This is a genomic window from Pseudoalteromonas sp. NS-SX12 (assembly GCF_057367955.1).
Genome location: NZ_CM170634.1, coordinates 1,171,029 through 1,228,699 on the forward strand (window position 1 = coordinate 1,171,029; position 57,671 = coordinate 1,228,699).

58 protein-coding genes and 1 other RNA gene (2 of these 59 cut by a window edge) are annotated in these 57,671 nt (G+C 41.4%); 24 read left to right on the forward strand and 35 right to left on the reverse strand.

What is annotated here, in order from left to right:
• Together AC2IOM_RS05560 and dtd are read left to right on the forward strand one after the other, a co-directional pair.
• On the forward strand, window positions 1-285 hold the 3' portion of the coding sequence (locus AC2IOM_RS05560) for a virulence factor BrkB family protein (protein ID WP_051320887.1). Its footprint begins 609 nt before the window's first position; only the last 285 of its 894 coding nucleotides appear in the window; its start codon lies beyond the left edge, outside the window; its stop codon occupies window positions 283-285.
• 1 nt (window position 286) lies between these two features.
• Complete coding sequence (dtd, locus tag AC2IOM_RS05565) at window positions 287-724, forward strand: D-aminoacyl-tRNA deacylase (protein ID WP_486359358.1); 438 nt, start codon at window positions 287-289, stop codon at window positions 722-724.
• Here the strand turns inward: dtd and AC2IOM_RS05570 are convergent.
• Window positions 713-1,378, reverse strand: a complete 666-nt coding sequence (locus AC2IOM_RS05570) for a polyamine aminopropyltransferase (RefSeq protein ID WP_486359359.1) — start codon at window positions 1,376-1,378, stop codon at window positions 713-715. The genes dtd and AC2IOM_RS05570 overlap by 12 nt on opposite strands.
• A 125-nt stretch (window positions 1,379-1,503) precedes the next feature.
• Between AC2IOM_RS05570 and AC2IOM_RS05575 the strand changes: the two genes are divergently transcribed.
• A complete protein-coding gene (locus tag AC2IOM_RS05575; protein ID WP_010561564.1) occupies window positions 1,504-2,403 on the forward strand; it encodes a bifunctional GNAT family N-acetyltransferase/hotdog fold thioesterase in 900 nt (299 codons plus the stop codon).
• 31 nt (window positions 2,404-2,434) lie between these two features.
• Here the strand turns inward: AC2IOM_RS05575 and mgtE are convergent, their stop codons facing one another.
• The 12 genes from mgtE to AC2IOM_RS05635 form a co-directional block, all read right to left on the reverse strand.
• Entirely contained in the window at window positions 2,435-3,796 is a 1,362-nt protein-coding gene (mgtE, locus tag AC2IOM_RS05580) for a magnesium transporter (protein WP_010561565.1), read from the reverse strand.
• 123 nt (window positions 3,797-3,919) lie between these two features.
• On the reverse strand, window positions 3,920-4,192 hold the full coding sequence (locus tag AC2IOM_RS05585; RefSeq protein WP_010561566.1) for an HPr family phosphocarrier protein: 273 nt from the start codon (window positions 4,190-4,192) through the stop codon (window positions 3,920-3,922).
• Window positions 4,193-4,207: 15 nt separating this feature from the next.
• Window positions 4,208-5,056 (reverse strand): RNase adapter RapZ, encoded by an 849-nt coding sequence (rapZ, locus tag AC2IOM_RS05590; RefSeq protein WP_010561567.1) that lies wholly within the window; start codon window positions 5,054-5,056, stop codon window positions 4,208-4,210.
• A gap of 15 nt (window positions 5,057-5,071) precedes the next feature.
• Entirely contained in the window at window positions 5,072-5,527 is a 456-nt protein-coding gene (gene ptsN, locus AC2IOM_RS05595) for a PTS IIA-like nitrogen regulatory protein PtsN (RefSeq protein ID WP_010561568.1), read from the reverse strand.
• Window position 5,528: 1 nt separating this feature from the next.
• Entirely contained in the window at window positions 5,529-5,816 is a 288-nt protein-coding gene (gene hpf / locus AC2IOM_RS05600; protein WP_010561569.1) for a ribosome hibernation promoting factor, read from the reverse strand.
• A 22-nt stretch (window positions 5,817-5,838) separates the two neighbouring features.
• A complete protein-coding gene (locus AC2IOM_RS05605) occupies window positions 5,839-7,335 on the reverse strand; it encodes an RNA polymerase factor sigma-54 (protein WP_486359360.1) in 1,497 nt (498 codons plus the stop codon).
• 78 nt (window positions 7,336-7,413) lie between these two features.
• Window positions 7,414-8,139 (reverse strand): LPS export ABC transporter ATP-binding protein, encoded by a 726-nt coding sequence (lptB, locus tag AC2IOM_RS05610; RefSeq protein WP_010561571.1) that lies wholly within the window; start codon window positions 8,137-8,139, stop codon window positions 7,414-7,416.
• Window positions 8,136-8,654, reverse strand: coding sequence for a lipopolysaccharide transport periplasmic protein LptA (lptA, locus tag AC2IOM_RS05615; protein WP_486359361.1), 519 nt, complete (start codon window positions 8,652-8,654; stop codon window positions 8,136-8,138). The genes lptB and lptA overlap by 4 nt, the downstream gene beginning before the upstream one ends.
• A gap of 1 nt (window position 8,655) precedes the next feature.
• Window positions 8,656-9,207, reverse strand: coding sequence for an LPS export ABC transporter periplasmic protein LptC (lptC, locus tag AC2IOM_RS05620; RefSeq protein WP_010561573.1), 552 nt, complete (start codon window positions 9,205-9,207; stop codon window positions 8,656-8,658).
• Complete coding sequence (gene kdsC, locus AC2IOM_RS05625; RefSeq protein WP_486359362.1) at window positions 9,207-9,779, reverse strand: 3-deoxy-manno-octulosonate-8-phosphatase KdsC; 573 nt, start codon at window positions 9,777-9,779, stop codon at window positions 9,207-9,209. The genes lptC and kdsC overlap by 1 nt, the downstream gene beginning before the upstream one ends.
• A complete protein-coding gene (locus tag AC2IOM_RS05630; RefSeq protein WP_138629507.1) occupies window positions 9,776-10,738 on the reverse strand; it encodes a KpsF/GutQ family sugar-phosphate isomerase in 963 nt (320 codons plus the stop codon). The genes kdsC and AC2IOM_RS05630 overlap by 4 nt, the downstream gene beginning before the upstream one ends.
• A 9-nt stretch (window positions 10,739-10,747) precedes the next feature.
• Window positions 10,748-11,731, reverse strand: coding sequence for a calcium/sodium antiporter (locus tag AC2IOM_RS05635; protein WP_054978167.1), 984 nt, complete (start codon window positions 11,729-11,731; stop codon window positions 10,748-10,750).
• A gap of 162 nt (window positions 11,732-11,893) precedes the next feature.
• Between AC2IOM_RS05635 and mlaF the strand changes: the two genes are divergently transcribed.
• From mlaF to murA, 7 genes are read left to right on the forward strand one after another with little or no spacing between them, the layout of a single operon-like run.
• Window positions 11,894-12,703: a phospholipid ABC transporter ATP-binding protein MlaF gene (gene mlaF, locus AC2IOM_RS05640; protein ID WP_010561577.1), complete on the forward strand. Its 810-nt coding sequence runs from the start codon at window positions 11,894-11,896 to the stop codon at window positions 12,701-12,703.
• Window positions 12,696-13,475 (forward strand): lipid asymmetry maintenance ABC transporter permease subunit MlaE, encoded by a 780-nt coding sequence (mlaE, locus tag AC2IOM_RS05645; protein WP_486359363.1) that lies wholly within the window; start codon window positions 12,696-12,698, stop codon window positions 13,473-13,475. Before mlaF ends, mlaE begins: the two co-directional genes overlap by 8 nt.
• 10 nt (window positions 13,476-13,485) lie before the next feature.
• On the forward strand, window positions 13,486-14,001 hold the full coding sequence (mlaD, locus tag AC2IOM_RS05650; RefSeq protein ID WP_486359364.1) for an outer membrane lipid asymmetry maintenance protein MlaD: 516 nt from the start codon (window positions 13,486-13,488) through the stop codon (window positions 13,999-14,001).
• 20 nt (window positions 14,002-14,021) lie between these two features.
• Complete coding sequence (locus tag AC2IOM_RS05655; protein ID WP_486359365.1) at window positions 14,022-14,681, forward strand: MlaC/ttg2D family ABC transporter substrate-binding protein; 660 nt, start codon at window positions 14,022-14,024, stop codon at window positions 14,679-14,681.
• Between the two features lie 3 nt (window positions 14,682-14,684).
• Entirely contained in the window at window positions 14,685-14,969 is a 285-nt protein-coding gene (locus AC2IOM_RS05660; protein WP_054978164.1) for an STAS domain-containing protein, read from the forward strand.
• A 5-nt stretch (window positions 14,970-14,974) separates the two neighbouring features.
• Window positions 14,975-15,229: a BolA family protein gene (locus tag AC2IOM_RS05665; RefSeq protein WP_010561582.1), complete on the forward strand. Its 255-nt coding sequence runs from the start codon at window positions 14,975-14,977 to the stop codon at window positions 15,227-15,229.
• A 9-nt stretch (window positions 15,230-15,238) separates the two neighbouring features.
• The gene (gene murA, locus AC2IOM_RS05670; protein WP_486359366.1) at window positions 15,239-16,498 is read left to right on the forward strand and encodes a UDP-N-acetylglucosamine 1-carboxyvinyltransferase; all 1,260 of its coding nucleotides are present in this window, start codon (window positions 15,239-15,241) and stop codon (window positions 16,496-16,498) included.
• A 72-nt stretch (window positions 16,499-16,570) separates the two neighbouring features.
• On the opposite strand, the gene AC2IOM_RS05675 is transcribed toward murA, so the two are convergent.
• The 3 genes from AC2IOM_RS05675 to AC2IOM_RS05685 form a co-directional block, all read right to left on the reverse strand.
• Window positions 16,571-17,647, reverse strand: a complete 1,077-nt coding sequence (locus AC2IOM_RS05675; protein WP_100914273.1) for a trypsin-like peptidase domain-containing protein — start codon at window positions 17,645-17,647, stop codon at window positions 16,571-16,573.
• Window positions 17,648-17,802: 155 nt separating this feature from the next.
• Window positions 17,803-19,167 (reverse strand): DegQ family serine endoprotease, encoded by a 1,365-nt coding sequence (locus tag AC2IOM_RS05680; protein WP_105173202.1) that lies wholly within the window; start codon window positions 19,165-19,167, stop codon window positions 17,803-17,805.
• 118 nt (window positions 19,168-19,285) lie between these two features.
• Window positions 19,286-19,744 carry a ZapG family protein gene (locus AC2IOM_RS05685; RefSeq protein ID WP_054978160.1) on the reverse strand — a complete coding sequence of 153 codons (459 nt, stop codon included), beginning with the start codon at window positions 19,742-19,744 and terminating at the stop codon, window positions 19,286-19,288.
• Between the two features lie 106 nt (window positions 19,745-19,850).
• Here AC2IOM_RS05685 and zapE point away from each other — a divergent pair, with 106 nt between their 5' ends.
• On the forward strand, window positions 19,851-20,945 hold the full coding sequence (gene zapE, locus AC2IOM_RS05690; RefSeq protein WP_138629501.1) for a cell division protein ZapE: 1,095 nt from the start codon (window positions 19,851-19,853) through the stop codon (window positions 20,943-20,945).
• A 46-nt stretch (window positions 20,946-20,991) separates the two neighbouring features.
• On the opposite strand, the gene AC2IOM_RS05695 is transcribed toward zapE, so the two are convergent.
• Both AC2IOM_RS05695 and AC2IOM_RS05700 read right to left on the reverse strand, forming a co-directional pair.
• A complete protein-coding gene (locus AC2IOM_RS05695; RefSeq protein ID WP_486359367.1) occupies window positions 20,992-21,549 on the reverse strand; it encodes a hypothetical protein in 558 nt (185 codons plus the stop codon).
• A 442-nt stretch (window positions 21,550-21,991) separates the two neighbouring features.
• A complete protein-coding gene (locus tag AC2IOM_RS05700; RefSeq protein WP_486359368.1) occupies window positions 21,992-22,924 on the reverse strand; it encodes a hypothetical protein in 933 nt (310 codons plus the stop codon).
• A gap of 603 nt (window positions 22,925-23,527) precedes the next feature.
• Between AC2IOM_RS05700 and rplM the strand changes: the two genes are divergently transcribed.
• The 8 genes from rplM (at window position 23,528) to AC2IOM_RS05740 (ending at window position 30,785) form a co-directional block, all read left to right on the forward strand.
• Window positions 23,528-23,956 carry a 50S ribosomal protein L13 gene (gene rplM / locus AC2IOM_RS05705; RefSeq protein WP_010561590.1) on the forward strand — a complete coding sequence of 143 codons (429 nt, stop codon included), beginning with the start codon at window positions 23,528-23,530 and terminating at the stop codon, window positions 23,954-23,956.
• 12 nt (window positions 23,957-23,968) lie between these two features.
• A complete protein-coding gene (gene rpsI, locus AC2IOM_RS05710) occupies window positions 23,969-24,358 on the forward strand; it encodes a 30S ribosomal protein S9 (RefSeq protein ID WP_010561591.1) in 390 nt (129 codons plus the stop codon).
• A gap of 224 nt (window positions 24,359-24,582) precedes the next feature.
• On the forward strand, window positions 24,583-26,658 hold the full coding sequence (locus AC2IOM_RS05715; protein ID WP_486359369.1) for a TonB-dependent receptor plug domain-containing protein: 2,076 nt from the start codon (window positions 24,583-24,585) through the stop codon (window positions 26,656-26,658).
• A 414-nt stretch (window positions 26,659-27,072) separates the two neighbouring features.
• The gene (gene petA, locus AC2IOM_RS05720; RefSeq protein ID WP_100914267.1) at window positions 27,073-27,663 is read left to right on the forward strand and encodes a ubiquinol-cytochrome c reductase iron-sulfur subunit; all 591 of its coding nucleotides are present in this window, start codon (window positions 27,073-27,075) and stop codon (window positions 27,661-27,663) included.
• Window positions 27,663-28,928 (forward strand): cytochrome b, encoded by a 1,266-nt coding sequence (locus AC2IOM_RS05725; RefSeq protein ID WP_100914266.1) that lies wholly within the window; start codon window positions 27,663-27,665, stop codon window positions 28,926-28,928. Before petA ends, AC2IOM_RS05725 begins: the two co-directional genes overlap by 1 nt.
• The gene (locus AC2IOM_RS05730) at window positions 28,925-29,662 is read left to right on the forward strand and encodes a cytochrome c1 (protein WP_040641442.1); all 738 of its coding nucleotides are present in this window, start codon (window positions 28,925-28,927) and stop codon (window positions 29,660-29,662) included. Before AC2IOM_RS05725 ends, AC2IOM_RS05730 begins: the two co-directional genes overlap by 4 nt.
• 77 nt (window positions 29,663-29,739) lie before the next feature.
• Window positions 29,740-30,363 carry a stringent starvation protein SspA gene (sspA, locus tag AC2IOM_RS05735; protein ID WP_010561596.1) on the forward strand — a complete coding sequence of 208 codons (624 nt, stop codon included), beginning with the start codon at window positions 29,740-29,742 and terminating at the stop codon, window positions 30,361-30,363.
• Window positions 30,363-30,785 (forward strand): ClpXP protease specificity-enhancing factor, encoded by a 423-nt coding sequence (locus AC2IOM_RS05740; protein ID WP_010561597.1) that lies wholly within the window; start codon window positions 30,363-30,365, stop codon window positions 30,783-30,785. Before sspA ends, AC2IOM_RS05740 begins: the two co-directional genes overlap by 1 nt.
• A 65-nt stretch (window positions 30,786-30,850) precedes the next feature.
• On the opposite strand, the gene AC2IOM_RS05745 is transcribed toward AC2IOM_RS05740, so the two are convergent.
• Genes AC2IOM_RS05745 through AC2IOM_RS05775 form a run of 7 tightly spaced genes read right to left on the reverse strand, consistent with a single transcriptional unit; the run spans window position 30,851 to window position 36,980 of the window.
• Complete coding sequence (locus tag AC2IOM_RS05745) at window positions 30,851-32,113, reverse strand: TRAP transporter large permease (protein ID WP_486359370.1); 1,263 nt, start codon at window positions 32,111-32,113, stop codon at window positions 30,851-30,853.
• Window positions 32,100-32,564: a TRAP transporter small permease gene (locus AC2IOM_RS05750; protein ID WP_158683613.1), complete on the reverse strand. Its 465-nt coding sequence runs from the start codon at window positions 32,562-32,564 to the stop codon at window positions 32,100-32,102. Before AC2IOM_RS05750 ends, AC2IOM_RS05745 begins: the two co-directional genes overlap by 14 nt.
• Entirely contained in the window at window positions 32,554-33,519 is a 966-nt protein-coding gene (locus AC2IOM_RS05755) for a TRAP transporter substrate-binding protein (protein WP_486359371.1), read from the reverse strand. The genes AC2IOM_RS05750 and AC2IOM_RS05755 overlap by 11 nt, the downstream gene beginning before the upstream one ends.
• 44 nt (window positions 33,520-33,563) lie before the next feature.
• On the reverse strand, window positions 33,564-34,127 hold the full coding sequence (dolP, locus tag AC2IOM_RS05760) for a division/outer membrane stress-associated lipid-binding lipoprotein (RefSeq protein ID WP_010561601.1): 564 nt from the start codon (window positions 34,125-34,127) through the stop codon (window positions 33,564-33,566).
• Complete coding sequence (locus AC2IOM_RS05765; RefSeq protein WP_010561602.1) at window positions 34,127-34,714, reverse strand: SIS domain-containing protein; 588 nt, start codon at window positions 34,712-34,714, stop codon at window positions 34,127-34,129. Before AC2IOM_RS05765 ends, dolP begins: the two co-directional genes overlap by 1 nt.
• A 1-nt stretch (window position 34,715) precedes the next feature.
• Entirely contained in the window at window positions 34,716-35,087 is a 372-nt protein-coding gene (locus AC2IOM_RS05770) for a YraN family protein (protein WP_486359372.1), read from the reverse strand.
• Between the two features lie 15 nt (window positions 35,088-35,102).
• Entirely contained in the window at window positions 35,103-36,980 is a 1,878-nt protein-coding gene (locus AC2IOM_RS05775; RefSeq protein ID WP_486359373.1) for a penicillin-binding protein activator, read from the reverse strand.
• Window positions 36,981-37,043: 63 nt separating this feature from the next.
• Here AC2IOM_RS05775 and rsmI point away from each other — a divergent pair, with 63 nt between their 5' ends.
• The 3 genes from rsmI (at window position 37,044) to rnpB (ending at window position 39,936) form a co-directional block, all read left to right on the forward strand.
• Entirely contained in the window at window positions 37,044-37,925 is an 882-nt protein-coding gene (rsmI, locus tag AC2IOM_RS05780; protein WP_486359374.1) for a 16S rRNA (cytidine(1402)-2'-O)-methyltransferase, read from the forward strand.
• Between the two features lie 75 nt (window positions 37,926-38,000).
• Window positions 38,001-39,500, forward strand: a complete 1,500-nt coding sequence (locus tag AC2IOM_RS05785; protein ID WP_486359375.1) for an OmpA family protein — start codon at window positions 38,001-38,003, stop codon at window positions 39,498-39,500.
• Window positions 39,501-39,572: 72 nt separating this feature from the next.
• An RNA gene (rnpB, locus tag AC2IOM_RS05790) (RNase P RNA component class A) lies at window positions 39,573-39,936 on the forward strand.
• Between the two features lie 58 nt (window positions 39,937-39,994).
• On the opposite strand, the gene AC2IOM_RS05795 is transcribed toward rnpB, so the two are convergent.
• From AC2IOM_RS05795 to AC2IOM_RS05815, 5 genes are all read right to left on the reverse strand, one after another.
• Window positions 39,995-40,417 (reverse strand): group I truncated hemoglobin, encoded by a 423-nt coding sequence (locus AC2IOM_RS05795; RefSeq protein ID WP_486359376.1) that lies wholly within the window; start codon window positions 40,415-40,417, stop codon window positions 39,995-39,997.
• Complete coding sequence (locus AC2IOM_RS05800) at window positions 40,417-41,238, reverse strand: DUF3034 family protein (protein WP_105173258.1); 822 nt, start codon at window positions 41,236-41,238, stop codon at window positions 40,417-40,419. Before AC2IOM_RS05800 ends, AC2IOM_RS05795 begins: the two co-directional genes overlap by 1 nt.
• Window positions 41,222-43,480: a putative bifunctional diguanylate cyclase/phosphodiesterase gene (locus AC2IOM_RS05805; RefSeq protein ID WP_486359377.1), complete on the reverse strand. Its 2,259-nt coding sequence runs from the start codon at window positions 43,478-43,480 to the stop codon at window positions 41,222-41,224. The genes AC2IOM_RS05800 and AC2IOM_RS05805 overlap by 17 nt, the downstream gene beginning before the upstream one ends.
• Window positions 43,481-43,529: 49 nt before the next feature.
• Window positions 43,530-44,183 (reverse strand): methylamine utilization protein, encoded by a 654-nt coding sequence (locus AC2IOM_RS05810; RefSeq protein ID WP_486359378.1) that lies wholly within the window; start codon window positions 44,181-44,183, stop codon window positions 43,530-43,532.
• Window positions 44,184-44,335: 152 nt separating this feature from the next.
• Window positions 44,336-45,520 carry an MFS transporter gene (locus AC2IOM_RS05815; RefSeq protein WP_486359379.1) on the reverse strand — a complete coding sequence of 395 codons (1,185 nt, stop codon included), beginning with the start codon at window positions 45,518-45,520 and terminating at the stop codon, window positions 44,336-44,338.
• A 114-nt stretch (window positions 45,521-45,634) separates the two neighbouring features.
• Between AC2IOM_RS05815 and AC2IOM_RS05820 the strand changes: the two genes are divergently transcribed.
• The gene (locus AC2IOM_RS05820; RefSeq protein WP_486359380.1) at window positions 45,635-46,522 is read left to right on the forward strand and encodes a LysR substrate-binding domain-containing protein; all 888 of its coding nucleotides are present in this window, start codon (window positions 45,635-45,637) and stop codon (window positions 46,520-46,522) included.
• A gap of 6 nt (window positions 46,523-46,528) precedes the next feature.
• On the opposite strand, the gene AC2IOM_RS05825 is transcribed toward AC2IOM_RS05820, so the two are convergent.
• The 5 genes from AC2IOM_RS05825 to glnA all read right to left on the reverse strand — a co-directional run bounded on the left by AC2IOM_RS05825 (window position 46,529) and on the right by glnA (window position 55,664).
• A complete protein-coding gene (locus AC2IOM_RS05825) occupies window positions 46,529-50,788 on the reverse strand; it encodes a PAS domain-containing protein (RefSeq protein ID WP_486359381.1) in 4,260 nt (1,419 codons plus the stop codon).
• Between the two features lie 143 nt (window positions 50,789-50,931).
• Window positions 50,932-52,326, reverse strand: a complete 1,395-nt coding sequence (gene glnG / locus AC2IOM_RS05830) for a nitrogen regulation protein NR(I) (protein WP_486359382.1) — start codon at window positions 52,324-52,326, stop codon at window positions 50,932-50,934.
• Window positions 52,326-53,402, reverse strand: a complete 1,077-nt coding sequence (gene glnL, locus AC2IOM_RS05835) for a nitrogen regulation protein NR(II) (RefSeq protein ID WP_486359383.1) — start codon at window positions 53,400-53,402, stop codon at window positions 52,326-52,328. The genes glnG and glnL overlap by 1 nt, the downstream gene beginning before the upstream one ends.
• Window positions 53,403-53,502: 100 nt before the next feature.
• Window positions 53,503-54,033: a DUF4124 domain-containing protein gene (locus tag AC2IOM_RS05840; protein WP_486359384.1), complete on the reverse strand. Its 531-nt coding sequence runs from the start codon at window positions 54,031-54,033 to the stop codon at window positions 53,503-53,505.
• A gap of 224 nt (window positions 54,034-54,257) precedes the next feature.
• On the reverse strand, window positions 54,258-55,664 hold the full coding sequence (gene glnA / locus AC2IOM_RS05845) for a glutamate--ammonia ligase (RefSeq protein ID WP_010561620.1): 1,407 nt from the start codon (window positions 55,662-55,664) through the stop codon (window positions 54,258-54,260).
• A 461-nt stretch (window positions 55,665-56,125) separates the two neighbouring features.
• Between glnA and typA the strand changes: the two genes are divergently transcribed.
• Window positions 56,126-57,671, forward strand: the 5' portion of a protein-coding gene (gene typA / locus AC2IOM_RS05850) for a translational GTPase TypA (protein WP_486359385.1). It continues 281 nt past the right edge of the window; only the first 1,546 of its 1,827 coding nucleotides appear in the window; it begins with the start codon at window positions 56,126-56,128; the stop codon falls past the right edge of the window.

Sequence of the window (57,671 nt, forward strand, 5' to 3'; positions counted from 1 at the left end):
TACACCGTAGTTCCTAATATCCGAGTGCCTATTAAAGCCTCTTTACCAGGCGCGATGTTTGCCGCACTGTTATTTGAGCTCAGTAAAAAAGGGTTTGCAGCTTACGTAAGTAACTTCCCATCTTATGAAGTGATTTATGGGGCACTTGCGACCATTCCTATTTTGTTTGTTTGGGTGTATCTGTCATGGATTGTCGTGTTATTAGGTGCTGAATTCACAGTATCACTACAACAGAGCTTCGGTGAGAGAAAGAAGCCGTTAATTGTTGAGCAAGAGGAAGAATAATATGCAAGGGTTAATTCAACGGGTGAGTGAAGCCAAAGTGGTCGTTGATGGGAAGGTTGTTGGTGAAATTAGTCACGGTATTTTACTGCTGTTAGGGGTAGAAAAAGGTGATGACCAGCAAAAAGCAGATAAGCTATTGCACAAAGTATCTGGCTACCGCATTTTCTCTGATAGTGAAGGGAAAATGAATTTGAGCCTAAAAGATATCGGCGGTGATTTGTTAGTGGTTTCGCAATTTACACTAGCAGCCGATACTAAAAAAGGAATGCGTCCTAGCTTTTCGTCTGCAGCTGTACCAGCGCTTGGTGAAGAGTTATACGAATATTTTGTAAGCCAAGCTAAGCAAAGCTTAACAACTGTGCAAACAGGCCAATTTGGTGCCGATATGAAAGTGCACCTAGTGAACGATGGACCCGTGACGTTTCGTTTAGAAGTGTAAATGCACTATTTTGTTGTTGTAGTCCTTAATCGCGTAAATTGTCACATCCGCTTTAAATACACTCGTCAGTACAGTGCGCAACGAATTTAACTGATGCGCGCTTTCACATATAAAATTAATAAATAAGTGCCGATTAGCGTCATCAACAAACAGCGACTTCACTCGTTGATAAAACTCGTGTTGAAACAGAAAAATAGGGCAGTCTTGCTTACTAAATAAATCAAGCACAATCCAATTATACGAGTTGGAAAAATGATAAGTTGTAATATCGCCGGCAATGAGATTGGATTGTGGCAGTGACGCAAAATACTGCGTATATAACTCGATAATATCTTGGCTTTTTTCAATAGTAGTAATGTTGCAATGCGGGTAACTTGCATTGAGATAATTGCGAATTGCACCGCCACCTAATCCTACTTCTAATATATTGCTGGGCTCAGGTAAGGTTTGCCATAAGCTGGCTAATTGTTGCAAATGTGGCAGTAAAAACTGCTGAGGTTGTGTTAAATCGCTAACTGACTGTAATGTGTTGTCTATTAATAGCCACCTAACATCTTCAAGCTGCCTAACAGTGCATGTGCCTATTGGCGTTTTTCTTAAGCAAACTAGGGTGCCAAGCATGTTTGCGTTATTTACAAAATCAATAGATACCACATTAAGCCCTTGTAAACGCGTTCAATATTAAGCGTAGGCTAATACCAAAGTGTTTACCATCGAGTGATTTTATATTGTGCATTTTTAGGTTAATCTGTTGCCAATTAAAATTATAAGGAGTCGCTATGTTACAAGTTACGACACCCCAAAGTAGTCAAGATTGGCAGGATTATTATCAACTTAGATGGCAGGTGCTACGCGCCCCTTGGCAGCAGCCTCGAGGTTCTGAACAAGACGAGTTCGAGCAAGAAGCGGAACATCGTTTTATTAAAAATGAACAAGGCCAAGTGCTAGGCGTTGCACGTTTGCATTGGAATACCGGTGAACAAGCGCAAGTGCGTTATATGGCGGTGAATAAAGATCATCGCGGTCATCACCTTGGCAGTCGTTTATTGCATGAACTAGAAAAGCTTGCATGGCAGCAAGGCGCTAAAGAATTACTCTTGTTTGCTCGTGATAGAGCGGTCGATTTTTATAAGCGCCACGGTTATGTGGTTGTTGAAAAAGCGCACTTGATGTACGGCGATATTCAACATTGGAAAATGGTTAAAGTATGCCCGTCATGTCCAGGCTGGTTCCGTCGCCCTGAATGGACTAAGGTGCTGCAAAATACGTGGCGTGAGGATATTCCAATCAGCGATGCTATGGGCATTAAGGTTGAGAGTTATACCGATTGGCAATTTACTACAAGCGCTGAATTTAGTGCTAATCAAAACCTTCACGGTACAATGTTTGCCGGTTCTATTTATAGTCTTGCTACCTTAACAGGTTGGGGAGCAACTTATTTACATTTGAAAGAGATAGGAAGCGACGCTGCAATTGTGCTATCTGATGCAAGTATTAAATATCTTAAGCCGCTAAAACAAGATCCTATCGGCAATGTTGATTTACACAAGTGCTCAGGTGATCTTTCTAGCTTAGAGCAAGGTGAAAAAGCAGTTTACACAGTGCCAGTGCAAATTTTTGACGGTGAGCAACTGGTTGCTGAATTTGTCGGTGAGTACACCTTGCTGCCAAAGAAGTAGAACTAGGGTGATATAAGCGTAATTGCTTATATCACGGTAACAGGAAGTAGGTTGCAGTGCCAAGGAAGGCAAAAATACCTACTACATCTGTTACTGTTGTTAGAATTACCCCGCCAGCAAGTGCTGGGTCGATATCTAATTTCTTTAAAATAAGTGGAATTGTTACCCCGGCACAACCGGCGGCAAATAAATTCATAAACATCGCAAAGGCAATCACTAAACCGAGTGTGAAGTCCCATTGCCAAAGCGCTACTACCGAAGCTATTAACACCGCCCAAATCACGCCATTGAGCATACCAATCGCTATTTCTTTACCAATTAACCAACGCTGGTTGGCATCGTTAATGTGGCCAACAGCCATACCGCGAATAACTAAGGTGAGTGTTTGGCTACCGGCAATGCCACCCATTGAAGGCACAATGCCGTTAAGTACAGCTAAAATCGGTAATATACCTAAGGTCGATTCAAAAAAACCTGCCACAAATGCAGCAAGGATTGCAGTAATTAAGTTTACGCCAAGCCACACCGAGCGGCGCTTGGTACTTTTTACAACGGGAGCGAAGGTATCTTCTTCGTCATCAAGACCCGCCATACTCATCATGCTGTGTTCGGCTTCTTCACGGATTACATCAACAATGTCATCGATGGTAATACGGCCAAGTAATTGGCTGTCTTCATCGACAACAGGGGCTGAAATCCAGTTATGACGTTCGAATAATTGCGCAACTTCTGACTCACCCATACTAACAGGGATTGCTTCAGATTCATTATCCATCACTTCTCGTACAGTGAGTAACGGACTTTTTGTCAATAATGTCGCAAGCTGAATATCACCTAAAAACTTATTTTCTTTATCGACAACGTAAAGTTCATCGGTGCCTTCAGGTAATTCGCCTTTTAAGCGTAAATAACGCAAAACGACGTCAAGCGTGACATCAGGGCGAATCGTGATGGTATCGGTACTCATTAGAGCACCCGCGGTTTCTTCCTCGTAAGATAAAACAAATGTCGCGCGCTCTTGATCTGTTTTATCCATTGAGCCCAATACTTCTTGGTATACGGTATCGGGTAAGCTACGTAACACTTCTGCAAGGTCATCATCATCCATTTCTTCCGTTGCAGCGGCAATTAGCGCAGGATCCATTTGCGCGATAATGCCGTTACGCACATCTTCAGAAAGCTCTTCTAAGGTTTCACCTTGCAGATCCGGGTCAACCAATTGCCATAAAACAGTACGGCTTTTATGCGGTGAAGACTCCAACAATAAAGCAATATCACACGGTGGCATATGCGCTAACATGCGTCGAACATGCACAAACATGCCGCTACTTAGGGCTTTTGTAACCTCATGTAGTTGTGTTTGTGAGTAGTCTTGTTCTAGTGCTTCTGGCATGTTCACCCTATTATTTATTGAAGGTTGGAGTGAATGATTGCAACTCTTTGATTTATTAGAGTTAACTTACGTCTAACTTATTGTAGCATTATTGCAGAAAAATGTTTTAACTAAGTTAGCTGTTTATTCGTCTTCGTTAAACTTAGCTTGAATTAAATCGCCTATGGCAAGTAACGCTTGATCTTGGTCAGGACCCTCACAACGCACTAATACCTCTTTACCTTGCGAGCTTTCTAACAGCATTAAACCCAATACACTATCAGCTTCAGCCGTTTTACCGCCTTGGGATAAACTAATTTTCGCATCAAATGCCATTGCGAGCTTTGCAAGTTGGGTTGCAGCGCGAGCATGTAGCCCTAACTTGTTTTCGATTAAAAATCGTTTTTCAACTGACATAATAGTCGCTTATGCTTATTTGTTTACTTGCTCACGATGGTGGGCTTTTACGTTTTTATGGTGTTTGGCGAAGCTATCAGCCAGTGTTTGTGCTAAATAAACTGAACGATGCTGGCCGCCAGTACAGCCAATTGCAACGGTTAAATAGCTACGGTTATTACGCTCTAAATGCGGTAACCAAGTTTCAATAAAGGTTTGCACTTGCCATGCAAATTTATGAACCACAGGCTGGCTAGAAAGGAAGTCGATTACCGGTTGGTCTAACCCCGTTAACGGCTTAAGTGCTGGTTCCCAATGCGGGTTTGGCAAAAAGCGGGCGTCAAAAACATAGTCAGCATGTTTTGGAATACCGTGTTTATAACCGAATGACTCAAACGTGATAATTAACTGATTTGATTTTTTACCGAGTACCTTCTCTCGTATGCTATCGGCAAGTTGGTGAACACTTAAGCCTGTTGTATCGATAAAAATATCCGCTTGTGAGGCGATAGGATCGAGCAGCTTTTTCTCAGCTTCAATGGCTTCTTCAAGGGAGATATTATTCAGTGATAACGGATGCAAGCGGCGCGTCTCTGAAAAGCGCTTAATTAGCGTGCTGTCATCGCTATCAAGGTAAAATAAGGTTGGTGTTGCAAAACCAGGTAAATAGTCGAGTACTTCTTCTATTTCCTCTGGCTCTTTAGTCATATTTCGAGCATCAACACTCACTGCAATTTTGTCGTATTTATCTGAAACTGAGCGGATCAACGAAGGCAATAAATTAACAGGAATATTGTCAACAACATAGTACCCGAGATCTTCCAATACTCTGAGAGCGACTGTTTTTCCTGAACCAGAACGACCACTGACTAAAATAAGTTGCACTTAGATCTCCCTTAGTTAACTCGCCTCACTACTAATGATTTGATATAGCTGATGATTATTTTCAGCGTGACGTAGTTGACGGCAAAACTGCTTATCTTTTAGTTTATCAGCGATGGTGGCTAAAGTCTGCAAATGTTGCTGGCACTTTTGTTCTGGTATGAGCAGTACGATAAAAATATCAACGTCTTTATCGTCAATAGCATCAAACGGAATAGGTGACTGATTTACAATTAAAAAGCCAATGGTATTTTGTAGGCCATCAATGCGGCCATGAGGAATGGCGAGGCCTTTACCAATACCCGTGCTACCTAGTTTTTCGCGTTGCAGCAAGGCTTCAAGAAACTCTTGAGAAGTAATATCAGGGGCTTGCTGATGGGCAAGGTCGCTAATAAATTCAAACAGTCTTTTTTTGCTATTAAAAAGGACCGCGGTTTTAGCGCAGTCCTCAGCAATAATATCGGTTAATTTCATTTTAGTGGCGAGAAAGTTTCTCTTTGTGCTTAATTACTTGGCGGTCTAGTTTGTCGACCAGGCCATCGATTGCTGCATACATATCTTGATGCTCGGTAGAGGCAAACAATTCGCCACCGTTAACATGCATAGTAGCTTCTGCTTTTTGTGATAGTTTTTCAATATCTAGAATAACGTGCACGTTATTTATATGATCAAAATGCCTCTCTAGTTTTGCAAATTTGTTAGTGACATAGTCTCTTAAAGAATCAGTAATTTCTACGTGACGACCTGTTAAGTTTAATTGCATAAGCATTTTCCTTCTATTTGGTCTAGATCAGGCTCTTGCGCTGATTAGACGGTGGTATGGATAGCGACTCACGGTATTTTGCGATAGTGCGTCGCGCCACTTTAATTCCTTGTTCTGCTAGTAAGTCGGTAATCTTGCTATCACTTAATGGTTTAGCTGGATTTTCCGCCGCAACTAGCTTTTTGATCAGTGCTCGAATCGCGGTAGATGAACACTCACCCCCATTTTCCGTGCTAACGTGGCTTGAAAAAAAGTATTTAAGCTCATAAATGCCACGTGGTGTATGCATGTATTTTTGCGTTGTTACACGCGAGATAGTCGACTCATGCATCTCGACCATTTCGGCAACGTCGTTTAAAACCATAGGTTTCATTGCTTCGTCACCATATTCAAAGAATGCCTGTTGTTGTTCAACAATGCAATTGGCTACTTTTAATAAAGTATCGTTGCGACTTTCTAAGCTTTTAATAAACCATTTTGCTTCTTGCAAATGGTTGCGAATAAACTGGCTGTCAGTGCTTGATTTCATCGAGCGAGTAAGCGCAGCATATTGTTCATTCACGCGGATCTTTGGCATGCTATCGTTGTTTAAATCAACGCGCCAACGTCCTTTAATTTTCTTTACTGAAACATCGGGAACCACATATTCAGGCTCTTCTTTTATGATGCTTTCAGCTGGTTTTGGATTAAGGCTATGTATTAATGTTAAGACTTCTTTTAACTCAGGCTCCTTGAGTTTAGCCTTCTTCATTATTGTACGATAATCACGTAATCCCAAAAGTTCCATATGGTTTGAGATTACGCTCTTTGTTTCGTTTAGCCAAGGGGTATTTTTGTCGTACTGATTGAGCTGGATCAATAAACATTCTTGTAACGAACGTGCAGCAATACCAACAGGATCAAAGAGTTGAACGCGTTTAAGTACAGCTTCAACTTCGTCTAGTTCAATTTGTTCTTGGTCGTCAGATTGCTGTACCGCTTCTAAAATTTCTTCGCTACTTTGTGTTAAATAACCTGAATCGTCTACCGCTTCAACAATTGTGGTTGCGATCATCTCGTCGGTGTCGCTGAACGGCGTTAAGCGTAATTGCCACATCAAGTAATCTTGCAATGATTCGCTGGTAGAGCCTTGATATACAGTATCGTTGTCAGGAGCTGGGGCGTTACTGACAGAAACTGGTGCGGCGCTGATATAATCATCCCACGACACATCCATAGCTAAATCTTCAGAAATATTCTCGTTGCTAAGTGCGTCGCTTGATTCAATTTCACTTTGGCTTGGCGCTGCTTCAACATCATCGCCGTTTATTGATTCGTCTTTGTTTGACTCAGTGCTTTCGTTGTTTTGTTTATCGTCACTGTAGTCAATGTCTTCTTCAAGTAAAGGATTGGCATCAAGCGCTTCTTGAATTTCTTGCTGCAAATCTAACGTACTCAGTTGCAACAAGCGAATAGCCTGTTGCAATTGTGGAGTCATTGTTAGTTGCTGCCCAAGGCGAAGCTGTAAAGATTGCTTCATGTAGTTATTCTAATCCTTCTTTCGATTTCAAGCCGCTAGTTAACAATTCAATTCCAAATTTAAGGCCTATAACTATTACTATAGTCTGAATTGTTCACCTAGGTATACATCGCGTACTTTTTGGTTGTTTAAAACGTCTTCAGCCGTGCCAGATGCGATTAATTCGCCGTGAGAAACAATGTAGGCTTTTTCACATACATCTAAGGTTTCACGCACGTTGTGGTCTGTTATTAACACGCCAATGCCGCGATTTTTCAAATGCTCAATTATTTTCTTTATATCTATCACTGAAATAGGATCAACACCAGCAAAAGGTTCATCTAACAGGATAAATTTGGGGTTTGCGGCTAATGCGCGCGCAATTTCCACACGACGACGTTCACCGCCCGACAATGCCATACCCTGTGAATCTCGGATATGGCCAATGTTAAATTCTTCTAATAAATCATCGAGCGCTTCTTCGCGTTGCACACGATTAAGTTCTTTGCGTGTTTCTAGAATCGCCATGATGTTTTGATATACAGTAAGCTTTCTAAAAATCGACGATTCTTGCGGTAAATAGCCTATGCCTAAACGGGCGCGACTATGCATTGGTTGCAATGTAATGTCATTATCGTCAATACGAATAACGCCATTGTCGCTCGGCACTAAACCAACAATCATGTAAAACGTCGTGGTTTTACCGGCACCGTTAGGACCCAGCAAACCAACAATACTGCCAGCTTTCACTTCTAAACCAACATTTTTTACCACTTGGCGTGATTTGTAACTTTTAGCCAGCTTTTCGGCAATTAATGTGCTCATTGTCCGCCTTGTTCATTTTGCGTATTGATGATGGTTTTTACTTGGTTAGTTGAGTTTTCAGCTTTTTTAGACGTCACTGTTTCAGCTGCGCGATCATAGATGATGGTATCTGCTGACATCATGTCGCCATTTTGTTGAAATTTGGCGCCACCAGACATTGTAAATAATGATTTAGCCACATCGTAAGTGACTTTTTTAGCACTTGCGACAATGATTGACCCATCTTCTTGTTCAGCACTAAATTTTACCGGATCACCACTGGCAATAAGTAATTGCTGGTTATCTCCTAACTCAGCTCGTTTATGTGCTTCAAGGTAATCGGCGGTGATGGTCATATTGCCATGCTTAATTTGTACATTATGGCGAAAAATACCGACATTTTCTTTTAAGCGAGCAGCTTGCTCATCGGCGTCAATCTCAAGTGGGTGCTTAAGTTTGATCTGCTCAGCGGTAGCGTGTCCACTTGTGATACACAAAGTGAGGGCTAGTCCAGCGATTGACAGTAATTTCGTCATGTTATTGGTCATAATAAGTGGTCTTTGTATGGTTTATTAACTTAATAACTTGCTCTTCTAAATTAGCATTGAGGCCTTGTCCTTTAATTTCAAGTCCCGGACCTGTCATTTTTACTTCGGATTGAGAAGTCATTAGTTTGCTATTAATTAAATATTCTACGCTTGCCGCTTCAATTGTATTGAGCATGATATTTGGTGTTAGACTTTTGGCAATAACGTTTTGTTCCAAAATGAGCTTTTCGTTATTGTAGAGCGTGGCTTCATCGGCTGTGAGTTGCCACACACCTTGTTCTGAAAAAATAGTAAATTGCGGTTTTTCAAAGTGGGTAAAACCTAAATCTTGATACATCGACATTTTTCGCGCCATCACTTTATGGCTAACAGTACCAGATTCATTAAAGTTGGTTTGCTTTAAGTCGGTTGCAATGTAATCAGGAATACTGGCAACGTTTTCAACAATCGGCTTTGGTTCTTTAGGTGTAAAGAAGTAAGGCAACCAAAGCCAAACCATGGCAATGGTGAAAAGTATAGTAAGTGCAATACGCGCCGACATTAGCTGCTACTACCTGCGTGGCTAAGTGTTTTGTCTTGGCTCAGCATAATTAAATCGGTCAGTTCTCTTACTGCGCCAAAACCGCCTACCATGGTAGTTTTATAATCAGCGATGCGTTTTACCAGAGGGTGAGCATCATTGGTTGCTACGGCAAAGCCAACTAATTCCATTACGGGTAAATCCGGGCTATCGTCCCCAATATAAGCAATGTTTTCGTTATCAAGTGATAGCGCGTGTTTTAAGTTATTAAAAGCGACTATTTTATCTTCTTGGCCTTGATAGATATGCTGAACAGTAAGGCTTTTCATACGGTTTTCCACAATCTTTGAGTTGCGCCCAGTAATTACCGCAACCTGTATGCCACTATTGATAAGCGACTTAATACCAAAGCCATCTTTAGTATGAAATGCTTTTAGTTCTTCGCCATCATTACCAAGGTAAATGCGACCATCAGAAAATACGCCATCGATATCACAAATTAACAGTTTAATTTTGCTTGCTTTTGCAAATACGTCAGCACTGGTTTGTGCATATAATTCGTTAAAAAGCTGCTGTGATGTAGTTAAACTCATAAAACACCTGCCTTAAGTAAATCCTGCATATTAAGTGCGCCAATTGGCTGTTGTTGCTGGTCAACTACAAGCAAACCGTTTATTTTCTTTTGTTCCATTATGTTTAAGGCTTCAGCAGCAAGCATCGATTCATTTGCTGTTGTGCACTGTTTAGTCATCACTTCTGAAATAGCTGTAGCGTGAATATCAATGCGTTGTTCTAAAATCCGGCGCAGGTCACCATCGGTAAAAATACCTGAAAGTAATCCGTTATTGTCGACAACCGCTGTCATACCAAGCCCTTTGGCTGTCATTTCTAACAGAGCGTTTTTAACCGTTGTGTTTTCAGCTACCACAGGTAATGCTTCGCCTTGATGCATAATGTCTTTAAGCATTAACAATAGGCGCTTACCTAAACTGCCGCCAGGGTGTGATAAAGCAAAATCATCGGCGGTAAAACCTTTTTCTTCAAGCAATGCAACAGCAATCGCATCGCCCATCGCCAAGGTTGCTGTAGTACTTGCTGTAGGTGCTAGTCCTAAAGGGCAGGCTTCTTCTGAAATAGCGATACAAATATGCACATTAGATTGTTGTGCAAGAGTTGAGTGTTGTTTGCCACTCATGCCTACGATTTTTGCACCAATGCGCTTGATTACGGGGATCAGGTTAATCACTTCTGCGGTTTCACCTGAATTAGAGATCATCAATAGCACATCATCTTGTGTGATCATGCCTAAGTCGCCGTGACTTGCTTCGCCTGGGTGGACAAAAAAAGCGGGTGTGCCAGTGCTTGCTAGCGTTGCTGCTATTTTATTACCTATATGACCCGATTTTCCCATACCAATGACAATAACACGGCCTTTGCAGTCATACATCAACTGACACGCATTGCTAAAGTCATCGTTAATATATTGAGCGAGTTGCTCAATGGCATTTTTTTCGATTTCTAAAACGCGTTTACCGCGAGCAATAAAGTTCATGACTTTGCCTTAAGCGCTTACTGTTGAGAAAATAAGGTATTGATATCCTAAAAAGGCAGCTAACAACAAACCGCCTTCAACACGATTAATACGGCGTGAACCGCGAATACTCAAACTCATTGCAATAAGGGCTGCTGTTGCACCTAACATAATTAAGATATCGCGGCTCGATACTGCAGGATCAACGCTTGATGGATTAATAATGCCCGCAAGCGACAATACCGCTAACAGGTTAAAGATATTTGAGCCAATGATGTTGCCTAGCGCTAAGTCGTCTTCATTTTTAAGTACGCCAGCAACACACGCCGCAAGTTCAGGTAAGCTGGTACCAATTGCAATAATAGTTAAGCCAATCACCAAATCGCTAATACCAAATAGTTTGGCAATGTCGGTTGCTGATTCAATAATAAAATGTGAACTGATAGGTAAAATCGCCATGCCGATAACTAACCACATAAGCGCAATCGGTGTGCGTACATTGTCAGGCACTTCGTCACAGGCTTCGTCAACGAAGGGATCGTGTTCGGCATTGGCTGCTTTGCTTTGTTTTACCGAGATAATGGTCACTGCAGCAATAAAAATGAAGAAACTCACCATCAGTGCAACGCCTTCACCGAATGCTAAATAGTTGTCCGATAAAATGTACCAAGCACCAAGGGATACTAGCATTACGACTGGCATTTCACGTTTTAGCGTACTCGATGACACACTCAGCGGGCGCAACAGTGCTGTAATACCAAGTACTAGCAGAATATTAGTAATATTTGAACCAACCGCGTTACCGACAGCAGTGTCTGTTTGTTTTGCAAGCGCCGCTTGCGCCGATACCATCATCTCTGGTGCCGATGAGCCCATCGCGACAATTGTTAAACCAATAATTAATGTTGGAATACCATAGTTCTTTGCCAGTGCAGCCGCACCAAAAACAAAGCGATCCGCACTCCAAACTAAGCCAACAAATCCTGCAATTAAAATAGCAATTGATAACAACATTATTGAATAAAAACCAAAATTTAGATAACACCAAATAATATCAAATCTGGATTTAAAACACAGCTTTTGTAAGTGTTATTACAAATATTTACTTTTTCATAGGTTTCACAACATTTTTAAAACGCTTAGAATACAGTGCGCAATTAATTCTAGGAGAGCGACTTGTCGCAAAGTTTAGTTGAAATAAAGGACGTTACCTTTTCTCGTGGCGATAGAGTGATTTATCAAAACATGAGCTTTAGCGTTCCTACAGGAAAAATCACCGCGATAATGGGACCAAGTGGTATTGGTAAAACAACCATGTTGCGTTTGATTGGTGGTCAGCTGAAACCCGATTCAGGCGACATTTTGTTTTCAGGTGAAAGCATTCCGAAAATGTCACGCAGCGAGCTATACCAAGCGCGTGAACGTATGAGCATGTTATTTCAAAGCGGCGCTCTATTCACTGATATGAGCGTGTTTGACAATATTGCTTTTCCACTTCGTGAACATACTAAATTGTCAGAAGACGTTATCCGTATCATCGTATTAATGAAATTAGAAGCGGTTGGGTTACGTGGCGCGCGTGACTTAATGCCGTCAGAGCTTTCAGGTGGTATGGCAAGGCGTGCGGCACTGGCTCGGGCAATTGCACTCGACCCTGAATTAATCATGTACGATGAACCTTTTGCGGGCCAAGATCCAATCTCAATGGGCGTGTTAGTTAAGTTAATCAAATCATTAAACCAAACACTTAACATCACTTCTTTGGTGGTAACGCACGATGTGACAGAGGTGATGAGTATTGCGGATCATGTCGTGATTTTAGCGGATAAAGGAGTGATTGGTGAAGGTTCACCTGAACAGGTTGCTCAGTCAAAATCGCCGTTAGTTCAACAGTTTTTACAAGGGCTATCTGATGGTCCTGTGCCATTCCACTTTGATGCTGCGCCATACGAACAAGATTTATTAATGGGAAGCGAACGTGGTTAATACTATTCAAATAATCGGCCGCAATACACTAGACACACTAGCAGGCATAGGCCGTGCGCTAATTATGCTGTTAGGCGCTATTTTTAGTGTGCCAAATTTCAAAAAGGGTACACCATTATTGATAAAGCAACTTTATATGGTTGGCTTTTTATCACTGATTATTATTTTAGTATCAGGCCTTTTTATCGGCATGGTATTGGCGTTACAAGGCTACACAGTATTGGTGGATTACGGTGCTGAAGACAGTCTTGGCCCATTGGTTGCGTTGAGCTTATTGCGAGAGTTAGGCCCAGTAGTTACGGCTTTGTTATTTGCTGGTCGTGCAGGCAGTGCATTAACTGCCGAAATTGGTTTAATGAAAGCAACAGAACAGTTAACTAGTTTAGAAATGATGGCTGTAGACCCCCTAAAGCGTGTGATTGCGCCACGTTTTTGGGCTGGCATGATTAGTATGCCGCTGCTTGCGATGATTTTCTCGGCGGTAGCGATTCTTGGTGCACATATTGTTGGTGTTGATTGGCTTGGTGTTGATTCAGGTAGTTTTTGGTCAATTATGCAGGCACAAGTATCGTTTGAAAAAGACATTTTAAATGGCGCAATTAAAGCCGTGGTATTTGCTTTTGTTGTGACTTGGATTGCACTTTATAAAGGCTACGATTGTGTACCAACTTCTGAAGGTATTAGTAAAGCAACAACAGAAACCGTAGTGCAGTCATCACTGGCAGTTTTGGGATTAGATTTTGTGCTAACAGCAATTATGTTTGGCGCGTAAAGGGTAAAAAATGAATTCGAAGAAAATTGAAATATTAGTAGGCTTTTTCGTTAGTTTAGGTATAGCAGCAATTGTGATGCTGGCACTTAAGGTAGCGAATGCGGGCATGAGTGGAAACGGCGATACTTACAGCCTTTTTGCAAAATTCGACAATATAGGTTCGCTTAAAGTGCGCTCACCAATCAAGGTAGGTGGTGTTGTAGTGGGTCGCGTTGAAGCAATTAATTTAGATCCTACGGACTATGTGCCTGTTGTGCACATGAAAATTGCGACAGAATACGGCAATTTTACCGAGACTACGTCGGTCAATATATTAACTTCAGGCATTCTTGGTGAGCAGTATTTAGGTATTAACCCTGGTGTGATTGCGCACAAAGATATGAATGGCGAGGATGAACTAAGTGAAATGTTTGGCCTCGAAGAAGTAAAGGTTTTAAAAGATGGTGACTTTATTACTGATACTAAATCAGCTCTGGTATTGGAAGAGCTTATTGGTCAGTTTTTGTTTAACCAAAGTAACGATTAATTAGGATTGTAATAGTTAAGATGATGAAATATTTATTTGCGATTTTACTGGTATTGGCGTCGAGTGTATCAGTTGCTAAAGAAGTGGACGAAAGTAACCCGTATTTAATGGTAAGAACGGTTGCAGAGAATACCTTTGCTCGTATCACTCAAGATAAAGCGATTATTGAACATGATAAAAACCATTTAAAAGTAGTGGTTGAGCAAGAACTACTTCCTTATATCGATTATCGCTATGCGGCGCAGCGTGTGCTTGGTAGCTATATTTCTAAAGTGCGTAATATTAAAGATAAAGAAGAGCAAAAGGCGGAAATTGAAAACCTTAAACGCTTTATTGATGTATTTCGCGAATATTTAATTACGTCTTATGCGGGTATTTTTACCCAGTATCGTGGTCAAGAGGTAGAATTTGCACCAGCTCAAGACTTTTCAGACGATAAGTTAGTGCTTGTTAAAACTAAAATTGTTGAATCAGGTAAGCCAGATATCAACATCGACTTTAAAGTACGCAAAACTAAATCAGGCGAATGGAAAGGTTTCGATATGTTACCTGAAGGCATTAGCTTATTAGATGCTAAGCAATCAGAGTTTCACGGTATTCTGCGTACAGAAGGCCTTGGTTACGTAATTGATATGCTAGATAAAAAGAGCAAGTTGCCAGTGCAATTTGCTGGTGAATAAGTAATGTCTTTACTTACGTTAAAAGCGGTTGATGACACAACTTATGTATTGAGTGGCGAGCTTAATCGCTACTCAGTACCGAGTGTTAAACTACCCAAAGTTCCAACTCAATCAACCCTAACGCTCGACTTGAGCGAGGTTGCTAAAGTTGACACTGCAGGCCTTGCTTGGCTCATCTATAATTTCTCACAATTGCAACGGAACAATATAAGCCTTAAACTTGTCCACTTACCTGAGCAACTCAAAAAGCTAATGCAATTGGGTCACGTAGAGAATTTATTTGAGTAGAGTTAATGGATCCTAAACAAGTCGAAGATATTTTATCGCAAGCATTATCGCTTGATTTTATTAAAGTAAAAGCCGAAGGCAGTCATTATGAATTGATTGTTGTAGGTGAGTGTTTTGCTGGCGCGTCGCGCGTTAAGCAGCAGCAAATGGTTTATGCACCATTAATGGAAAAGATTTCTGACGGCACAATGCATGCCGTATCAATTAAAGCCTACACGCCAGAACAATGGGAACGTGATCGCAAATTGATGATGCTATAGGTGGCATAAATGGATCAATTTGTTATTCAAGGCGGCAGCACTATTGCCGGAGAAGTGACTATTTCAGGCGCTAAAAACGCCGCACTTCCAATTTTATTTGCAGCAATCCTCGCTAACGGCAAAAGCCGTTTTACCAATGTACCGCGTCTGCGCGACATTAATACTACTGAAGCACTATTATCAACATTAGGCGCTAAAGTTGAGTGGCAGCAAGATGATTTAATCGTTGATGGCGCGACTATAGATAAAGTGCTTGCGCCATACGAGCTTGTAAAGCAGATGCGCGCATCTGTGTTAGCTTTAGGGCCATTGTTAGCACGTTTTGGTGAGGCGCAGGTGTCGTTACCAGGCGGTTGTGCTATTGGTGCTCGTCCAGTTGACCTTCATATTTCAGGCCTTGAAAAAATGGGCGCTGAAATCACGGTAGAAGGCGGCTATATTAATGCCAAAGTAAACGGTCGCTTGAAAGGCGCGCACATTTTTATGGATGTGGTGAGCGTAGGTGCTACCGAAAACTTACTAATGGCGGCAACCTTAGCTGACGGTGTTACTGTATTAGAAAACGCAGCACGCGAACCAGAAATCACCGACTTAGCTAAGTATCTAAGTGCTATGGGTGCAAAGATTTCAGGTGCAGGTTCGGATCGTATTGAAGTAACCGGTGTAGAGTCGCTAAGAGGCTGTCAGCATCGCATTTTGCCAGATCGTATCGAAACGGGTACTTACCTAGTTGCAGCGGCAATGGCGAAAGGCGAAGTGCTATGCCATGGCACTGATCACTTTAGTTTAGAACCGGTTATTGAAAAGCTACGTGATGCTAACGCACACATTGAGCTTGCGGATAACAGTATTTACCTTGATATGCGTGGTCGCATGCCAAAAGCGGTTAATATTAAAACCTCACCGCACCCGGGCTTTCCAACCGATATGCAAGCACAATTTACAGCGTTAAATGTGGTTGCTGAAGGCAGTGCAACGATTACCGAAACGATTTTCGAAAACCGTTTTATGCATGTGCCAGAGCTAAAGCGTATGGGAGCGAATATTCGCTTAGAAGGTAATACCGCAATTTGTGAGCACACCGAGCAACTTAGCGGTGCGCAAGTAATGGCTACAGACCTTCGTGCTTCTGCGAGTTTGATTCTGACAGGTGCGATTGCACAAGGTGAAACCGTGGTAGACCGCATTTACCATGTTGACCGAGGTTATCAGCGCATTGAAGATAAACTAGGTGGTTTAGGCGTTAAAATTAAGCGTCGCAAAGCTTAGTTAATAACCTAGATTATTGAAGAATCAAAAAAGGCCGCATATGCGGCCTTTTTGTTTTATAGCGTTACTATTTTAGAACTGTAACTCACCAACAGTGACTGGCACTTCAATAACTTTACCTTCACGAATAATTGTAAAGTTTAATACGCTACCTGGAGGTGTGTTCGTTACTAATTCCAATGTTGTATTGGTATTCACGACTTTTTTACCGTCGATTTTTGTCACGATATCGTTGAGTTCAAAGCCGGCTTGCCATGCAGGTCCCAACGGGTCAAGGCGAGCAATGCGCATGCCATACACCGGGGTGTGATTGTTTCTCACAAAACGACCTGAACTGTCGACAGGGTCGGCGTCAAAGCCAATATAGCCACGAATAACACGGCCATACTTGATGATTTTATCCATCACTTCTTTGGCAAGCGAGTAGGGCACCGCAAAGAAAATGCCTTGCACTTCTAAATTGCGTGCATGCTTAAACTTAGCTGAGGTAATGCCCACTAGCGTACCGTTGGTATTAATCACTGCGCCACCCGAATTACCGGTATTAACCGCGGCATCCATTTGTAAAAAACGGGTATGGCGGGTTTGCGCAATATTAGTTTTGTCGGTGGCACTAATAATGCCTTGCGTAATTGTTTGACCTAAGTTTAATGGATTACCAATTGCTAAAATAACGTCGCCCACTTGTGGAACAAAGTCGTTATTGGTTGGGATTTCCGGTAGATGTTCAGCGGTTATTTTTAATAATGCCAAATCCGTAGGCACGTCAAAGCCAATAAGCTGTACATCAGTAAATTGTCGGCCATCGTTTAGTACAACTAAAATTTGGTCTGCGTTATTAATAACGTGATAGTTAGTGAGAATATAGCCTTTTTTGGACATGATGATGCCAGAGCCAAGCTCTCTTACTGGAGTTGATGGACGCAGGCTGCGAGGGCGATTGCTAACTGATTCTGAATATATGTTCACAACAGCAGGCGATGCGGCTTTTACCGCGTTAGCAAAGCTTAAATGACTGGCATTAAGTGGCGCTTTATTTGTTGAAAGCTGTTCACGCAATAATTCTGGTGAAAATACCAATAGGTAGATAAAGGCAAAACCAAGTCCTAACAAAATAGGGGTAAGCAAAAACTGTAGCTTCTTTAACACGCTGCGCCGTTAATTATTATTTTCAAAGGGTGTTTATTGTGGCAAGAATATGACTATTCGGCAAGTTGCAGGTTTTAACACTAATCCATAAAAAACGCCCAAATTACTTTGGGCGTTTGGATTAGCAAGTTGTATGATTTTTTGAACCGCAGAGATTACTGAATTTGTACGTTAAAAATACGAGAACCACGTTGAACTCGTAGGAAAATATAACCTTGTACATCTTCAACTGCCTTGGTTAAGTCGCGCACAGAATCTACACGGGTGCGGTTAACCATTAAGATTACATCGCCTTCCTCTAATCCTACGCGTGCAGCTGGTGCACGGTTAGAATCAATCGATTTAACCAACACACCTTCTTTACCATCGCTCGTTTCACCGGCCTCTAGTGTTGCACCCGTTAAATTGCGATGTAGTTTATCTGCCGAGGTTGCAACATCTGAAATCCCGCCAAGTTTAACCTTAACGGTTTTGCTCTTACCGTCACGAATAATTCCCAACTTAACCGTTTTACCTTCGCCAGCGGTTGCGATTTTACTGCGTAGCTCTAAGAAACTATGGATTTTCTTACCATCGATACTGGTGATTACGTCATTCACCTTTAAACCTGCTTTTTCAGCAGGGCTATCTTCATCAACCGCGTTTACGAAAGCGCCCTGTTTGGTTTCTAGGTCAAATGCTTCCGCTACGCCTGCATTCACATCACCACCGCGAATACCTAAGCTACCGCGGCGAACTTCACCGAACTCTAAAATTTGGTCTACAAGACTTTTCATCATGTTTGATGGAATCGCAAAACCAATACCAACGTTACCGCCAGAAGCGCCTAAAATTGCAGTGTTAATACCGATTAGTTGACCGTTTAAATTTACCAGTGCACCGCCAGAGTTGCCTTGGTTAATTGCCGCATCGGTTTGAATAAAGTCTTCGTAACCTTCAATGTTTAAGCCCGAGCGACCAAGCGCACTTACTATGCCTGAAGTTACTGTATGGCTTAGCCCAAATGGGTTACCAATCGCCACCGAAAAATCACCGACACGCAGTTCGTCTGAATCAGCCAGTTTTACTTCAGTTAAATCATCGCCTTCTACTTCAAGTAATGCGATATCAGACTGAGGATCGCTACCAACTAACTTGGCTTCAAATTCGCGGCCATCTTGTAAGGTTACAATAATTTTTTCAGCGTCTTGAATAACATGGTTGTTAGTAACGATATGACCGTCTTTTGCGTCGATAATTACGCCAGAGCCTAAGCCACTAAACGGGCGTTTTTCCGCGCGGGGTTGGCGCTGCGGGTTACCAAAAAAGAAATCAAACGGATCAACGCGTTGGCGTACTTGTTTTGAACCAGATACGCGAATACTTACCACACCCGGGGTTACGCGTTCTAGCATAGGCGCTAGCGTTGGCAGTTGTTGTCCGTTAACCGAAACAGGTAATTTTGCATGGCTAATTGCCGGTGAAACTAAAAGAGTTGCAGATAGTATTGCTGCACTTAAAACGGTAAATTTAGTTTTCATAGTCAAAATAACGCTCCTTAAATCAAAAGGGTAGCTGATTTGCTTTTTGTTGTTAGCGGCAAACCAGCCAGTTACTTATAATGACTATGGGGTCAAAAAAAAGTTCATCAAGATGCGATTAAGCACTTTCTGTTTGCTTGTTTTCTGAGCTGTTACCTCTAAAAATGCCCGATTCGCCAGTGACAAAGTCGGCTGGTGCTGCTTGTAATTCAGCGTTTCGTGCTAATAACTCAGAGCGAGTTTTGTCGTTATTACGTGTCTCAGACAAAATCTCGGTCGCTTCTTGTGAGAAGAAAGGCACGACTTCTACGTTTTTTTCAGCAACTAATAACTTGTTAGTTTCTTCCATATGCTTAACTAGCTGCACGTAGCTGTCTTGCATTTTATTAACAAGTTTATTGGTGTGAGCAACGTGGTCGGCCACATCTTGTTTAAATTGCTCAAGGTCACCTTGTGCTTTTTCTACTTCTTTTTCGAGCTCATCATGTTCGTATTGACGTTTGGTAATTAGGCTTCCGATAAAAAAGCTAGCAACGGCAGTGACTACTAATAGGGTGATCCAAATGGCTGTACTCATACTATTAAGCCTTATAATTTTTCAAAATAGATAGTTTAAATATACGCTTTGATTGCGCTCGTGTTAATATTTTACATCAAAATTTCAGTAACGCTTTGTATTTATCATGACCCCTTGGCAAAAATATCAACAAGATTTAACTCGCGATGACTTTCACCATGATGCTGCGCAGGAAAATGCAGTGCGTCATTTGCAACGTTTGTACGACGATTTAACTGCACAGCCACCGGCTAAAAAAGGCTTTTTTGCCAGCCTTTTTTCAAAACAAGAAGTAAAGCCGATCAAAGGCCTGTATTTTTGGGGCGGGGTTGGGCGTGGTAAGACTTATTTGGTTGACACGTTTTTTGATTCGCTGCCGTTTGAGCGTAAAATGCGAGTGCACTTTCACCGTTTTATGCACCGTGTACATGATGAATTAAAGCAGCTAAAAGACGTAAAAGATCCGCTTGAAAAAGTTGCTGATAAATTTAAAAGCGAAGCGGATATTATCTGCTTTGATGAGTTTTTTGTGCAAGATATTACCGACGCCATGCTATTGGGCGGTTTAATGCAAGAGCTGTTTAAGCGCGGCATAGTACTCGTTGCTACATCCAATATTGTGCCTGATGAGCTCTATCGCAATGGTTTACAGCGTGCACGCTTTCTGCCAGCAATTGATTTAGTTAATGCTAATACTGAGGTGGTTAATGTTGATTCGGGCATTGATTACCGTTTGCGTACGCTTGAGCAAGCAGAAATTTATCACAGCCCGTTAGATGCGCAGGCAGATAAAAATTTATTTGAGTACTTCGATAAATTATCGCCTGAAGCTGGTTGCTTAGATAAGGTGATTGAAATTGAGGGACGTAACCTTACGACGCGCAAAGAAGCTGACAGTATAGTGATGTTTGAGTTTAAGGAGTTGTGTGAAACTGCGCGCAGCCAAGTAGATTACATGGAGTTAAGCCGCATTTATCATACAGTGCTACTTTCAAACGTAAAATACATGGGCTCAGAGCATGCAAATGATGATGCAGCGCGCCGCTTTATTGCACTGGTTGATGAGTTCTATGAGCGCAATGTTACGTTAATTATTTCTGCCATCGCACCATTAGAAGAGCTTTATACTGGCGGTATTTTAGACTTTGAATTTAAACGCTGTATTAGCCGCTTACAAGAAATGCAAAGCTTAGAGTATTTAGGGCGCGAGCACTTAGCTTAATCTCCAAAAAGAAGCGAGATCTGACGATCTCGCTTCTCAATACTTTTTATTCTTGATTCAACTTTACGTTTTCTATTTTTATCCAGGCGTTGCCGCCTTTCTCATCGGTTAGATTTGGCACAAAATAAAGTGCAGAAACATTGGCTTTTATAATGCCTTTATCCTTTGACCAGCTTGGCGTCCAATCTGGGCGACTGAAATTTTCAAAGGTTAACGTGTGCGTTTGCCATTGATTAGCGCTTGGTAAAAGCGCTTGATAGTGTGCATAGCTTTTATCACCTTTTCCACCATAATCCTTCTGGGATAACTTAACCACAAGCGGTTTGTCGCTTTGGTAGGTTAGTTCAATACTCGCAATGTCGTTTAATGATTTATTCGGCAGATCGTAAATTAACTCTACCCAAGAGTTGTTTTGCTTATCAACACGTGGTACACGGTTGAAGGCAATACCCACATAATCTTCTTTAACTAAGGGCTTTTCATAACTCGCACTACTGCCGTGCGGGTCAACGGCGTAGCGCCATTGGCTCGCATCAAGGCTTTGCCCTGCGTAAAGCGCAGAGCTTGATAATAGTATTGCTGTAAGCAGTGATTTTAAATACATGATCTTTTTCTTATGGTGATTATTTTATGTTACTAGCAATACAGGGGAGGTTGCTGGATGAGGGTTAGATTGTAGGGGAAGATAGGCTTTAGTAGAAGTAGGCGTTTAGTCGTAGCGGTTGGGTTTGTTTTTGAATTTACTTCCCTGTAATTATCTTGCGCCATCCATGGCGCACTCGTTCATTCTTTTTAAACGGCTAAAAAGAACGAACCAAGAAAAAGCCGCCCCGAAATCAAACTTTTTCCAAGCGAAATTATTTTATTCAAAGCTAAACGTCATAAATCGATATCCCTATCTCAGTATGACTTGCTCGACTCGCTACGCTTCCTGTCTCACATTAGCAATAAAATAACCCCACTTGGGTTTGATTTAAGGGGAAGTTGAAGCCCTTGAATGAAGTTCGCATATTGAAAAGCTTGGCTTTAGTTATGCTCGGTACAATTTAATTTGTTTTAATATATGCAACTTCGTTTGGGTAATCGACAATTACATGCAGATATTTGAGAAGTGAGCCACCAATAGCGCCATCGATTTTTCTGTCCATCATTGACGACATATAACTATGGAAGTTGTGGCCTTGACGTCGAGTAAACCAAACCGGACCAATAGTTTTGCCAGCTATTGAAACCTTTGGAACTTGGATCATAGAGTCCCCTGCAAATAGGTCTCCACTTTCTATTACAGGCCATTGAGGGTTAGATTGTCGCCATCTTTCAAATGTTGATGCACTAATAAAAGATGTGCCAATTTTTTTAGCGTTGGTGTTCAGTGTTTTCTGAGCGTTATTTGAAAGGTGTGCCGTTGCGCCTGTATCAAATAACATAGGAATGATCTCGTTATCTACGGTTATCTCGATACTTGGAAAGGCGGTTGTATAATTACCTGAACTGTCTTTTTGAAATCCTAATTTTATCTTTGTAAAAGACTTAATGTTTAGAGATTGTATTTCAGTATAAACAGCCATTGTGCGATTGAGATAATTAAACCCAATGACTTTTTCAGCATGCCAGCGACCACCTAAAAAGCCATCTTTACCGTCAATTTCTTCGCGATTCATTAGGAATAAGTTTCCTTTCATAAAGTTATTGAGTCCGCCTAAAGGAATTCCTTTATTCAATTTATAATTCGGCATAGGTGTAAGAAGTAAGGTTTTATCGCCTTCTTTTTCTGTAATCGTTGGCCATTTATATTTAGTGTGAAAGTCTTGTGCAATGGCATTGAAGCCACCGCCTGTATCGGTAAAAAAAGTAATTTCTTCACCGCTATCTAAAGTGGGGATTAGATAAATTAACTGGTTATCGAACTTTGCTGGCAGTTCCTTTCCAAACACATTGAAAGTTAGAAGAAAGGTGATTAATAAGACAATTGATTTCATAAACATTCCTTTGTTAGCTGTAATCAAATTTATGGGTTAATACTATTTTATCAAGGGTATAAATCGCGATGGGAGCCCTTCCCCCTAATCAAACCTGAAAAAGGGATTTAAATGAATAATGCGAGACAGGGCGCGAAGCGGTCGAGCAAGCCATGCTGAGGCATGGATGCCGTTTCATGGCGTTTATGTTCATATTTAAATTTCTTTAGAAGAGACAGTTTGATTTATGGGGCGGCTTTTTCTTGGTTCGTTCTTTTTGGCCGTTTAAAAAGAATGAACGAGTGTGTCATGGATGACACAAGATATGCGCAGGGAGGCAAATGTTTACAACAACTCAAGCACTATCCCGATCACTAAATTTCCAATATTCTGTAACGAACCCAGAAAGACAATGAAAACCTTTATTTTCCTCAAATTATTAGTAGAAAAACTATCCAGCTCTTGCTATACTCCGCGTCCGCCACTTACCGTTCTACCTCGGTTAGTTTAGCCACAGCTGAGGGTTTTAAGTCTTGAGCTCGAAGGGGTTGAAGCAAGTGTAATAGAGCAGCAGAAATTTTTCTGCTTGTGGTTTTTAAATTGTAAACATTGGATTTTTAATAAATGAAAACGTTTGTTGCTAAGCCAGAATCTGTAAAACGTGACTGGTACGTAGTTGACGCTGAAGGCAAAACTTTAGGTCGTATCGCTACTGAAATCGCTCGCCGTCTACGCGGTAAGCATAAAGCTGAATATACTCCTCACGTAGATACTGGTGATTACATCATCGTTATTAACGCTGAGAAAGTTACTGTAACAGGTAACAAAACGACTGATAAAATGTACTATGCTCACACTGGTTTCCCAGGTGGTCTTAAGTCTATCACTTTCGATAAGCTTCAAGCTAAAAAGCCTGAAATGATCATCGAAAAAGCAGTTAAAGGTATGTTACCAAAAGGCCCTCTAGGTCGTGAAATGTACCGTAAACTAAAAGTATACGCAGGTTCAGAGCACGCACACGTTGCTCAACAGCCTCAAGTACTGGACATTTAAGGAGCATAACTCATGGCAAATCAATACTACGGTACAGGTCGTCGTAAAAGTTCAAGTGCTCGCGTATTCTTACGCCCAGGTACTGGCAACATCGTAATCAATCAACGTTCTATCGAAGAATACTTCGGTCGCGAAACTTCTCGCATGGTTGTTCGTCAGCCACTAGAGCTAGTTGAAATGACTGAAAAGTTTGACCTTTACATCACTGTTGAAGGTGGTGGTTCTACTGGTCAAGCGGGTGCTATCCGTCACGGTATTACTCGTGCGCTTATGGAGTTTGACGAGTCTCTTCGTTCTTCACTTCGTAAAGCTGGCTTCGTTACTCGCGACGCTCGTAAAGTTGAGCGTAAGAAAGTGGGTCTTAAGAAAGCACGTAAGAACACTCAATTCTCAAAACGTTAATTTTTTACGTTTACAAGAATTACAAAACCCGGGTTTATACTCGGGTTTTTTATTGCCTAAAATTCGTGTTTGTCAGCGAGTCACTATTTTTAAAAATTACTATTTAAGGGCTTTGTTACGGCACCCTACATTTCTCAACATTTTCCCACAGTCACTTACAGAGAGTAGGGGTATTATTTCCCGCGTTAACTTCTTACTCAACTAATCCGTATCAAGGAAGTGATATGACTTCATTTAAACCGATCTCTTTAGTCGCGCTGGCTGTGACGAGTGTATTTGCAACTAATGCTTTGGCTGAACAAGTTAAAGGCGAACAAATTGAACGTATTCAAGTGGTATCGAAGCGTTCAAGTGTACTTACTGAAATTACCGAAGATGCTGAAAAGCTGATCAATATGCCGGGTGCTTTGGGTGATCCTTTGCTTGCTGTATATGCATTGCCTGGTGTCGTGGCGGCCGGAGGCTCAATGGGTGAACCCGCTGTACGTGGCTCGTCGCCAGATGATAACTACTTTGAAGTCGACTTTATGCCTGCAGGCTATATTTTCCATGACTTTGGCAGCTCAATTTTTAACAAGTATTTAGTGCAAGACTTTCGCCTTTATTCTGCGGGCTATGGCACTAGCTTTAGTGATGCAACCGGGGCGGTGTTTGATGTCACACTGCGTAACCCAAAAAATCAGGATATTAAAACCACGCTTGATTTTACTATGTTTAAAGCGGGGGTTTTTGTTGAAGGTGCAATCACCGACGATATTTCATTTTATCTTTCTGGGCGAAAAAGTACGCTTCCGTTGTTTTTTTCAGAGGGTGAGGAAATTGAAGACGAAGATGGCGAAAACACAGGCATTACAATAAATGATGCGCCCGATGACTATGATTACCAGAGTAAATTTGTTTGGGATATTAATAACAACAATGTGTTAAGTGTGCTGTTTACTGGCGCAGAAGACAGTGCCGCAGCAAGTTTTAGTGAGCGCGCGGATTTATCACTTAAGAATCCTGATTTCCAAGGCGATGCAGATTTTGCGCGTTCCTTCGATAGCCAAAATGTTATTTGGGACCATTATGGTAAAGGTTATCAAGCAAAAGTGGGGATTGGCTCGTTAACACATTCGGGTCGATTAGATTATGGGCGCAGCAAGTTAACACCCAAAGGGTATTTTGAAGAAGAAAAAGAAGAGCTACTCACCTACAAAGGGCGTGTAAGTATAAATCTAGTGGGTGATGACTTACTTACATTTGACGCTGCTTATTTTGATAAAACGATAAGCTATGAATATGATACTTTTCTCTATGTGTGTACTGAATTAGATCCAGATTGTGAGCTTGCTAAAGGGGAACGCATAGCAGGTAAACGAGAAGTCGATATTGGTAGTTATTTTGTTGGTGCAAATTATCAGTACACGATAACCGACTCGTTAATTGCCGACATTGGCGTACAACATCAAAAAAATGATTACAGCGATGAGTCGTTTACTCATCCGCGTTTAGGATTGACCTACCACATTAATCAAGATCAATCAGTGTGGGTTAAATATGGCAGTTACAATCGCCTGCAAGATATCGGTACGATTTTAGAAGACACAGGTAACCCCAACTTAAAGTCGCAAACAGCAAACCAGTCGGTTGTTGGTTATCAGCAGTTTTTGGCGGATGAGTGGAGTTGGTCAATTGAAACCTATTACAAAACCATGGATGACTTACCATTAGCACTGACGGAAAACGATGCGGATCAGCATTTACGTTACAGTAATGATGTCACGGGTAGAGCTTATGGTGTTGATTTACTGATTAATAAAAACAAAACCGATCGTTGGTACGGCTGGATGAGTTTAAGTTATGGCAAAAGTGAACGCACTGATGAGCGCCGTGATATCACTCGTGACTACTATGCCGACACACCGCTTGTGTTTAATATGGTATTTAACTACCAAATTAGCGAGCGCTGGAATGGTGGCTTTAACTTCACAGCGCGCAGTGGTCAATCTTACACGCCTATTGTAGGTGTGCGTGAAAACCCTGAATTTGAGGGGAATTTTTTACCGGAATACGGCGAACCATTTTCTGAGCGTTTTGATGCTTATCACCGTTTAGATTTACGCTTTGAACGCAAAACGGATTTCTTTGGACTCGATGCATTGCTGATTTTAGAAGTAATGAATTTATACGCTAAAGACAATACGGCGTATATCGACCTTGATTACGCTAAGGTAAAGTCGACCGATGATTTGATTTTGCAAGAACAGAGCGATGACTTTGAAATGCGCCCGTCAGTTGGTTTTAGTTTCACATTTTAGTCACAAATTAGTCTAAAGCGAGGAATTTCCTCGCTTATTTCATTGGTTAATCCTCCCGCAGGTTGCTATACTCTGGCATGCATCAAATGTGGCTCGAAAAGCATAATTTAGCGACTAATTACTTTGAATTTCACGCACACTTCTACGGAGTTTTGATCTCTATCAGGACACGCTCACTCAATTTTGGGTAAGCTCTGTAAAAGCACAGAATTTTCACAGTTTTAGGCTGTGTGTTCGTGATTTCAAATAAATCGAACTAAAATACAATTTAATTGTGCTTGAAGACCGGTATAACCTTGTTTTAATCAAGGCTTTTATTTATGATCGCACCTATTTTGTAAAGTCAAAATTTAAACTGCTGTAACTGATGTTCTCAATATGGCAAGTGTTGAGAATCATAGTGGAGATGAGTGGATGAGCAATGCGCCAGTAGACAATAGCCGCCGTCGCTTTCTAACTATCGCAACTTCTGTTGTTGGTGGTGTGGGAGCTGTAGGGGCTGCTGTTCCTTTTATCGCGTCGTGGAACCCAAGTGAGAGAGCAAAATCTGCAGGCGCGCCTGTAGAAGTTGATATCTCGAAGCTTGAGCCAGGACAATTAATTCGTGTTGAGTGGCGAGGTAAGCCTGTTTGGGTTATCAATCGTACACCAAAAATGCTTGAGCAGATGAAAGCTCACGAAGGTCAACTTCGTGATCCTAATTCTGAAGAGCCACAACAACCTGAGTTCGCAAAAAATGCGTACCGTTCGCAAAAAGAGAATATCTTTGTTGCTGTTGGTATTTGTACTCACCTGGGTTGTTCACCAACTTTCCTTAACGGTGGTTTTGGTGAAAAGGTTGAAGGTACTGAAGATGGTTTCTTCTGTCCTTGTCATGGTTCTAAGTTTGATATGGCTGGCCGTGTTTTCCAAGCTGTACCAGCGCCATTAAACCTAGAAATCCCTCCTTACTCATTCATTGATGACACCACTATTATTGTTGGTGTGGAAGAAGGGGCTGCGTAATGTTTGCAAATATTATCGATTGGATTGATCAACGTATTCCGATGACACGCGTATGGAATATGCACATTGCTCAATATCCTGCGCCGAAAAACTTTAACTTCTGGTACTTCTTTGGCTCATTAGCCATGTTAGTACTTGTTAACCAAATCGTAACGGGTATTTGGTTAACAATGAACTTCGTACCATCAGCTGAAGGTGCATTTGCATCAGTTGAATACATCATGCGTGATGTTGAATACGGCTGGTTACTGCGTTATTTACACTCAACGGGTGCTTCTGCATTCTTCGTTGTTGTATACCTGCACATGTTCCGTGGCATGATCTACGGTTCTTACCAAAAACCACGTGAACTACTGTGGTTATTCGGTATGTTTATCTTCTTAGCGCTAATGGCTGAAGCATTTATGGGTTACTTACTACCTTGGGGACAAATGTCTTTCTGGGGTGCGCAGGTAATCATTTCACTATTCGGTGCGATTCCGGTAATTGGTGATGACTTAACGCTTTGGATCCGTGGTGACTACGTAATTTCAGGTGCAACGCTTAACCGCTTCTTCGCACTACACGTAATTGCATTACCATTAGTACTTGTTATCTTAATTTTCTTACACATTATTGCACTTCACGAAGTGGGTTCAAACAACCCAGACGGTGTTGAAATCAAACGCAAGAAAGGCACTGTTGCTGAAGAAGATAAAGCTAAATTCAAGTTCCATGAATACTACACAGATAAGAAAGATATCGTTGATGCGATTCCGTTCCACCCTTACTACACAGTAAAAGATATTGTGGGTGTGGTTGGCTTCTTAATCTTGTTCTGCTGGGTTGTTTTCTTTGCACCAGAGATGGGTGGTTTCTTCCTAGAGGCGCCAAACTTTGAAGCGGCAAACCCGTTGAAGACGCCTGAGCATATTTTCCCTGTTTGGTACTTCACACCATTCTATGCAATCTTACGTGCTATCCCTGATAAGCTACTAGGTGTAATCGCGATGGGTGCATCAATTGTTGTGCTTGCGTTACTACCTTGGATTGACCGTGGTAAAGTGAAATCAATTCGTTACCGTTGTGGCTTCCACAAGTTAAACATTGCTCAGTTTGTTGTTACTTTCATCATCCTAGGTTGGGTTGGTGCGACACCACAAACAGACTTTAAAACTGTGTTATCACAAATTACGACTGTAACTTACTTCATGTTCTTCGTATTACTGTTCTTCTACAGTAAAAACGAAAAGACTAAGCCAGTGCCAGAGAGGTTAACGAAATGATGAAAAAGCTAATTATTGGTTTATTCGCTTTGTTGCCTTCACTAACAATGGCAGCAGGCCCGTCGGTTCCACTTTTAGAAGCGAATCATGATTTAACGGACAAAGCATCGTTACAACGTGGTGCTAAAACGTTCATGAACTACTGCTTAGGTTGTCACCAAATGCAGTACCAGCGTTATGAACGTACATTCCGTGATATTGGTATTCCAACTAAAGTGGGCGAAGAGCAACTTATTTTTGATGGTTCAAAAGTAGGTAGCCACATTCTTAACGCAATCGAGCAAGACGATGCTGCAAAATGGTTTGGTGCTGCGCCACCAGATCTAACGTTAGTAGCACGTGTTCGTGGTGCAGATTGGATTTACACTTACCTGAAGTCTTTCTATGTTGATGAAAGTCGTCCATTTGGTGTAAACAACACTGTATTCCCATCGGTTGGTATGCCACACGTATTGCAAGAGTTGCAAGGTGTACCTACTGCGCGTTTCGAAGAAGTTGAAGAACACGGCGTTAAAGTTAAGAAAGTTGTTGAAATTACGACTGATGGTTCAGGCGAAATGAGCGATGACGAGTACGACCAAGCGGTACGTGACTTAACTAACTTCTTAGCGTATGTTGGTGAACCAACACGTTTACAGTCAGAAGCGATTGGTTATAAGGTATTAGGTTTCCTAGTAATCCTGTTTATCCTAGCGTTCTTACTGAAGAAAGAATACTGGAGAGATGTGCATTAATTTGCACACTTTTTAGCACAAAATTTGTAATAGGGGCTTAAGCCCCTATTGCTGTTTTTAATATACTGGAGGAAAGCATGGCTGTAGCTGCCAATAAGCGCCCTGTGATGACACTGTTTTCTGGTGAAAACTGTATGTATAGCCACCAAGTGCGTATCGTACTTGCAGAGAAAGGCGTAAGTGTTGATATTCACCTAGCAGAAAAGGACAATTTGCCAGAAGCGTTACATGAAATTAACCCTTACGGCACTGTACCAACATTGATCGATCGTGAGCTTGGTTTATACGAAGCAAACATCATCATGGAATACCTTGACGAGCGTTTTCCTCACCCACCACTAATGCCTGTATACCCAGTTATGCGTGGTCGCAGCCGTTTAATGATGCACCGCATCGAAAACGACTGGTATAGCCTTGCTAAGAAAATTGAAGCAGGTGTTGATGTTGACGCGTCACGTCGTGAATTAACAGAAGGTTTATTAGCGATTGCACCTATTTTTGGTGAAGCGCCTTACTTTATGAGCGAAGAGTTCAGCTTAATTGATTGTTACCTAGCACCACTACTATGGCGCTTACCTGAGTTCGGCATTGAACTTACAGGTCAAGGTAGCAAAGAGCTTAAAGACTACATGATGCGTTTATTTGAACGTGAGTCGTTCCAAGCATCATTAACTGAAGCTGAGCGCGAGATTCGACTTTAATGACTTCTAATCGCCCTTATTTACTGAGAGCTTTCTTTGATTGGATTGTAGATAATCAATGTACACCGCATTTAGTGGTGAATGCTGAATTTCCAAATGTCACTGTGCCAATGCAGTTTGTGCAAGACGGACAAATTGTGTTGAACATCAACCCAAGTGCGGTTGCACAGTTTCATATGGATAATCATGAAGTAAGCTTTAATGCACGTTTTGGTGGTCAACCAATGCGTGTGGTGGTACCAATTGGCGCCGTACTTGCTATTTACGCAAGAGAAAATGGTGAAGGTACAGTGTTTACCCCTGAAGACTTTTCAGAATATGAAGAACCAGCAGAGGTTGAATCACAAGAAACACCATCTGAGGGTGATGGTAATGATGAACCACCGAAAAAGCGTGGTTCTCATTTAAAAGTGGTTAAGTAATCGCAAAAAAAACCGGCAATAGCCGGTTTTTTTATAACCTGCGATTTTTACAACCTACGATATTGCTATCTTGTAACAATCTCTGGAAACATCACTAATAAACCAAGCATTAGCAACATAATCAAAAAATACGGTAAGCAGGCTTTTGCCAGCTGAGCCAAAGAGGCATTGGTGAGTGACTTTAAAACAAACAAGTTAAAGCCAATTGGCGGCGTGATTTGCGATATTTCGACCACCACAACCAAGTAAATACCAAACCAAATGAGATCGATGCCAGCTAGTTCTACAATAGGTAAGAGGATGGCTGCGGTCAGCACAATAATCGAAATACCATCTAAAAATAACCCTAATAAAATAAACGCTAAGGTTAAATAGATTAGCAGTTGATAATTACTAAGTTCTAGGCTGGCTATCCAAGTGGCAAGCGTTGCAGGTAATTGCAAAAAGCCCATTGCGATGGTAACAAAACTCGCGCCGAGTAAAATCAGTAATATCATAGCTGTGGTCATCGCCGCATCTACTAAGCTTTGCTTAACCAGCTCTAGCGTCAGTCGTTTTTTTGCTTTAATTAAAATAAAACTACCCAGGATACCTAACACTGCCGACTCACTAGGTGTTGCAAAGCCGAAGTAGATGGCTGCAATAACAAATGTGATTAACGAGATAATTGGAAGTAACGTTAGTGGATTACCTGAGCTTGCAATGAGTTGGTTTTTATCTACCGGTTTTAAGTAGCCGCGAATCGCAATATAAGTGGAAAACAGCGCTAATAAAATTAACCCGGGCAGAATGCCGGCAATAAATAGGTCTGCAATAGAAATGTCCGCAGCAACGCCATACACAATCAAAATAATCGATGGTGGAATTAGCAGCCCAAGAGTAGCAGAGCCAGCGAGCGAGCCATAAATATCTTGCTCGTTATAACCGCGTTTTTTTAGCTCTGGAATAGTCATACGGCCAATGGTTGCGGCTGTCGCCGCAGAAGAGCCTGAGAGCGCAGCAAAAATGCCTGAGCCAAACACATTAATGTGCAAGTGTCCCCCCGGTAACTTTACCAGTACCGGGCTTAAACCATTAAATAAGTCATCGGCTACCTTGGCTTTATATAGTAGTTCGCCCATCCAAATAAATAGCGGTAAAGCGATTAATGACCACGGTGTTAAATGCGCAAATGCAGTGCCTGCAAATATCAGGTCGATAGCTGAATTGTTATTAAGAATAAGTGCTACTAAAGCAACGCCGATTAAACTAAAACCAATCCATACGCCTGTTAGCAGTAAAAGGGCAAAAATAACCGCCAAAATAGCGCTAAGGCTAACTATGTCCACGTAGTACCTCCAATCCCTTAAATGCAATGGTAATCGTTGTTACGCAGCTGGCATAAGCCATAATAGCTTGAATGGGCCATTCTAAAATAGCAATCTCACCGCTCGACACTTCATGAAAATGGTAAGAGTCGATTGTTAGCTGAATACATGCATAGCTAATAAAGGTGCAAATTAAGGTCGCTGTTAAATAGCTAACTACTTGGGCGTAATGACTTAGATTAGGGTTGTCGAATTCAAACACCAGAGCCACACGAATATGTTTCTCTTGTTCAAAGCTATAGCCTAGCGCCAAGAAAAAGCTGCTGATCAGCAAATATCCGCATATTTCATTGAGTGACGGTATGTATAAATTAAACAAACGTAATACGATTTGGCTGAGCACTAACAAAAAAATCGCAACGATGAGTAAAATGCTCACTTTCATGTTGAACGCATTTAATTTATTGAGCATTTTGTTGCTCCTTAAATTTTTGCAGTACGTGCAACTCGCTTTGCGTTGCATTGAGTGCCCATTCTTGCGCCATGTTAGCGCCAACAATTTTTAAACTCTGCGATAAACTATCGCTCACAGGCGAAATAATCATGCCGTTATCCGCTAATAGCTTGATCATCTGTGTGGTTTGCTGCTCAGCTTGTTGCCACGCACGCTGCTGATATTTGTTCACGATTTGTTTCAGTTTCTGTTTTTGCGTTGGGGTTAAAGATTGATACAAGGCATGGTTCATTAGCACCATATTTTTTGGGATCCATGCATTGATTGGTGTGTAATAGCGACTAAATTGCCACGCTCTGCTCGAAACTCCCGTTGCTGGCGAGGTGATCATTGCTTCAATCATACCGGTGGCAAATGCCTGTGCAATCTCAGCGCTTGAAACGGCGGTTGGGATCATTTTAAGGTGGTTTGCTAATTTTGCCGTCATTGCGCTATAGCTTCTAACCTTAAGGCCACTTAGGTCGTTTGCAGCTTTGATTGCTTTACTAGTAAATAAGCCCTGTGGCGGCCAAGGGTTGGTAAATAACAGATGTAATCCGTGCTCGGCAAATTGGCTACGTAATTCAACGGCTTGTTGATTGGCTAGTTGTTGAGCGCTGCTAAAATTTGTGGCTAAAAACGGTAAGTTGTCGAGTTGATAGATAGCGCTATGATTGCTCAAACGAGCGATAAATATTTCACCAAGTTGTATTTGGTTTGTGCGCAGTGCGCGGTAAATTTCATTGTGCTTATAAAGGCTTTCGCCGCTATGAAACACAATGTTAAGCCCTAACTCTCGATTGACTTCATCAGCAAATGCTTTGGTGATTTGGGTAACATAAACACGTTCGCTATAGGGTGTAGCAAAATGCTGCTTGGCGTGTGATGTGAATACTGCAAATAGCAGTAACGGTAAAATTAAATAATGGCGCATGTTTTTATTCTTATTTTTATAATAAAAAAGGCGCTAACTGCGCCTTAAAGGTATTCAAATACTTTTATTACTTTTTCGACTCCCGAAACATGACGGGCAACGTCGGCTGCTAAATTAGCTTCTTGTTCGGTAACGAGTCCCATTAAAAAGACTTCCCCGTTTTCGGTAATTACCTTGATATCATTAGCACTGACACTTTCTTCAGATACCAACATGGTTTTTACCTTTGAAGTTAGCCAAGTATCGTGTGTTTTGGTGCTAACACCTGTGATATTACCTATGCGAATCTGATTATGGATTTTTTCAACGCCACGTATTGGTTTTACAATCGCTTCGGCTTTCGCGCGCATTTCCGTGGTTGGCGTTTGGCCAATCAGTAATACACGGCCATTTAAGCTTACCACAATAATATTGCTAAATTTCGCTAACTGCTCGTCGTCTTTTAATGCCAGTGTGGCTTTGATTTCAAGGTTGTTATCATCAATCTGTGTACCAAGCGTGCGGCGATCGGTTGCTGATGTTACTGCGCCTGCAGTACCAGCAACAATGGCAGCGCTACACCCTTGTAAAAGAACAATAGATGCAACAACAGCTAATTTAAATTTCATTAACTATCATCCTGTGGAAAAAGGGTTAAATCGATAAGCTCACTTAAGCAATGGATATTAAACAAGTGAGATTCGATAATTCGGCTCGGTCTTTTTGAGGGCACGCGTATTTCAACATCGTTTGGCCCTAATAGTCCTGCCAGCTCGCCGCCATCATCACCACTTAATACAATTACTTGCATATCTTTGGTTAGAGCAGCTTCAACCGCGCTGATCACTTCTTTCTCGTTACCGGTTACCGTGATCACCACAAGCAAGTCACCGCTTTGTCCGTAGGCACGTACTTGGCGTGAAAAGCTTTCGTTGGCATCGGTTGTGGCATAGCTAGACAGGTGTGTTAATTCGTTGCTTAATGCAATTGCTGGCAAGCACGGGCGCTCAGTTTCATAAAAATTAACCAGCAAATTGGCAAAATGCGCTGCTAACATATGATTATTGCTGCCACCGCAACACAGTACTTTATTGCCATTAATTAGGCTTTGCACTATGGTAAATGCCGCGGCTTCTAAAGCGCTAGGTAATGCTTCACCAGCGGCAATTTGAGCTTGAATGCTTTCTGTGTATATTTCTTTAACGAGTTCTTGCATACTAAAATGCGCTTTTAATCCAAGTAAATTGTTCTGAGTTCTGCCCGCTTATTGCGACATAGTCGACTCTATATGGACAATCCTCTAGCCTATTTTGTTTCAAATAATAAAACAAGGTGCGTGTTAATTTTTGCTGTTTAGCGTGTGATAACGCGTTAATTGCACCGCCAAACGCCTCTGACTTACGGTATTTAACTTCAACAAACACTAAAGTGTTACCGTCTTTCATTATCAAGTCGAGTTCACCGTAACGGCAATTATAGTTACGTGTTACCGTCGTTAAACCTTGTTTCTTTAAATATTGCTCAGCTTGCAGTTCGAAAAAGTTTCCCTTTTCTTTACTGTTTTTAAATAACTTAGAGGTCCATCCCATGCTATTCCTTTTGCCTTACAAAGCCGCTTCCTGCGTTTCTTGTTGGTGATTTTTAATAAACAACGGCGTTGGTTTTTGCGACTTAATATCGAGCGTTACGATTTGTTTTTCTCGATATTGCGCCCACTTTAATGCGCGTTCAATGTCGCCATCTTGATTGACCGTTAGATCACCTGTTAGGCCTGTTAATGTTTTGCCAGGTACCATTTGTAGTTGGCGCAGTTGCGGAATTAACTTAACCGCATCAAAGCCCATGGCGAACAACTGTTGCTCTAAGGTTGTATGCTCAGGCCAGATTTGATCAAATTCACTGCGTAAAGACTGTTGTTCGCCTGTTAATGGCAGCATCCACGGAATTTCTGAAAAATACAAACCCGCTAAGTCTTTTTTGTCAGTTTTATCGGATTTAATATCGTGGCTACGCGAGCTGGCAAAAATAGGAATGCGCTTAGCAAAGGTTGAAATATTCACATCAAAAGACGGTTTCAGCAGTCGTGTTTGTGCGGCATCGGCAATAATATAAATCGCATCAATATCACGGCGAGAGCGCGCTTCTTCATGCAGCTTGCCTCTGAACATTAGACTGATTTCTCTGATGCGTTGTTCGCTCTTATCGACTTCAAGTAGCTCTTGCACCAGCTTTTGCATATCACGTTTGTTTGCATAAAAACCTACTTCGGGCTCATTATCAGAAAACTCTAACCACTGGTTGGTGAAATGGTTGGCTAATCGTTTACCTAAACGATTGCCCGGTGCAATAACAAGTGGCTTTTTAAATTCTTTATTTACAAAGTGATAAACGGCTTGCGTTACTTCATGCTCAGGATTAAGTGCAAAGGCAAAGTGATCAATTGACTCTAGTGCCTGTGGTGTGGTGTTAAGGTACATTGCAGGATAAGCATCGAGCGTGCCCGCTTGTTGTAACTTATCAATGTTTTCTTTTAAAAGTGGGCCAATAACAAAATCAGGCGCAAGTTCATTTAGTTGCTCTGCAATTTGTTCTGCGCTCAATGCTGAATTAATAAAGTGCAATTCACGGTCAGGATGTTTTTCTGATGCCGCTAAAATTCCCGCCTTTAATGATTGCGATAGTGCTTTTTGTTTACTTTGATTGCTTGGCAAAATAATTGCGATGCGGTTCACATTAATTGGTTGCACATCGATAATCTGCTGCATGTTATCAGGTAGAGCAAAGCTTGCCGGGTGGTTTGAATAGGCATAATTCCACTTATTTAGCGCGGCTTGTAATGAGGTTGCATCGCCAATATAAAGCTGGGTATAAAGTGCCAAGCTAACCCATCCTCGTTGAATACTGCTACCTGAGTTAAGTGCTTCAAGCTGTTTAATTGAAAGTTGGTTTAACACCTGCCACAGTGCTTTATTTACTTTGTCGGCCTTAAAGTCGTGTTTATTTGCGGTTTCTGACGCACGAATTAAATACGGTGCCGCCTGATGAGGTAAGGCTTGAGCTGAGTATATATTGCCGTAAATTTCTTGGTGTAGAAAAAAATGCATTGGGGATGTGAGTTTGGCATTGAGCGACTCAAGCGTTTTTAATGCAGTGTGATAATCTTTTTGCTGGGTGTAAGCCAAGGCAATATAAAGCTGATTACGCACACTATCTGGGCCACCCGATTCGATTAGTTGTTCGCAAATGGTAATAACAAGCTGCCAGTTTTGCTCTTCAATTGCACGGTCGCGTGCAGTGTAAAGCAACTGAATCTTATCAAAATCACGTTTTGATAAGGCTTTTTGATATAAATCTTGTGCGCTGAGATCAACCTCAACAGCGGGTTTGGTTTTTACCGTTTCAACAACCGGTGTTTTTTCGGTTGTACTACACGCTGATAACAAGGAAAATATAGCTGTTAACCCTAATAGTTTTAGTCGCACGCTGATCTCAGTATTTTTCTATCCAATTAGGTCATATATTACAAACTGTTGTAGGAGAGCTCAATGGCAAATAGCCAGAAACCAACCGATTTAGGAACATCAAATCACCAAAGCGCTAAAGGGCAGTTATTTGTAGTAGCAACACCCATTGGTAATTTAGAGGATATTACGCAACGTGCACTCAGTGTTTTATCAAGCGTTGACATTATTGCAGCAGAAGACACGCGCCATACCAACAAGCTATTAAGCCACTTTTCAATTAAAGCAAAAGTGATTGCGGTACATGATCATAATGAAAAGCAAAAAGCGAGCGAGCTACTAGATTGGTTGGAGCAAGGATTAAATGTTGCGCTTGTATCGGATGCAGGAACGCCGCTGATTAGCGATCCTGGTTATGCCGTGGTTAACTTATGTCGTGAAAAAGGCGCAAAAGTAAGCCCAATTCCAGGAGCATGTGCTGCAATTGCTGCGGTTTCATGTTCTGGCCTAGCGACAGATCGCTTTCAATTTATTGGTTTTACGCCGGCTAAAAGCAAAGCGCGCCAAGAGTTCTTTATTGATGCATTCAATTCAGGCATGACAAGCATTATGTACGAAAGTACACACCGTATTATGGCCAGTTTAGATGACTTAAAACTCGCGCTTGGTGATGAGCAAAAAGTGGTGTTGGCAAAAGAGTTAACGAAGAGCTTTGAAACTTTCTTTAGTGGCACAGTGGTGGAATTAATCGATTTCTTAACGGAAGACACTGCACGGCAGAAAGGGGAAATTGTGTTAATGTTGCCTGGAAAACAAGCGGATAAAAATGCAATATCACCTGAAGCAATAAAACTGATTCAATTGCTGCAAGCAGAAATGCCACTGAAAAAGGCTTGTGGTATTGCCGCAGACTATTTAGATTTAAAGAAAAACGCGCTGTATAAAGCAATGCTTGAACTGGGGTAAAAACACATATTCACATGTAAAGCGCATTAACCGTGCGCTTTTAAATATTAAACAGCAATAGATTAAGGAAGATAGATGTTTAAAAAAGCACTCGCATATTCATGCGCACTCTTACCATTGGTGGCAATGGCCAGCTCAGATGGCTTAGTCGTGGCAAAAAACGATAGCGCCAAAACCCTTAGCAGTGCGCAATATGCGTATGTACCTACTGTCATAATGATGGACAATGAAGGTAAACAATCCGTTGAAATTACAGGTCAATATAAGTCTTATGTTCAAGAACAAAAAATTCAGCCTAGCATTAGTTACTCGCATTACCTTGAAGAATTAGCAAATAACCTAATTGCAGACGGTTTTACGATTGCCACAAAATGCCTTACAGATTGCAGTACAAAGCCTTACCGGAAAACCATTGAAAACAGCTTTCGCTATAACAATATTTACCAAGTGGGTTATTCAAATGTTAGAAAAAGTCGTTTTGGTTACCTTTCTGCGATAAAAGGAGAGGAGGGCAGTCGCCAAGCGATACAAGTGTTTGCACAAAATGATTATCGAGATGCATTAAAGTATGCCTATGAACAGATAGTTGAAACGAAAATGCCAGATATTGGTATATCTATAGATAACAATTTTGAAATACAATCGCTTGATTTTTCGAATTTAAAAGCGTCTCAAAAAGATGCCAAAGGCAGTGCCGACCACCCAATGATAGAGCGCTTCCCTGGCAGTTATATTGTTCATTCAGCGGTTAATGATTTTGAGTCATACCCTTTAATAATTGGCCCGTATAAAAAATCGATACCGACTAAAAAAGTAAGCGGTAAAATTACGACGATTAACTACAGTATCAACAAGAAGGTTGGACCCTACGCCGTGCATCAGAATTACATTAATGCATTAGAAAAAGCAGGGTTTAATTTAATTTATGAGTGCAGTGCAGCAGATTGTGGCAACTATATTCTTCGCGATAACCTTGAAAAAACAATTCATGCCAAGAATCACCGTTCAGACATTTATAATATAACCCGCGAGAGTCATTACTATTTATTTAGTGCTGAGAAAGTAACACCTCAAGGTAAGATTTATATAACCATGTATAGCACTCAAAAACGCGCTCAATATAATGTGGAAATGGTGGTTGATATTATTGAAGAACGTGCAATGAGCCAAGTTGCACTTAATATTGATAGCGATACCCTAAGCAAGCAAATTCAAGCGACAGGCAGCGTGTCTTTGTATGGCATCGAGTTTGATTTTGATAAGCACACATTAAAAGCCAGTTCAGATAAGCAACTAGCAGAAATTGCAGATTTTTTGAAAAACTCGAAGCAAGTATCTTTATATGTGGTGGGACACACAGATAACAAAGGACAATATGGTTACAATCATGATTTGTCTAAACGCCGTGCTGCAGAGGTGGTTAATACGCTGGTATCAAACTACAAAATTGATAAGCAACGTTTGACGCCTGTAGGTGTAGGCCCAGTTGCGCCAAAAGCAGCAAACGATACCGAGTCGAATATGCAGCAAAATAGACGTGTTGAACTAGTTTTAAAATCGCCGCAGTTTCTTTGATCTAAGATGAATGGTTTTGCGGGGGCGCTAATAAAACTAGCCGCAGACGTTAAAATCCGTATAATGGCGCCCTGAGTCAGCCAGATAATCGCTGCTTTATCGTTGTATCTTCGGATATACGGGTAAAGGGGAGGAAAGTCCGGGCTCCACAGGGCAGGGTGCCAGCTAACGGCTGGGAGGCGCGAGCCTACGACAAGTGCAGCAGAGAGAAGACCGCCAACCTCGGTTGGTAAGGGTGAAAGGGTGCGGTAAGAGCGCACCGGGCCACTGGTAACAGTTGGTTGCAAGGTAAACTCCACCCGGAGCAAGACCAAATAGGGTTCCTTATGGTGTGGCCCACATCGGAACCGGGTAGGTTGCTTGAGCTTAAGAGTGATTTTAAGCCTAGACGAATGATTATCCACGACAGAACCCGGCTTATAGGCTGACTCAACAAATACAATAAAAAAGCTCAAGCGTTTTAGCTTGGGCTTTTTTATGCGTGGAATTAACCACTAGCGCTTAATAATTTCAGCGCGGTGTGGTGCGAGCTTTGCAAGTACTTGGTTTTGAACTGGGTAGCTTATGTTGTTGTCTTCCATTGCTTTTACCAATAGCTCGACAATGCGGTTAAAGTCGGCTTCATTAATATTCATGCCGGTGTGAATGTCGACCATATTATCGCCTTTATATTCACAAGGTCCGCCTGTGACATCACATAAGTGCGTAATAAACCCAGCACGAAAGTGGCTTACGCTGGCTTTTGCAAAGTAATGAAATATTTTTTCATCATTAGCGATATGTTGAATAAAACTATCAACAATATTTTCCAGCCCTTGTTCGCCTTTTAATTGGCTATAGAGTGTTTGATTTGCGTTATTGGCGGCACATGCTGTTAGCAGGGCAGCGGTAAGAAAAAGTGTTAAGAGCTTAGTCATTAATAATATCCCGTGAGAGAAAGATACCAGCCACGTTGTTTTTCGATACCCGCAATCGTGCCTAAATTGATATAGGCTGCGGTAACGCTAATGTGTTTGTTGGGAAACCAAGCGACAAACACATCATGCCAATCATCTTCTTTTAGCCCCAGGTTGTCAGGCTTTTGCCGATACTCAGTGCCAATGGCAAGGTGTTTATTGACTAAAATGGCTGCGGAGGCTTCAAACTGAATGTGGCTTTTTTGTTGTGGTCCGCCAAAACCTAGTAACCCGATTTCATTTGCGCGTGTGTGTCTAACGGTGGCGTTCCATAACAGGTTATAGCCGGCGACCGCGCCTAAATGTAATTTGCTGGCGGCAAGGTAAAAGTCAGTAGCAGAATCATCTTTTGCACCTAGGGCAAAAGCAATATCCGCAGTCTCGAGTCGCTTGTGTTGCATACCAAATGATACTTGTGGGTAGCGACTGTAAACAAGGTCGCCGTAGAGTTTCACTTTAGCGCCATAAATTGATTGCTCGAGTGTTGTTGCAAGCGGTAGAACATCAAAGCGCTGTGCTGTGTAAGAGAGCTCAATACGGTCATACAAGTTACCTTGTACGCCACAAGTACTCAATTCAAAGTCATCAACATTTGCCTGTGTGCAATATCCTGAAATCGATACTTCATCTTCGCTTGCGTAGCCTGCTAGTTGCGCCCATGGCACTAAGCCGCCGCCAGCGGCCCCTTCAATTTGTGAAACGCCCGGCGTTGCCAGTAATTTACCGTTGCCATAACAACTCGTGGCAATCAGTAATAATATAAAGCTAATGATTTTTGACATAGTGTGCATACCATTCGCTAAGCTGCTCCGCCTTTTGCGGTTTAGCTAAGTAGTAACCTTGGATATAGTCGCAGTTAAATTGTGTTAATAAATCTAAACTTGGCTGATTTTCAACCCCTTCAGCAACTACACGCAGCCCTAGTTTGTGGCCAAGCGTAATAGTTGATTCGACAATATCTTGATCTTGTGAAGACTCATTTAGTTTAAGAATAAAACACTTATCGATTTTTAGTTCATCAACAGGTAAGTTTTTTAACTTGGCAAGTGATGATTGCCCGATACCGTAGTCATCGACTGAGATTTCAAAACCGAGTGATTTTAAATGGGTTAATTTGGCGATTACTAATGCTTCGTTTTCGGCAATGTCGCGCTCGGTTAGCTCCAAGATTATACTAGAAGGGTCAACACAATAGTGCGTTGTTGTTTCTAATAAAAAATGCACAAATTGCTCATGCTGAATATCTTGCGCAGAAAGGTTGACCGATACATTAAAATAAACCCCTTGCTGGTTCCAAATTTGTATTTGATGCGCGGCTTGGCGAATAACCCACTGGGTTAAGGTAACAATAAGACCCGATTGTTCGGCGAGCGCAATAAACATTTCGGGATTTACAAACTCATTGTTTTTATCGACCCAACGAATAAGCGCTTCGGCTTTATCTACTTGTTTTGTTTTTAAGTTGAGCTTAGGTTGATAGGTTAAAAATAAATTTCCACTATCTTGCTCTAAAGCGAGTTTTAACTCTTCAATTAAATTCAATTTGTATAGGTAAGCTTCATCGTCACCGTTTTGATAAAACTGCAACGTGTTATTACTTTTCACTGCATTTGCTGCGGCCATAGAGGCGCGGCGAATCAACTTTTCACCATCGTTACCGTGCTCAAGAGAGTTTGCGATGCCGTAATAAATTTGCAGTGATAAATCGATGCCATCTAAATAAAAAGGACGCTCTAATTCATTACGTAGTTGAGAAATATAGCCATTAATTTGCTGTTCTTCTGAAATGGTTATCGCAACAATAAACTCATCAGCGTTGGGGCGCGAAAGCAAGCAATGTTTAGGTGTTTGGCTTTGTTTATGAAAGTTGCCAAGCCTTAGTGCAATTTCTTTTAAAATGATATCACCATTGGTAATGCCAATAGTGTCGTTAAGTGCTTTAAAGCCTTTAATATTTAGGTTTATTAAGACGATTTGCAGGTTGAGCTTAAGCAATACATCAATATCGTTGATTATTTTGTAGCGGTTGTATAAGCCAGTCAGTAAATCGCGCTCAGCTTGGTAGGTAATTTTTTCTTCACGTTGTTTAATCGCACTGCTCATCAGGGAAAAGCCACCATAAAGCTTCTCTAGCTCTTTAGGAAAGCGATTATTTAACTGAGGTACTAGAAAGTTACCATCACTAATGTTTTTAGTGATATTCATTAATTTATCAAGTGGTTGTGTAATACGTTTCGATAAAATGCGCGATAAACTAATGGCAATAAATAAAATAAATAAAATAGCCAGTACCGTGGCGATAATAAGTCGGTTTATATCGCGATGTAACGGATCAAGTGACGCAGAGAGTACGGCAGAAATATTGTTAGCGGTTGTAATTTCTATTGGTTGATGAAAAAACGACGCAGACGATAACAGTAAGCTGATACCTGTTAAATTCGCACCAAAAACATTTTCATTTGCTAGAGCATCTTTTGTTAAGCTGGATTGAATAATGTGTTTATTGGCTAAAAATGTAATATCCAACGATAGTAATTCACGTAATTGCGATAAGGTATTTTGATCAATGCGAAAACCAATTATTGCATAGGCAATGGTGCGTGGCGCTTTGACCGGAGCGAGTATAATTTGATAGATACTGTCGTTAATTGCGAGCATTTGCGCGTTAACCGCTTTTAGTGGAAGTGCATTAAGGTGTTTACTCAGTTGCTCTAAAGAATATGAATTATTGTTGCTGGCAATAAACTCGCCGTTTAGATCAATTAACACCATAAGATCTGCTTTAATACGCTGACCATGGTTAAGCAGGGCGCTTTGCAGTGTTTTGGTGTCTTGAGTCGCAACAGCTTGTTTAAAACCAAAATCGGCAGTCAGTACGTTGGCCGATGTAATCAGCACTTGCTCTTGTTGTTTAAGATTTTGCTTGAGTACATTCTGTGCAAAATACATCTGTTGCTGTAATTGTTGTTCGACATAGCTTGCTGTGGTTAGCCAGTAATTAATGGTTAGCAATAAGGTTGTCATAATAATAAGACTGGCTGCTAGCCATGTAATTTGCGCCCGCAGGCTAAGCTTAATGAGCTGTTTTAAAAACATCTTGGAAGCTACCTGTTGCTTTTGCAGGTGAAACTGTTAACGCCAACTTTATAGCCCCTTTTGATTGTTTCAGCTTGGTAAGATCAATCACTTGTTTATGATTTACCCCCTTTGCGTTTCTCGGATGCCAAAGCCAAGCTTTTTTTATTTCCGAGGGTGCTAAATCAATTATTGCTTCGCCTTTAGTACCCGATATATAAGTGCGATTATTGTTGTGCACATAAATATATCCCACCATCGCATCATGAATATTGCACCCAAGTACGACTACGCCTGTATTTTCAAAAATAATGGGTGATTTTGGCTGACCCGCATAGAGCTTCAATTCAAAAGGCTTTGCTTTAGAAAAAGAGTAAACATGGTGGCGAATATCATCACTATTAGGAAAGCTAACATAGCTATTTATTGGCACAGCGAGTACATGTGGATCGAATGCTTTATTGACTTGATCCATAACCAGAGTTTTTTTTGAGTTTGACTGTGGTGCTGGAGCTAAAACTTCAACTTCGATAATGGCATGTTCTAGTGCTTGGTCATTTTGATCTGTGATTTGCAGTGAAATGGTGGCACTTATATGAAAGGAAAATAATAAAGTACCGACTAAAAAGCAGTGTTTAATTAAAGCAAGCACGCCAATATTCTCTTAAAATTTTGCATACAAATAATACTAGTCAGATAAACCAGACGCGTCCAATGAGTAACTAAAAAAATCAATTATTTTAAAGTCTTAGTTGTAGTGAAGCTATACCATGAAAAGACATGGTATAGCTGCTTTTTTTGGGATTATGTATGGAGGTTAGTATTAATGTTTGAACGTTGATCTAATCGGCCGCTGTAGCGAGTGACTAGTAACGCTAATGCAGAAATTAGTGCGCCAATCCATGCGGTATCTTGCAATGTCATCTGTTCCACAATAACGCCTCCTAAAATAGATCCCAAAGCAATGCCAATATTGAACGCTGCAATATTAAGACCCGATGCAACATCCACAGCATTTGGGGTAAACTTTTCGGCAAGCTTAACGACATAAACTTGTAATCCGGGTACATTACCAAATGCAAAAGCGCCCCAAACCAATACCGTAAATACGGCACCTATTTTCGATGTCATGGTGAACGTTAGAGCAAGTAAAATCAGTGTTAAGGCGCTAAAAATTATGGTTAACGCATTAATTGGTCCTTTTTTATCGGCGAGTTTTCCACCGTAAATATTTCCAACAGCAACCGATATGCCATATACCAGCATAATCAAGCCGATCGTATTTGCTGAAAAACCACTTTCACTTTGTAAAATTGGAGCAAGGTAGGTAAATGCAGTAAAAGTGCCGCCATAGCCTAGAATAGTCATTAAATACACTAACAACAATCGAGGTTGTACTAACACTTGCGCTTGCTCTTTTAAACGAGCTGGACGGCTTTGTTTAAGATTTTTAGGTACCAGCAATGCGCTGCCAATAAGCGCGATTACGCCTAATGCAGAGACAACTAAAAAGGTTGCTCGCCAGCCAAAGTGTTGCCCTATCCAAGTGCCAAGCGGTACGCCTGTAACTAACGCTACCGTTAATCCGGTGAACATAATCGCTATGGCGCTGGCTTCTTTTTCTTTACTTACCAAGCTGGTGGCGATGGTCGAGCCAATAGAAAAGAACACACCATGTGCAAGTCCTGTTAATATTCGAGCGATTATTAAACTTTCATAGCTAGGTGCTTGCCACGCCAGCAAATTACCCACAACAAATAATGCCATTAAGCTAAGTAGCAAATATTTTCGATTCCATCGCCCTGTTAAGGCGGTTAAAACAGGGGCCCCAATTGCTACGCCAAATGCATAAAGGCTAACTAATAACCCTGCACTGGGTAAGCTAACCTGTAAATCGTTGGCAATGGTGGGCACAAGCCCGACAATCACAAATTCAGTTGTGCCTATAGCAAAGGCACTCAGCGTTAACGCAAATAATGCTAACGGCATAAAGTTTCCTATTTTAGTTACCTATTAATGAGAGGAATATTGTGAGTGTTAATTTATTTGCAAAAAATAGCGGTAGTGACAAAATACTTTTGTTAAAAATGAAAAGGTGGGTATATGTCTGTTGCTGCTAAAACTGAAGATTTAGAAGCATTTATAACTGTGGTTGATAGCGGTAGCTTTTCTACTGCAGCAAACTTGCTTAATTTACAAGTCGCTAAAGTCTCTCGGGCGGTAACGCGTTTAGAACGAACTCTTGACGTAACCTTACTTAATCGCACCACACGGCGATTAGAACTTACTGAAGAGGGAGCGCTTTTTTTGCGCCATGCGCGTGATGGCCTTAATGTTTTGGCAAAAGGCGAAGAGGCACTGCGTTTACTAAAACGTTCACCTTCTGGCAAGCTGCGAGTTGATGCTGCCAGCCCGTTTGTGTTACATCAAATTGCACCGCTAATAAACGAATTTAGTGAGCTGTATCCAGATATTCAGTTAGAGCTTACTAGCCACGACAGCATTATTGATTTACTCGAACATAAAACAGATATTGCGATTCGTATTGGTGAGTTAAGCGATTCAAACTTACATGCGCGTTCACTGGGAAAAAGTAAATTACATATTGTGGCAAGCCCTAAATATTTAGCCAGCGTAGCGCTTGAAGATAAGCAAATCGCTGCTCAAAATCATCGTTTTATTGGTTTTAGTGATGCGCCTCATTTAAATAATTGGCCGCTTAAAAAGCCACAAAAGCTGGATTTTGCGATCAGTGCTTCCAGCGGAGAAACGGTGCGACAATTGTGTATTGCAGGTCAAGGGTTAGCGTTACTTTCTCACTTTATGATTAAAGATGATTTAGTTGCGGGACGTTTAGTGAGTGTATTTCACGATCACATTGTATCGCCCAACAAACGCGAGAGTGTTCAGGCGGTGTATTATCGCAATAGTGCAGTGTCGTCGCGGATCTCGGTATTTCTTGACTTTATTTCGGCGCGGCTAAGTTTATAGCCTTAGTTACGTAAATAAAGTACGTAACTTACTTTCTACATCATTCAGTGAAATGGGCTTTGAGATATACTCATTCATGCCTGCTGCTAAGCACTTATCTTTATCACCTTCCATTGCATTGGCGGTCATCGCAATAATGGTTGTGTGCTGGTGTTGTTCACCACATTGGTTTTGTCGTATGGCGTTTGTTGCTTGGTAGCCGTCCATTTCAGGCATTTGTATATCCATAAAAATAACGTCGTACGGTGTTGATTGTGCTTTTAGTTTATTTACTGCATCAAGGCCGTTTTCAGCGATCTCACAAGTTAGCTTGAGCTTAGCCAAAATGCCTTTAGCAACCATTTGGTTTACTTTATTATCCTCTACTAACAACACATTAAGTTGTGGTAATTCCTTACTGGTAGACTGAGCCTTGGTGTTGTTTAGTTCATTAATATAGTGGCGTGTTAACAGTGGTTCAGCGTGTTTTAACGGCTCGCCGTTATCGACAATAATCTGCAAAGCTGCGCGCAGATCCGCACTGGTCGCAGGTTTTGGAAAATAGCCATCAAAGCCAATCTCTGCAAAATGCTTAGCATCGCCTTTGTGCTGCATTGAGGTCATCATAATCAACTTAATAGCTGCTAGTTGGTTGTCTGCTTTTAGCTCTTTAGCCAGCATTTCACCGCTCATTTTTGGCATTTGCATATCAAGTATCGCTACATCAAATAACGTTTCGCTCGCTTTGAGTGTATTACATAGCGCTAAAGCTTCTTGTCCGTTTGAAAAAGTAGTGACCTTGGCGCCCCAACTTTTAAGCTGCTTTGCTAATATTTCACAGTTAGTTTCATTATCATCGACAACTAAAATATTTAATCCACTTATTGCTACATTGGGCTGAGAAAGCGAGCTTTGATTTGCCTTTTTAATACGTAAATTACAAACAAATTCGCTGCCTTCGTTTGTTGCACTGGTTAAGCTAATATCGCCATCCATGTGATTACATAATCGTTTTACGATGGCTAAACCAAGCCCCGTGCCGCCATAATTTCGTGTGGTTGAAGAGTCTTCTTGGCTGAATAGCTCAAATACATGTTGATGTTTTTCTTTGGAAATACCAATGCCAGTATCTTTTACCGCTAAGGTGAGACGCCAATAGTGCTCACTGTCATCGCGTAGAGCAGCACTCACAATGATTTCGCCTTGGTGAGTAAATTTAATGGCATTGCCGATTAAGTTACTTAGAATTTGACGAATTCGTCCAGGATCGCCTATTACGAAATGCTCATTTAAATTGACCGTATCTAAAATAAGCTCAAGCTGTTTTTGTTCTGCGCGAGTAGCAAATAACTCAACAAGTTCAGAAAGTAGCAGGTGTAAATCAAATTGAATTTGTTCCAACTCCAGTTTATCTGCTTCTATTTTTGAAAAATCGAGAATATCGTTAATCAGATTTAACAGAGAATTTGCACTGTTTTTGGCGATAGTTAAGCGGTGTGTTTGCTCGTCATTGAGTGGACTGTCTTGCATTAATTCGAGCATACCAATAACGCCATTCATTGGCGTGCGAATTTCATGGCTCATACTAGCTAAAAACTCATCTTTGGCAATCATGGCAGCTTCGGCGTCAACTTTGGCTTTAGTGAGTGCTAACTCATTTTCGACGCGCTCGGTTATATCGTAGTTTACACCGATCATATTGGACACTTGCCCGTTGCCATCGAGCTTATTAATTGCAGACGCTTTGATATAGCGTGTTTCACCTGCGGGTGTGATAATTCTAAATTCAGTATCAAATTTAGAATTGGTTTCTAACGCGTGTGTGAGCGCTGCAACAGCATCGGCTTTGTCATCGGGGTGCAACCCATTTTCCCACGCTTCATATGCCCCGATAAATTGGTCATCATCAACGCCGTACAACTTAAACATCCACGTATCCCAAGTTAATGCTTGGGTTTGTACGTTGTAGTCCCAAATACCTATGCCAGCAGAATCAGCGGCAAGCGCCATGCGCTCATTTTTATCTTGAATTTCGAGTTCAGCTTGTTTCGACTGATGAATATCGAGGTGTGTGCCGATCATCCGTTTTGGCGAACCATCGGTATGTCGCTCAACTATTTTACCGGTGTCGAGTACCCAAACCCATTCGCCATTTTTATGTTTCATACGGGTTTCACAGCTATAATGTTCGGCTTCTCCCTGCCAATGACGCTGTAATTGTTTTTCTGCTTTGGCTAAATCATCGGGGTGTAGCAAGCTCATCCAAGTATCAACAGAGGTGGGTGCTAATTCATCAAGTGTGTAGCCAATCATGGTTGCCCAGCGATCATTAAAGATGGTTTTTCCGCTATCAACGTCCCAATCCCAAATACCCACGCTGGTAGATTGCAGCACAAACTGCAAGCGCTGGTTAGTATCGGTTAAATTATCTCGCGCTAAAACTCGGTCGGTAATATCTTGGAATGAACCAAATACACGTTGGCATTGGCCATTTAGCATTTCTGGTTGAGCGCGTGCCGCAACCCATTTCTCGTTGCCTTTGGCTGTGATTAGTTGAAGCTCTTCTTGAAATGGGGTGCCATGCTCTATTGCGTTTGCCATTAATTTGGCGATGCGGTCACGGTTTTCGCCAGGCTTGTAGTAGTCAATGGCTGTTTCAACTTGTGGTTCAAAGTTGTCACTGACTTCGTGTATTTTTTTGGTCATATGTGACCAATACAACGAATTGTTCGTTACATTATATTCCCACGCGCCAATGAGTGCTTGCTCGCTCATTTCTTCCATTAACTGACGCTGTGAAAGCAATTTGTTTTGTTGCGCTGTGCGCGTTAACTCAAAGCCAATCCAGTGAGCAAATAAGCGGATCAATTCGAGATCGCTATTAGTAAACGGGTGCGATGATGCATCGGGACTTGAAAAGTTTAATGTGCCAAAGCGCTTGCCATCGACAAAAATTGGGCAACCGATATAGCTTTCTAGACCAAAGTTTAAGTAACAAGGATGCGTTGCAATTTCACTTTTTGCTACATGGTGAAATGCAATTGCTTGGTCAGCATTAAAGGTGTGAAAACAGTAAGTATTCTCAAAATCAAATTGGTCATTTGGTGAAATTTCATTATTTGGGCTTTTTGCGTACAGCACTTTATAGTTGTTTGAAATTTCACTTACTATGCCAAGCGGTAGCTGAAAAATATCACAACCGAGCGTTAGCATGGCATTCATTTTATCATCAAGGCTCGCATTGATATCACTGGTTATTTCGTGCAGGCGTTTAAACGCTAACTCGGCATGTTTTTGCTCAGTAATATCGTTTTGAATAATAATTGAGGTGTCTTTTTGCGCGTCATTACTGCGCAGCGGCACTATGGTGGTGCTAAACCAATAAAAACGCCCATCTTTAGCTTTGTTGCATAGTTCGCCATGCCATACCGTGTGTTTTGTGATGGCATCGGTTATTTCTTGATAAAGGGCGTCATCATGGTAATAACTTCTGAGAGTACGTGTTGAATGGCCAATAATCTCATTTTGCTCATAACCATAAAAATGTGTGAACATTTTATTGCAGTACAAGATGTTTGTTTGGTTATCAACTCGCAAAACCGCAGAATGTTTATTGATTGCGAACTCAAAGTCAGATGCCCGATTACGTTGTGTTAGCAGTTTAGAGTAGGTGTCTGCAAGCCAAGATTGCGTTGGTTTTAGTAGCGCAAAAGCAAGCCCGAGCAGGCATAGCAGAGAGCCAATCCAAGTAATATAAATCAGCTCATTCTGTTGTTGTTTATCAAGTATTACGGCGTGTTCAAATACACTTACAATTTGATCTAATTGAGTGAGTATTTGGTCGGTTTTATCTGTGGTAAATAAGCTGCTTTTTGAGGTTGAAAGCGCTGTTCCTTGCGAGAGAGATAACGCAGCGTTTGCGTAGGCTTCAAGGGTTGCTTGCAGCTGATTATCAGCAAAGTAAATTTGTTTAATTTGTTGTTGAGCATTTTGGTCAAATAGCTCAAGTTGTTTGAGTAGCTGATCTTGATTACTTAGTAGCTTCTCAGCGGCTTTCGCAAGTTGTTGTTGATGGTATTGGGTCGGCTCACGTTGCGCTAGTAAGGCAATACGCTGCGACAACATTCGTTGCTCGCCGGCACTGTTAACAATACTGGCATAGCTCTCTTGCTGCTGTTGCTGCAGGGTAATAATTAAAAACGCACATGAAATAAGCACCGCAATTGCAAAAAGCGCCGTTTTATAACGCTTGGAAAAGTTAGTAAGTAAAGACTCCGTGCTAAGCATTCAACTTCCTGAGGCGGTGCTGTTTTATTAGAACCTTAAATATTGCACTAAATGGCGCGTCTTGCCAGCGCAAAATGATTAAAAACAGGTGGTTACTTTAGATTTAAGTGCCTTTACTATTTTTTATCTAAACCTGAAGTTAGTTAATCGATATTTAGCTCTTTAAGTTTACGGGTTAGGGTATTACGCCCCCAACCAATTAAGTGCGCGGCGTCTTGTTTGTGACCATTGCTGTGTTTAAGCGCACTTTTAATAATTTGGCTTTCAATTTTGTTTTGTATATCAGGCCAAATATTGTGTTTGCCTTGTTTTAGCTCGTTTTCAAACCACAATTGAAATTGCTGTTGCCAGTTTGAATCATGACTATTGCCACTGTGGCTTATTTTTTCGGTAATTTCGCTTGGTAAATCTTCAACGCTAATAAGCTGACCTGGGGTCATCACCGTGAGCCAACGGCAGGTATTTTCGAGCTGGCGCACATTCCCCGGCCATGCAAATTCCATCATTTTATTGGCTGCTTCTTTAGACAGGATTTTGCTCTCGACTTTAAGCTCTTTTGCACTGCGACTTAAAAAGTAGTTGGCTAATTTTTCAATATCGACGCTGCGTTCGCGCAGTGGTGGCAGTTTTAAACGAACGACATTTAAGCGGTGGAATAAATCTTCGCGGAATTTGCCTTCACGGGCCAGTTTTTCTAGGTTTTGGTGAGTTGCGGCAATAATGCGTACATCTACTTTAATGCTTTGATGGCCACCGACACGATAAAACTCACCGTCGGCCAGTACGCGTAGTAAACGAGTTTGCACATCAAGCGGCATATCACCTATTTCATCTAAAAACAGTGTACCGCCATTAGCTTGTTCAAAGCGGCCTTTACGCACGCTATCGGCACCGGTAAATGCCCCTTTTTCATGGCCAAACAGTTCTGATTCAACTAAGTCTTTTGGAATTGCGGCCATATTGAGCGCAATAAAGGTTTTTTCGCGGCGTGGACTGTGATTATGTAGTGCACCTGCAACCAATTCTTTACCCGTACCGGATTCACCGTTGATAAGTACACTCATGCTTGAGGCGCTGAGTTTACCTATCGCGCGAAAGACTTCCTGCATGGCAGGCGCTTCGCCAATTATATCGGGGGCTTTTTTCTCGACTTTTTTCGGCTTTACCTTAACGCGTGTGTTGGCGCGACATGCGCTTTCAACAAGTGAAACTGCTTCGTTTAAATCAAATGGCTTTGCTAAATATTCAAATGCCCCTTTTTGAAAAGCCTGTACAGCAGAATCAAGATCGGAGTGGGCGGTCATAATAATCACTGGCAAGCCTGGATTTTGCTCAACAATATTTTCAAGCAACGACATGCCATCTTGGCCTGGCATGCGCACATCTGAAATCAGTACGGTTGGTTGATCGTATTCAAGCGCAGAGGCTGCCGCTTCAGCACTGGCGAATGATTCGGTATTAAAACCTGCACGCTTAAGTGCTTTTTCTAGTACAAAGCGAATCGAAGCGTCATCGTCAACTAACCAAACGGTTTTCATTATGGCTTCTCCATAGACAGGGGTAGATAAATATTAAATTCGGTGTGGCCTGGCCAACTATCACATTCAATATAGCCTTGATGTTGGTCAATAAGTGTTTGTGCAATGGCTAGCCCTAAACCTGAGCCGCCGTCTTTGTTGGTGACCATAGGAAAAAATAGGGTTTCTTTTAGCGCTTCATCAATGCCTGGGCCGTTGTCGATAACTTGAATGATGAGGGCATTTTTAAATGCTTTGTTATGCAAACGTACATGGTGTTTAACTCGGGTTTTTAACGTTATAGTACCAAGCTCTGCCAGTTTATTGAGCGCATGTTGCGCATTTTTAACGATGTTGAGCAGTACTTGCTGAATTTTACCGTTATCAATAAATACATCGGGAATGCTTGGATCGTAATCTTTAACGAGCTTTATTTTGTGCTGATTGTCTAACAAGCTTAGTTTTATCACTGACTCTAAGGTTTGGTGAATGTTTATCCACTCTTTGTTTGGTAGTTGGTTTGGCCCAAGTAGTCGGTCAACAAGCTCAGTGAGACGATCAGCTTGTTCGATAATTAAGTTGGCGCATTGTTCGCGTTCTTGTTGATCGCTTTCATATTGTAGTAATTGCGCTGCGCCACGAATTCCGCCTAGCGGATTTTTAATTTCATGGGCGAGGCCGCGGATTAAATTACGCGCTGCACTTTGTTGGTGCATTTGATGTGAGGCCTGATCATGCTTGAGCTCTTGGTTAAGTGAACGGCATTCAAGCAGCATTAAAAGCTGGTTATCTAATTCGATGCGACGCGCTGAAAGACTAATGGTTGCGTGCCGACCATCGTTAAATACCACATTAGCGCGATGTTGAACGCAGTCGTTACCACTGAGAAAGGTATTTTCTAGGATCTTATGCAGATCAATCGAGTGATAATGAAATAGTTGTTTAAAATTGGTTGTGACAATGCGTTTGGTACTGATGCCAAATAATTCGCTTGCGCTGGTATTTGCGTAGTGAAGTTTAAAGTCACCATCGACTAACAATACACAGCTTGTGAGATTTTCTAGTAGTTTAATGTAGCTGGATAAGTCTTTAAGCATCATTGCACCATTTTAGTGCGCTATTTTAATTAAAATCAATTTAAATTGATGTTTAATTAGAAAAAGCAAGAAGCGTTCCGCAATGAGCTTATTTAGAGAGTTATTTTGCGATACTGCTTGCGCGGTGCATAAAGAAGGTGGTTTGCTCGCTGGTGGCAACAGCATTACCTTTTTCATCAAATAGTTGCGCTTGAATTGTATGTGCGCCGCGGTCCACATTACGCATTACAAAAACCGATTTGGATTGCGGTGGGGTGTTGCGTTTGCCATTAAATAATAGCTGTACTTTATATTTGGGATTAAAGCTTGGTGTAATGCGAATAGAAACATGGAGAGAGCCAGTGTTATCACGAATCGTTTCTTCATGACTTGGCGATACAATCTCAACACCGTATTCTATTTTTTTATTGGGGTCATCCGGTTTATCAAAGATGGATGTATCCGCTTTTTTCATGCTGGTTGCTTTATCATCAGCTAAAGAGATCACTTTTGCACCCGGACGTTTCGTATCTGAGAATACTAAAACACCGTTTTCATCTCGCCACATATAAATTTCTTTCGCAGCGAGGTTTGTTACCGGCAGTAACATAATAAAAATTAAAAGTGATAGTAGCGCGCTTCTAAAAGCCACATCAGCTCCTTGCTTAGATATGTTGTTTTTATTTTAGTACTGAACGGAAAAATTCGCCTGTTTTACAGAAAAACTAGCTACAAAATACCCAGCGAAACAATATGATAAGGTTCAGATAGTATAAATGTATAATATATATATTCATTTTTCCACAAAAAAAGCCCGCAGAACGGGCTTAGGAACACACATTGAAACAATAAATTGATTCTGGAGGCGTGAAATTATTACACGCTGTAGTACATTTCAAACTCAACTGGGTGAGTTGTCATGTTTAATTTTTCTACTTCTTTCGACTTAAGTGCGATGTAAGCATCGATTAGGTCGTCAGTGAATACACCACCTTGAGTTAAGAACTCACGGTCAGCATCAAGTGCTGCAAGTGCTTCGTCTAATGAAGCTGCAACAGTTGGGATTTCAGCTGCTTCTTCAGCTGGCAGATCGTAAAGATCTTTATCCATTGCTTCACCTGGGTGGATCTTATTTTTAATACCGTCAAGGCCAGCCATTAACATTGCTGAGAATGCTAAGTATGGGTTAGCTGTCGGATCTGGGAAGCGAACTTCGATACGACGTGCTTTTGCAGATGGTACTACTGGAATACGAATTGATGCAGAACGGTTACGTGCAGAGTATGCAAGCATTACCGGAGCTTCAAAACCAGGTACTAGACGCTTGTATGAGTTAGTTGACGCGTTCGCAAATGCATTGATTGCGCGAGCGTGCTTGATAATACCACCGATGTAGTAAAGTGCTTCTTCAGAAAGACCGCCGTACTTGTCGCCTGCGAAGATGTTTTGACCATCTTTAGCAAGTGATTGGTGACAGTGCATACCTGAACCGTTATCACCAACGATTGGCTTAGGCATAAATGTAGCCGTTTTACCGTAAAGGTGAGCCATGTTGTGAATAACGTATTTCATTTCTTGAATTTCGTCCGCTTTGATTACCATTGTATTAAAGCGAGTTGCAATTTCGTTTTGACCAGCTGTTGCTACTTCATGGTGGTGAGCTTCAACAACTTGACCTAATTCTTCTAACACTAGACAAGTAGCTGAACGCCAGTCTTGTGATGAATCTACTGGTGCTACTGGGAAGTAACCGCCTTTAACACCTGGACGGTGACCTGAGTTGCCGCCTTCGTAGTCTTTGTCTGAGTTCCATGATGCTTCTTCAGCATCGATTTTGTACATAGAACCAGACATGTCAGTTTTGTACTTAACATCGTCAAATAGGAAGAATTCTGGCTCAGGACCGAAAAGTACAGTATCTGCGATACCAGTTGAACGCATGTATTCTTCTGCGCGTTTAGCAACAGAACGAGGGTCGCGCTCATAACCTTGTAGTGTTGAAGGCTCTACTACGTCACAACGTACGATTAGTGTTGCTTCTTCAGCAAAAGGGTCTAGTTTAGCTGAATCTGCATCTGGCATTAATACCATGTCTGATTCGTTAATGCCTTTCCAACCAGCAATTGAAGAACCATCGAACATTTTACCATCTTCAAAGAAATCTTCGTCAGCTTGGTGATGAGGAATAGAAACGTGCTGCTCTTTACCTTTTGTATCTGTGAAACGTAGGTCAACAAACTTAACGTCGTTTTCCTTGATAAATTGTAAAACCGTGTGTGACATATAGTCCTCCAACCGTGTGTTGTTTTTAATTGTGAAATCGCTGTCTATAAAGCGGCTTTTGTGCCAGTTTTATAAATCAATGAATATTAATGGTTTTTAATAAATTCAATTTACTTTGCACCATTTTGATGCACCAAAAAGATCCCTATTTGCACTGATATGGTGCGCGATAAAGTCTAGAAAATACGGCTAAAATCACAAGGCCAAAATCGTTTTTTTAAAATAAACCTGCAATGTGACAAAAATATCGCAAAAATCAGCTATTTTTATTCTGTCTAAACTTTCATCTGTCACAGTAATAGGGGATAATATGCCACTTTTTTGCAGGCGCAGACCCTTTTGAGGTCATCATTAAGATGACATAAAAGGTGTTTAGCTTAGATTTTTAGCGGGCTTTGATGGGTATTGTGCCTATTAGATAATCCGTAGCTTCTATCCAGAGCACTAACTTGAGTAAAAATATGAGTATCGAAAAATTACGTAATATTGCGATTATCGCGCACGTTGACCACGGTAAAACAACACTAGTTGATAAGCTACTTGAGCAATCAGGTACATTAGAAACACGTGGCGGTAATGAAGAACGTGTAATGGATTCAAATGATATCGAGAAAGAGCGCGGTATTACAATCCTAGCTAAAAATACAGCAATCGAATGGAATGACTACCACATTAATATCGTAGACACTCCGGGACACGCTGACTTCGGTGGTGAAGTAGAGCGTGTTCTTTCAATGGTTGATTCAGTATTACTACTTGTTGATGCACAAGAAGGTCCAATGCCACAAACGCGTTTTGTAACGCAAAAAGCATTCGCATTAGGTCTTAAGCCTATCGTTGTTATCAACAAAATTGACAAGCCAGGCGCGCGTCCTGATTGGGTTATGGACCAAGTATTCGATCTTTTCGATAACTTAGGTGCAACTGATGACCAGTTAGACTTCCAAGTTATTTACGCGTCAGCAATCAATGGTTGGGCAACGTTAGATCTAGACGAACCGTCAGACAACATGCAACCTATGTTTGAAGCAATTGTTGATCAAGTAGAAAAGCCAGATGCCGATCCTGAAGGCGCATTCCAAATGCAAATTTCACAGCTTGACTACAACTCATACATCGGTGTTATCGGTGTAGGTCGTATTAAGCGTGGTACGGTTAAAGTTAACCAGCAAGTAACAATTGTTGGTGCTGATGGTTCTAAGCGTAACGGTAAAGTTGGTCAGGTACTTACTTATTTAGGTCTTGATCGTCACGAAGCTGAACAAGCGCAAGCTGGCGACATCATTGCAATTACAGGTTTGGGTGAGCTTAAAATCTCAGACACAGTATGTGATGTAAACCAAGTTGAAGCACTTCCTGCACTTTCTGTTGATGAACCAACAGTAACCATGACGTTCTCTGTAAATACTTCACCGTTCTCAGGTCAAGAAGGTAAGTTCGTTACTTCACGTAACATTCTTGAGCGTTTACAAGCTGAATTAGTTCACAACGTTGCACTACGTGTTGAAGAAACAGATAACCCAGATAGCTTCCGCGTATCAGGTCGTGGTGAACTTCACCTAGGTATCTTAATCGAGAACATGCGTCGTGAAGGTTACGAGCTTGCAGTATCTCGTCCAGAAGTAATCCTTCGCGAAGTAGATGGTCAATTAGAAGAACCATACGAAACAGTAACCGTTGACGTTGAAGAAGAGCACCAAGGTTCTATCATGGAACAACTTGGTCTGCGTAAAGCTGAAATGACTGATATGGCACCAGATGGTAAAGGCCGTATCCGTATGGACTTTATGATGCCTTCACGTGGTCTAATCGGTTTCCAAACTGACTTTATGACACTAACGTCTGGTTCAGGTTTAATGTACCACACGTTCGATCACTACGGTCCTCATAAAGGCGGTAACATTGGTCAGCGTAAGAACGGTGTACTTATTGCTAACGCAACAGGTAAAGCGCTTACTAACGCACTATTCAACCTACAAGACCGCGGTAAACTATTCATCGGTCACG

Excerpts from the sequence above, each read along its gene's own strand:
- dtd (WP_486359358.1), top strand. The coding sequence starts at position 287 with ATGCAAGGGTTAATTCAACGGGTGAGTGAAGCCAAAGTGGTCGTTGAT.
- AC2IOM_RS05575 (WP_010561564.1), top strand. The coding sequence starts at position 1,504 with ATGTTACAAGTTACGACACCCCAAAGTAGTCAAGATTGGCAGGATTAT.
- mgtE (WP_010561565.1), bottom strand. The coding sequence starts at position 3,796 with ATGCCAGAAGCACTAGAACAAGACTACTCACAAACACAACTACATGAG.
- AC2IOM_RS05585 (WP_010561566.1), bottom strand. The coding sequence starts at position 4,192 with ATGTCAGTTGAAAAACGATTTTTAATCGAAAACAAGTTAGGGCTACAT.
- ptsN (WP_010561568.1), bottom strand. The coding sequence starts at position 5,527 with ATGAAATTAACCGATATTATTGCTGAGGACTGCGCTAAAACCGCGGTC.
- hpf (WP_010561569.1), bottom strand. The coding sequence starts at position 5,816 with ATGCAATTAAACTTAACAGGTCGTCACGTAGAAATTACTGATTCTTTA.
- AC2IOM_RS05605 (WP_486359360.1), bottom strand. The coding sequence starts at position 7,335 with ATGAAGCAATCTTTACAGCTTCGCCTTGGGCAGCAACTAACAATGACT.
- lptB (WP_010561571.1), bottom strand. The coding sequence starts at position 8,139 with ATGAGCACATTAATTGCCGAAAAGCTGGCTAAAAGTTACAAATCACGC.
- lptA (WP_486359361.1), bottom strand. The coding sequence starts at position 8,654 with ATGACGAAATTACTGTCAATCGCTGGACTAGCCCTCACTTTGTGTATC.
- lptC (WP_010561573.1), bottom strand. The coding sequence starts at position 9,207 with ATGTCGGCGCGTATTGCACTTACTATACTTTTCACCATTGCCATGGTT.
- kdsC (WP_486359362.1), bottom strand. The coding sequence starts at position 9,779 with ATGAGTTTAACTACATCACAGCAGCTTTTTAACGAATTATATGCACAA.
- AC2IOM_RS05630 (WP_138629507.1), bottom strand. The coding sequence starts at position 10,738 with ATGAACTTTATTGCTCGCGGTAAACGCGTTTTAGAAATCGAAAAAAAT.
- AC2IOM_RS05635 (WP_054978167.1), bottom strand. The coding sequence starts at position 11,731 with ATGTTGTTATCAATTGCTATTTTAATTGCAGGATTTGTTGGCTTAGTT.
- mlaD (WP_486359364.1), top strand. The coding sequence starts at position 13,486 with ATGAATTCGAAGAAAATTGAAATATTAGTAGGCTTTTTCGTTAGTTTA.
- AC2IOM_RS05655 (WP_486359365.1), top strand. The coding sequence starts at position 14,022 with ATGATGAAATATTTATTTGCGATTTTACTGGTATTGGCGTCGAGTGTA.
- AC2IOM_RS05660 (WP_054978164.1), top strand. The coding sequence starts at position 14,685 with ATGTCTTTACTTACGTTAAAAGCGGTTGATGACACAACTTATGTATTG.
- AC2IOM_RS05665 (WP_010561582.1), top strand. The coding sequence starts at position 14,975 with ATGGATCCTAAACAAGTCGAAGATATTTTATCGCAAGCATTATCGCTT.
- murA (WP_486359366.1), top strand. The coding sequence starts at position 15,239 with ATGGATCAATTTGTTATTCAAGGCGGCAGCACTATTGCCGGAGAAGTG.
- AC2IOM_RS05680 (WP_105173202.1), bottom strand. The coding sequence starts at position 19,167 with ATGAAAACTAAATTTACCGTTTTAAGTGCAGCAATACTATCTGCAACT.
- AC2IOM_RS05685 (WP_054978160.1), bottom strand. The coding sequence starts at position 19,744 with ATGAGTACAGCCATTTGGATCACCCTATTAGTAGTCACTGCCGTTGCT.
- zapE (WP_138629501.1), top strand. The coding sequence starts at position 19,851 with ATGACCCCTTGGCAAAAATATCAACAAGATTTAACTCGCGATGACTTT.
- AC2IOM_RS05695 (WP_486359367.1), bottom strand. The coding sequence starts at position 21,549 with ATGTATTTAAAATCACTGCTTACAGCAATACTATTATCAAGCTCTGCG.
- AC2IOM_RS05700 (WP_486359368.1), bottom strand. The coding sequence starts at position 22,924 with ATGAAATCAATTGTCTTATTAATCACCTTTCTTCTAACTTTCAATGTG.
- rplM (WP_010561590.1), top strand. The coding sequence starts at position 23,528 with ATGAAAACGTTTGTTGCTAAGCCAGAATCTGTAAAACGTGACTGGTAC.
- rpsI (WP_010561591.1), top strand. The coding sequence starts at position 23,969 with ATGGCAAATCAATACTACGGTACAGGTCGTCGTAAAAGTTCAAGTGCT.
- AC2IOM_RS05715 (WP_486359369.1), top strand. The coding sequence starts at position 24,583 with ATGACTTCATTTAAACCGATCTCTTTAGTCGCGCTGGCTGTGACGAGT.
- petA (WP_100914267.1), top strand. The coding sequence starts at position 27,073 with ATGAGCAATGCGCCAGTAGACAATAGCCGCCGTCGCTTTCTAACTATC.
- AC2IOM_RS05725 (WP_100914266.1), top strand. The coding sequence starts at position 27,663 with ATGTTTGCAAATATTATCGATTGGATTGATCAACGTATTCCGATGACA.
- AC2IOM_RS05730 (WP_040641442.1), top strand. The coding sequence starts at position 28,925 with ATGATGAAAAAGCTAATTATTGGTTTATTCGCTTTGTTGCCTTCACTA.
- sspA (WP_010561596.1), top strand. The coding sequence starts at position 29,740 with ATGGCTGTAGCTGCCAATAAGCGCCCTGTGATGACACTGTTTTCTGGT.
- AC2IOM_RS05740 (WP_010561597.1), top strand. The coding sequence starts at position 30,363 with ATGACTTCTAATCGCCCTTATTTACTGAGAGCTTTCTTTGATTGGATT.
- AC2IOM_RS05750 (WP_158683613.1), bottom strand. The coding sequence starts at position 32,564 with ATGCTCAATAAATTAAATGCGTTCAACATGAAAGTGAGCATTTTACTC.
- AC2IOM_RS05755 (WP_486359371.1), bottom strand. The coding sequence starts at position 33,519 with ATGCGCCATTATTTAATTTTACCGTTACTGCTATTTGCAGTATTCACA.
- dolP (WP_010561601.1), bottom strand. The coding sequence starts at position 34,127 with ATGAAATTTAAATTAGCTGTTGTTGCATCTATTGTTCTTTTACAAGGG.
- AC2IOM_RS05765 (WP_010561602.1), bottom strand. The coding sequence starts at position 34,714 with ATGCAAGAACTCGTTAAAGAAATATACACAGAAAGCATTCAAGCTCAA.
- AC2IOM_RS05770 (WP_486359372.1), bottom strand. The coding sequence starts at position 35,087 with ATGGGATGGACCTCTAAGTTATTTAAAAACAGTAAAGAAAAGGGAAAC.
- rsmI (WP_486359374.1), top strand. The coding sequence starts at position 37,044 with ATGGCAAATAGCCAGAAACCAACCGATTTAGGAACATCAAATCACCAA.
- AC2IOM_RS05785 (WP_486359375.1), top strand. The coding sequence starts at position 38,001 with ATGTTTAAAAAAGCACTCGCATATTCATGCGCACTCTTACCATTGGTG.
- AC2IOM_RS05795 (WP_486359376.1), bottom strand. The coding sequence starts at position 40,417 with ATGACTAAGCTCTTAACACTTTTTCTTACCGCTGCCCTGCTAACAGCA.
- AC2IOM_RS05800 (WP_105173258.1), bottom strand. The coding sequence starts at position 41,238 with ATGTCAAAAATCATTAGCTTTATATTATTACTGATTGCCACGAGTTGT.
- AC2IOM_RS05805 (WP_486359377.1), bottom strand. The coding sequence starts at position 43,480 with ATGACAACCTTATTGCTAACCATTAATTACTGGCTAACCACAGCAAGC.
- AC2IOM_RS05815 (WP_486359379.1), bottom strand. The coding sequence starts at position 45,520 with ATGCCGTTAGCATTATTTGCGTTAACGCTGAGTGCCTTTGCTATAGGC.
- AC2IOM_RS05820 (WP_486359380.1), top strand. The coding sequence starts at position 45,635 with ATGTCTGTTGCTGCTAAAACTGAAGATTTAGAAGCATTTATAACTGTG.
- AC2IOM_RS05825 (WP_486359381.1), bottom strand. The coding sequence starts at position 50,788 with ATGCTTAGCACGGAGTCTTTACTTACTAACTTTTCCAAGCGTTATAAA.
- glnG (WP_486359382.1), bottom strand. The coding sequence starts at position 52,326 with ATGAAAACCGTTTGGTTAGTTGACGATGACGCTTCGATTCGCTTTGTA.
- glnL (WP_486359383.1), bottom strand. The coding sequence starts at position 53,402 with ATGCTTAAAGACTTATCCAGCTACATTAAACTACTAGAAAATCTCACA.
- glnA (WP_010561620.1), bottom strand. The coding sequence starts at position 55,664 with ATGTCACACACGGTTTTACAATTTATCAAGGAAAACGACGTTAAGTTT.